Below are 57,192 nucleotides of genomic sequence, written 5' to 3' on the forward strand. Positions count from 1 at the left end.
GCCGACATAGGCCAGCAATGCGAGGGATTTGCTGTTGGCTGCAATGCCCACGCCCAGCGTGAAGTATTCGGGATTGGTGGTGGCGCCAAGTTTCAGGCCGGCCCACAGGATCAGCGGCACCGCCAGGCTCATCAACAGCAGGAACAGCGGCAAGCCCCAGCTGGCGCTGACCAGCGAGCGCGGGTTGAGGTTTTCGGTGAAGGTCATGTGGTACATGTGCGGCATCACAATCGCCGAGGCGAAGAACACCAAAAGCAGCGTGCGCCATGGGCCTTCCTGCAACGGCGTGTGCAGTGCGGCCAGGGCGGTCTGGTTTTGCAGCAGCCACAGTTCCAGCTGTTGCGGGCCGTCGAATACGCCATACAACGCGTACAGACCGACGCCGCCGATGGCGATCAGCTTGATCACCGATTCAAACGCGATCGCAAACACCAGTCCTTCATGTTTTTCACGGGTGGCGATATGCCGTGAGCCGAAGAAAATCGTGAACAGAGTGATCAGTGCGCAGAAGCTCAATGCCACGCGGTGTTGCACCGGTTCGCGGGTGAGGATGCTGATGGAGTCGGCCACGGCCTGGATCTGCAATGCCAGCAACGGCAGCACGCCGATCAGCATGAAAATCGTGGTCAGCGCACCGGCCCAGGTACTGCGAAAACGGAACGCAAACAGGTCGGCCAGGGACGACAACTGATAGGTGCGGGTGATTTTCAGGATCGGATACAACAGCACCGGCGCCAGCAAAAACGCGCCGGACACCCCAAGATAACTGGACAGAAAGCCGTAACCGTACTGATAGGCCAGGCCCACGGTGCCATAAAACGCCCAGGCACTCGCGTACACGCCCAAGGACAAGGTGTAGGTCAACGGATGGCGAATGATCGCCCGCGGAATCATCCCGCGTTCACTGATCCAGGCTACCCCGAACAACGCGGCCAGGTAGGCGGCGCTGATCAGCAGCATCTCGGTCAGGCTAAAGCTCATCGGCATCTTTTTGGCTCTGCAGGATGAAAGTCACGACGATCAGAATCAGCCAAAGCAGATAGGGCCGGTACCAGGCGCCTGTGGCGTCGATCCACCAATCCATGATGGCGGGAGAAAACAGGTAGATCCCGACGACCAGCAGCAGGACCAATCGATAGATGTACATGTTGGCCTCTGATTGAAAAACTGCGGCGATGGTAACGGATGGCTCGCAAGCTGCAAGCGCCTTCAGCGCAATTGCGCTTCGGCCAGCGTGAGTGTGCGCGGGATCTGTGTGGCATCCCAGTGTTCAATGCCCCAATCCAGCAGTTCCCGTGGGCTGGCGTGGTGCAGTTCGTCGCCCGCCGGCTGGCCCAGGGCGCGCAGTGCTCTTAACAGCAAAGGCGTGGCCTGGTCAGTGGTCAAGGGCGGTGAGCGGTAGGATTTGCCCAGCTTGTTACCGTCCGGCTGGATGATCAACGGCACATGCAGGTAACGCGGTTGGCGCAGGCCCAGCAGTTCTTGCAGATACAGTTGGCGCGGCGTGGAGTCGAGCAGGTCGGCGCCACGCACGATGTCGGTCACACCTTGCCAGGCATCATCGAGGACTACCGCCAGTTGGTAGGCATACAGGCCGTCGCGACGGCGGATGATGAAGTCGCCTACGTCGCGACCCAGATGCTGTCGGAATTTGCCTTGTACGCGGTCGGTAAAGTGGTACTCCAACTCCGGCACTCGCAGGCGGATGGCGGCATCTTGCTGGTCATGCCCGGCATTGCGGCACAGTCCCGGATAAATCCCGTTATAGGGCTCCAGTTGCTTGCGCGAGCAGGTGCAGGCGTAGGCCAGGCCATGATTGAACAGGCGGTTGAGCACTTCGGCGTAGGCATCGTGCCGCTCGCTTTGTCGGACCAACTCCCCGTCCCATTCGAAGCCGTAGCGTTCAAGGGCATTCAGGATTGCGGCCTGGGCGCCGGGTTCTTCCCGTGGCGGATCGAGGTCTTCCATGCGCATCAGCCAGCGGCCTTGATTGGCACGGGCGTCGAGGTAGGAGGCGAGGGCGGCGACCAGGGAACCGAAGTGCAGGTGTCCGCTGGGCGTGGGGGCGAAACGCCCGATATAGGAGGAGGCTGTCATGGGCCGGATATTACTGGAAAACCAGCAAACGCCAGAAACAAAAATGGGGCGTTCGCACGCCCCATTTGTCCAGCCCGGCAGTGATTACTTGCCGACCTGTTTTTCCTTGATTTCAGCCAAGGTCTTGCAGTCCACGCACAGGTCGGCGGTAGGACGCGCTTCCAGGCGGCGAATACCGATCTCGACGCCGCAGGACTCGCACCAGCCGTACTCTTCGTCTTCGATGAGTTGCAGGGTCTTGTCGATCTTCTTGATCAGCTTGCGCTCGCGATCACGGGCGCGCAGTTCAAGGGCGAACTCTTCTTCCTGGCTGGCACGGTCTGCCGGGTCCGGGAAGTTGGCCGCTTCGTCCTTCATATGGTCAACGGTACGGTCAACCTCTTGCATCAAGTCCTGTTTCCACTGCTTCAGGATCTTGGAGAAGTGTTCGCGCATGGGCTTGCCCATGTATTCCTCACCCTTCGCCTCGACGTAGGGTTGGAAGCCGCTGATGCTCTGTTGCTTTGCTTGGGTGGGCATGAATGGACCGCCTCTCACTCTTCTAATCCATTGCGCAGGATTGCAACATCACCGACACCTGCCGGCCCTGCGGCTGCAAGCGGGCGAACTTACCAGATAGATTCGGGGTGCGCCACTCCCGGTTGTCGAGGCACCGTCTCCTGAGGCTTGCAAACCGCCGCAGGCCCCAGCAGGGCGGGCTTGTATGGTCTCGAATGTTGATTTTAGCTGTTTTGCAGGTAGTTGCTTGCCGTGCTTGCTACATGTCTTGGGGCAATAGAGCAGGTTTTGCGCGGCGGGTTGGGTAGAATCGGGGTTTGTCCTCAGAGTTAAGGAAGGCTAATGGCTCAGCCCTACAGTGCGCGCAGCCGCGCTATCGAACCTTTCCATGTCATGGCGTTGCTGGCGCGGGCCAATGAATTGCAGGCCGCCGGTCACGACGTGATTCACCTGGAAATCGGCGAGCCGGACTTCACCACCGCCGAGCCCATCATCAAGGCCGGGCAGGCGGCGCTGGCCAATGGCAAGACCCGCTATACCGCGGCCCGCGGGCTGCCGGAGTTGCGGCAAGCCATCAGCGGTTTCTACCAGCAGCGCTACGGGTTGAGCATCGATCCCGAGCGAATTCTGATTACTCCCGGCGGCTCGGGAGCCTTGTTGCTGGCGAGCAGCCTGCTGGTGGATCCTGGCAAGCACTGGCTGCTGGCAGACCCAGGCTACCCCTGCAACCGCCACTTCCTGCGGCTGGTGGAGGGCGCGGCCCAACTGGTCCCGGTCGGCCCCGAGGTGCGTTATCAACTGACCGCCGACCTGGTGGCGCGCCATTGGGATCAGGACAGCGTGGGCGCGTTGGTCGCGTCGCCTGCCAACCCTACCGGCACCATCCTGACGCGGGACGAGTTGGCGGGGTTGTCGAGCGCCATCAAGGCGCGCAATGGGCATTTGGTGGTGGATGAGATCTACCACGGCCTGACCTACGGCACCGATGCCGCCAGCGTGCTGGAAGTTGACGATGAAGCCTTCGTTCTAAATAGTTTTTCGAAGTATTTCGGAATGACCGGCTGGCGCCTGGGCTGGCTGGTGGCGCCGCCTGCTGCGGTGGGTGAGCTGGAGAAACTGGCGCAGAATCTCTACATCAGCGCGCCGAGCATGGCCCAGCATGCGGCCCTGGCCTGCTTCACCCCGCAAACATTGAACATTCTTGAAGATCGCCGGGCCGAGTTTGGCCGGCGTCGCGACTTCCTGCTGCCAGCGTTGCGCGAGTTGGGTTTCGGTATTGCCGTGGAGCCGGAAGGCGCGTTCTACCTGTATGCCGATATCAGCGCATTCGGCGGCGATGCCTTCGCGTTCTGCCGGCACTTCCTCGAAACCGAGCACGTTGCGTTCACGCCGGGCCTGGATTTCGGCCGTTATCAAGCCGGTCACCATGTGCGTTTTGCCTACACGCAAAACCTTGATCGCCTACAGCAAGCCGTTGAACGGATTGCCCGCGGCCTGCGGAGTTGGCAAGGCTGATGCGCTTTAATCCTCCCCTTGAAGAAGGCCGGCTGATCCGCCGCTACAAGCGTTTTCTCGCCGATATCGAAACCGTTACCGGCGAGTTGTTGACCATTCACTGCCCGAACACCGGCTCGATGTTCAACTGCATGGTGGAAGGTGGCCAGGTCTGGTTCAGCCGCTCCAATGACCCCAAGCGCAAGCTGCCAGGCACCTGGGAAATCAGCGAAACCCCACAAGGGCGCCTGGCGTGTGTGAACACGGCGCGGGCCAATCAGTTGGTTGAAGAAGCGCTGCGCGCGGGGGTTATCACCGAGCTCAATGGCTTTACTGCCTTGAAACGCGAAGTCGCCTACGGCCAGGAAAACAGCCGGATCGATTTCCGCCTGGACTACCCGGCGGGCGCGGCGTATGTCGAAGTCAAAAGCGTCACCCTCGGGTTTGACGGGACCTCGACGGCGGCGTTTCCCGATGCCGTGACCCAGCGCGGTGCCAAGCATCTGCGTGAGCTGGCGCATCTGGCGCGTGAGGGTGTACGGGCAGTGCAGTTGTACTGCGTCAACCTCTCGGGGATCGATGCGGTGCGTCCTGCCGAAGAAATTGATGCCGGTTATGCGGCAGCGTTGCGTGAGGCCAAGGCGGCGGGCGTCGAGGTGCTGGCCTATGGCGTGCGAGTGACGTCAGAGGAAATCTGCGTCGATCGCCGGCTGGAAGTATTGCTCGGCGACTAGAGTTGTACCCACAGGCCTTGTTCGTCCTCGCGGCCGGGCAGGGCTGTCAGGCTCTGGCCGGCGCAAGGGCCGGCGACGCACTCACCGCTTTCGATCAGGAACAGCGCGCCATGGGTGGCGCACTGGATCAGGCTGGCGCTGGGGTCGAGAAACTGGTGCGGCTGCCATTCCAGCGGCACCCCGCGATGCGGGCAGCGGTTGATATAGAAGTAGGCAATGCCTTCGCGGCGCACGGCAAACAGCTTGCGGCCGTCGATATCGAAACCGAGGCTGGCGTTGGGTGTGAGTTCGCTGGAGGCGCAGAGAAACTTCATATCGATCCTTAAGTGCCGCCGTTTGCGGGCTGCAAGGCTATCCTGGTTTTTGCCGCAGAGCCCGGTGCTTGACGTGCAAATGCAAACAATTATCAAATGCCGGCTTCGCCCGTAAGCTGACTGGGCGCTCTGTACGATGTCGGGCAGCCTTGATCTGTCACATTGCGAGCGTTTCAGCGGGCTCACCCCTTGGAAGGAAACCCTTTTATGCGCCTGAGTGCCAGTGCTATCGCGCTCGTTGTCGGACTGCTGGTCAACGCTGGGGCCCAGGCCTCTGAACTGCCACAACGCTGGGTCAGCGCCGGTGGTGCGTTGTCGGAATGGGTGACGGCCCTGGGCGGTGAGTCAAAGCTGGTGGGCGTGGATACCACCAGCCAGCATCCGGAATCCCTCAAGGCGTTGCCGAGCATTGGTTACCAGCGTCAGTTGTCGGCGGAAGGCATTCTGAGCCTGCGCCCGCAAATCCTGGTGGGCACCGAGGAAATGGGGCCGCCACCGGTGTTGGCGCAAATCCGCAATGCCGGTGTGAAAGTGGAGCTGTTTTCAGCCGAGCCGGATCTGCCGACGCTGCAGGGCAACCTTCAGCATTTGGGCAAGCTGCTGGGTAACGAAGCGAAGGCTGCAGAACTGTTCAGTGACTATCAGCAACAACTTGACCACCAAAAGAACTGGGTGGCCAAGGCCCAGGCCACTCAAAAGGCGCCTGGAGTGCTGTTGCTGCTGGGACATGCCGGCGGCAAACCGCTGATTGCGGGCAAAGACACGGCGGCTGACTGGATGTTGCAGCAGGCCGGCGGCCATAACCTGGCGACCCACGATGGTTACAAGCCGTTTTCCGTAGAGTCGCTGGCGGGGCTCAATCCTGAGGTGCTGGTGTTTGCCGATCGCGCTTTGACCGGGGATGCGGCCCGCGCCGCGTTGTTCAAGGAAAACCCGATCCTGGCTTCGACGCCAGCGGCCAAGAATGGACGCGTCTATGAACTGGACCCGACGCTGCTGGTGGGTGGGCTTGGGCCACGCTTGCCGCAAAGCCTGGTGAGGCTGTCTGCCGGGTTCTATCCGTCTCAGGCTAATACCGCCCCATGACCACTCTGGTTAAACCGCGAACCCTTTTTATCGGCTTGAGTCTGCTGTGTGTATTGGCTATCTGGTTGTCATTGGCCCTTGGACCGGTGAGTTTGCCGTTAATGGACACACTGCGGGCAGCCTTACGCTTGATGGGTGTGCCAATCGAGGCCCAAGGCCTGGAGCAGGCGGAGTTGATCCTCGGGCAGATTCGCCTGCCGCGTACGTTGCTGGGCTTGGCCGTCGGTGGGGTTCTGGCACTTTCAGGCGTTGCAATGCAGGGGCTGTTTCGCAATCCATTGGCTGATCCCGGGTTGGTCGGGGTTTCCAGCGGTGCAGCGTTGGGCGCGGCGATTGCGATTGTCGGTGGTTCGTTTTTTGGCGGTTTGCCGGATGCACTCGGGCCTTATCTGCTGTCGTTGTGTGCCTTCCTCGGCGGTTTGGGGGTAACAGCGCTGGTCTATCGCCTGGGGCGGCGCAACGGCCAAACCAACGTCGCGACCATGTTGCTGGCGGGTATCGCCCTGACGGCGCTCGCCAGTTCGGCGGTGGGCCTGTTCACCTACCTGGCAGATGACGCTACCTTGCGCACCCTGACGTTCTGGAACCTGGGCAGCCTGAATGGCGCCAGCTACTCGCGCTTATGGCCGCTGCTGCTGGTCAGCGCCGGCGTAGCACTTTGGCTGCCGCGCCGGGCCAAGGCGCTGAATGCACTCCTGCTGGGTGAGTCGGAAGCCAGTCACTTGGGCATTGATGTTGAAGGCCTCAAGCGCGAACTGGTGTTCTGCACCGCGCTGGGCGTGGGCGCGGCCGTGGCGGCTGCGGGGATGATCGGCTTTGTCGGGCTGGTGGTGCCGCATCTGGTACGCCTGCTGGCGGGGCCGGATCATCGGGTGCTGCTGCCAGCCTCGGTGCTGGCGGGGGCGAGTTTGCTGTTGTTTGCCGATCTGGTGGCGCGCCTGGCCTTGGCGCCGGCGGAATTACCGATCGGCATTGTTACCGCGTTTATCGGTGCGCCGTTTTTCCTCTACCTGTTGTTACGAGGGCGCGCCTGATGCTGCGAGTAGAAGACCTGCAGATCTGCCGTGGGCGCAAAACTGTGCTGGCGGACATCACCCTGGACCTGTTGCCAGGAGAAGTGCTCGGCGTATTGGGCCCCAACGGTGCGGGAAAAAGTACATTGCTCGGTGCGTTATGCGGCGAGTTGCAGCCCGACCAAGGCCTTGTGTGGCTGGATCAGCGTGAGTTGAAAGACTGGGGCGGAGCGCAGCGTGCCCAGCGGCTGGCGGTGTTGCCGCAGACCTCGACCCTGGACTTTGCCTTTCGCGTCGAAGAGGTGGTGGGCATGGGGCGCTTGCCTCATCAGACGGGCCGGGTGCGTGACGATGAAATCATCAATGCTGCCTTGCAGGCTGCCGACGTTAGCCATTTGAGCGGGCGCAGCTATCTGGCGTTGTCGGGCGGCGAGCGGCAGCGTGTGCACCTCGCACGGGTGCTGGCGCAGCTATGGCCGGGTGAAGCGGGGCAGACCTTGTTGCTGGATGAGCCGACGTCAATGCTTGACCCGCTGCACCAGCACACCACCTTGCAGGCGATCCGCCGCTTTGCCGACCGTGGCGCGGCGGTGCTGGTGATCCTTCACGACCTGAACCTAGCGGCGCGCTACTGTGATCGCATCCTGTTGCTGGAGGATGGCCGGCCCCATGCGTTGGACACACCGGCACAGGTGTTGCGGCCTGAGCCGCTGAAGGCGGTATTCGGGCTGGATGTGTTGGTGCAGCCGCATCCGGAGCGCGGCCATCCGTTGATCATTGCCCGCTGAAAATCGCCGCAGTTTTTTATGGGCAAAAAAAGACCCGGCAAGAGCCGGGTCAAATAACCGTGATTAGCCTGATGAGGAGATAATCTGAGAGTCCGAACCAATGGTCTTTCAGTTATCGGCTGATCTCGCGACCAGTTGTGATAATCATAACGATTCTCATTTGAGAGTCAACATTTGTTTTTGCGGTCTCTTCGAATTTCCTCAAACTTCTGTTTGGAATCCCCGTAAACGCGGGTGCAAGTTGGCGTCTCAATTCTTTTGGCGTGCCGTCAGAGCGTCCAGCTGACGATTTAAAGCTTCCTTGCGTTCAACGGGAATGTCATTCCAGTGCACATCCATCAGCGCGCCTTCAATGGCATACAACAACACTTTGGATGCCCTGAAACCGCGGGTGCGTACGGCACGGTACGCGTCGACTGCCCCCAGGCGGCGTAGGTCGGACGCACTGTGGATGCCCACCGCATGCAGCCATTGCGCCGACGTCTTGCCAAGGTTTTTCAGGTGTTGCAGCTCATCATTCATCAAGCCTCCTTGCGACGGCCGAATGGTTCGGTGGGTATCGTGACCAGGCAAGCCTGAAAGGAGTGTAGCGCTCAGTAGGAAAAGCGTAGTTCTTTGGTCGGCAACGACCTAAAAGCTTCTAAGGCAGGCGGGGGGGGGGTTAGCGTAGGAAAGGGTGAAGCCCCCGGTACCTTGTGCGTAGCCGGGAGCCGATGCAGCGGTTTAGCGTGTGCGGTAGCGCAGGCGTGTGCCGAAATTGACGGACATCAGGATCTCGTCGGCGCTTAACTCAGGGGGGAAATAAGTGCCGGAGATCTGGGCGTGCGCCAGGCTCGCGCCTTCCAGTGGGCAGTCACGCAAATCCAGGCCGCGCAAGTCGGCGGAGCGGAAATAAGCGTCGGTGAAATCCACGCCCTCGGCATTCAGGTCGCGCAGGTCCAGGCCGCGAAAGTCGCCACCGCGCATATCGATGGTGCCGTCTTTCGGACGCTCCTGGTTGAAGCCGCGGATATCATCTTTATGCAGAAGCGCGTACAGCGGGGTATCAAGTAGCTTCGGCTGGCTCACAATGGCGACTCCCGTGTTGGAATTATGGCGCCATTATAGTGCCACTATTTCTCGGCCGTGAGCCCCGGAAGGCTTCACGACCAAGAAATATTTCTTACAGCCCCGGCAGGCGCTGGCGAATATGTGCCACCAATGCGTCCAGGGTCCCGCTTTCATTGGTCTCCACGCGCTTGCTGAGCAGCAACTCCTCGGCGCTGAGCGGGTCACGGGTGGCCTGCTGTTCTTCGATGATGGCCAGGGTGGCGTCGGAAGGGTCGTTCTTGTCCGCCTGACGTTGTGCCAGCCAAGCGGCGATTACCGCCTGTGGCGCATTGCAGTCAAGGATCAGGAATGGCGCGCCGGTGGCCTCGGCGATCTTGGCCGCCGCGTCGCGTTGTTCTCGCTTGAGGAAGGTCGCGTCCAATACCACCGGGAAACCGGCGCGCAGTACGGTGTCGGCGATTTCGTTCAGGCGCGCGTAGGTCGCGGCGCTGGCGTCTGCGGCGTAGATCCCGGCCTGCGGCGTGTTCTCGACCTTCTGCTCGCCGAACAGGCGCTTGCGCTCTACGTCCGAACGCAGGCGAATCGCCCCCAATGCTTCTACGAGGCGCATGGATACATGGCTTTTGCCAACGGCCGATACCCCATGGGTGATGGCCAGGAAGCGCGACGGGATGGTGCTGTAGCTTTCTGCCAGGTTGGCGTAGTTGCGGTACTGGCGCAGGGTGGTAGCGCGCTGCACCGCGTCCGCCTCGGAAGGCATGCTGAACAGCGCGATCTTCGCGCGTACCAGAGCGCGGTAGGCTTTATAGAAGTTCAGTACTTCCAGGCCTTGATAGTCGCCGGTCAGCTCCAGGTATTGGCTGATGAAGCGTCGTGCCAGGCTCTTGAGGCCGCGGTCTTCCAGGTCCATCGCCAGGAAGCCGGTGTCGGCATACACGTCGGTGAAGCGGAACGGCTCGTTGAACTCGATGCAGTCGAAGATCACCACGTGGCCATCAATCATCGTGGCGTTGCCCAGGTGGATATCACCGTGGCATTCACGGGTGAAGCCATTGAGCTTGCGTTGTTCGAACAGTGGCTTGAGGCGCTCGAAGCTGCTTTCGGCCCAGGCCTGCAAGGCGTCCAGTTGTGCCAGGTCGGCCTTGTCGCTGAGGAACGGACGGATCTGCTCGAAGTTCTGCAGCACCGGTGCCATGACATCGTGCGGCGTGCCAGCAGAGTTAGTGGCCGGCACTTTCGGGGCATTCAGGTGAAAATGCGCGATCTGCCTGGCCATTTCGTCGATGTGCGCGCTGGTCAGTTCGCCGTTGGCCTGCAGAGTGCTGAGCAGTTGGCTTTGCGGGAACTGGCGCATTTTCAGCATGTAGTCGACCACCGGACCGTCGCCGCCCAACTGCGGTGCCTCGGCGCTGCCGGTGATCGGCAACACTTCAAGATACAAATCATCGGTCAGGCGCTGGTTGAGGCGCAGCTCTTCATTGCAGAAGTGGCCGCGGGCTTGCAGGGTGGTGAAATCGAGGAAGCCGAAATTCACCGGCTTCTTCATCTTGTAAGCATAGGGCCCAGTGAGCAGGACCCAGGAAATATGGGTCTCGATGACTTGGAACTGATCCACCGGATGGGGAAACAGGGCCGGGTTTTGCAGGGCAGCAATCAGGGACTGGCTCACGGGCGATCCTTCAGAGTCTGGGAAAATTCATGGCGGGCATTATGGCTCCTACAGGCGGTCGTGCAAACCGCTGTCCGGCTCATGTTGGTCATCAATAAAGTGCGTATAATCCGCCGCCATGACTCGTACCCGATCTCCCCGTTCCCGTAAAAAACCTCCTTCCCGCGGCCTGCGCCCTTGGCTGGGCTGGGCGCTTAAGCTCAGCCTGGTAGGGCTTGTCGTGATCGCCGGCTTCGCGGTTTACCTCGATGCCGTGGTCCAGGAGAAGTTCTCCGGCAAGCGCTGGACCATTCCGGCCAAGGTCTACGCGCGCCCGCTGGAACTGTTCAGCGGCCAGAAGCTGAGCAAGGATGACTTCCTCACCGAGCTCGATGCCCTGGGCTATCGCCGCGAACCCGTGAGCAATGGCCCCGGCGCCGCTGCCGTCAGCGGCAACACGGTTGACTTGAACACCCGCGGCTTCCAGTTCTATGAAGGCCTGGAAAAACCCCAGCCGGTGCGCGTGCGCTTCTCTGGCGACTACGTAGCCGAACTGTCCTCGCTCAACGGCTCGAAGTTGCCGGTGGTGCGCCTGGAACCCTTAATGATCGGTGGGATTTATCCGAAAAACCTGGAAGACCGCATCCTGATCAAGATCGATCAGGTGCCGCCTTACCTGCTGGATACCCTGATCGCCGTCGAAGACCGGGATTTCTACAGCCACTGGGGCGTATCACCGAAGTCCATCGCGCGCGCCATCTGGGTCAACACCTCCGGCGGCAAGATGACCCAGGGCGGCAGTACGCTGACACAGCAATTGGTCAAGAACTTCTACCTGACCAACGAGCGCAGCCTGACCCGCAAGCTGACCGAAGCCATGATGGCGATGCTGCTGGAGCTGCACTACAGCAAGCAGGAAATTCTTGAGGCGTACCTCAATGAAGTGTTCGTTGGCCAGGACGGTCAGCGTGCCGTCCACGGTTTTGGTCTGGCCAGCCAGTTCTTCTTCGGCCAGCCGTTGTCCGAGCTGAAGTTGCACCAGGTGGCGCTGCTGGTGGGCATGGTCAAGGGGCCGTCCTACTACAACCCGCGTCGCAACCCGGAGCGGGCGCTGGAGCGCCGTAACCTGGTGCTGGATGTACTTGAGCAGCAAGGTGTCGCCACCCCTGAACAAGTGGCCGCCGCGAAGAAAATGCCACTGGGTGTAACCACCCGCGGCAAGCTCGCCGACAGCTCCTTCCCGGGCTTTATCGACCTGGTCAAACGCCAACTGCGTGAAGACTACCGCGACGAAGACTTGACCGAAGAAGGCCTGCGGATCTTCACCAGTTTCGACCCGATCCTGCAGATGAAGGCCGAAGCGTCGGTCAATGACACCTTCAAACGCCTGACAGGTCGTAAAGGCTCTGACGACGTCGAGGCTGCGATGGTGGTGACCAACCCGGAAACCGGCGAAGTCCAGGCCATGATCGGCAGTCGCCAGGCCAGCTTTGCCGGGTTCAACCGGGCGCTGGACGCGGTGCGGCCGATTGGCTCGCTGGTCAAGCCGGCGGTGTACCTGACCGCGCTGGAAAAACCGAGCAAGTACACGCTGACCAGTTGGCTGTCCGATGACCCGCTGTCGGTCAAAGGAGCTGATGGCCAGATGTGGACGCCGCATAACTTTGATCGTCGCTCCCACGGTACGATTTTCCTGTACCAGGGCTTGGCGCATTCCTACAACATCTCGACTTCCCGTCTCGGCCTTGAGCTGGGCGTGCCGAACGTGCTCAAGACGCTCGGCCGGTTGGGCATCACTCGGGAGTTCCCGGCGTTTCCATCGATGCTGTTGGGTGCGGGCGCGATGAGCCCGATGGAAGTGGCGACCATGTACCAGACCCTGGCCAACGGTGGTTTCAATACGCCGATGCGTGGGATCCGGAGCGTGTTGACGGCCGAAGGCGAACCGCTCAAGCGTTATCCGTTCCAGATTCAGCAACGCTTTGACCCGGCCTCGATCTACCTGATCCAGAACGCCATGCAGCGCGTGATGCGCGAAGGTACCGGGCGCTCGGCCTACAACGTGCTGCCGGCCAACCTGACACTGGCTGGCAAGAGCGGTACCAGTAACGATTCGCGGGACAGCTGGTTCGCAGGGTTCAGCCAGGACCTGCTGGCAGTGGTTTGGCTGGGGCGTGATGACAACGGCAAGACGCCGTTTACCGGTGCCACCGGCGCGTTGCAGGTATGGACCAGTTTCATGAAAAAGGCCGATCCACTGCCGCTGAACATGCCGCAGCCGGACAATATCGTCCAGGCCTGGATCGATCCGCACACCGGCCAGGGTTCCGATGCCAACTGTCCGGGCGCGGTGCAGATGCCGTATATTCGCGGCAGCGAGCCACCACCCGGTGCAGCCTGCGGAGCCAGTGCGCCCGCCAGTGCTGAATCGGTGATGGATTGGGTCAAGGGCTGGATGAATTAAGCAAAGAGGGTTTCACGTGAACAAGTTGTTGATTCCAGCTATTACAGTTTTGGCATTGCTCGGTGGTTGCGCCAGCGTGGAGCGGGGCTCTATTCCGGTGGTGGACTCCAGTACAACGGTGTCCAACAACGACCGGATCTCGGCCAACGGCGGCTTCCGCCAAACCGTTACCAACCGTCCTGCCCAGGCCCGGCCCCAGGCGCAAGCCGTGCCTCAGGACTCTGGTGTAGTGGTGATGATCCCGGGTGGCGGTGCTGCCACCTCGGCTCCGATCAGTACTCAGCCGTGGACCCCAGGCCCAAGTACATCGGGCCCGATCGACGCCACGCCGATTCAAACGGCACCGGTCAACCAGGGCACCTACAACATGCCGTCGACGCCGAGTGGAATTCCTTCCGCCAGCAGTGCCGGCGGTCTGTCAGCCGATGAGCAGTTGGATGGCCCTGTGTTGGCGTTGCTCACCACTGCCCAACAGCAGCAGTCGGGTGGCGATTTGAACGGCGCATCGTCGAGCCTCGAGCGCGCCCAGCGCGTGGCACCGCGTGAACCGCAAGTGCTATACCGCCTGGCTCAGGTTCGCATGGCCCAGGGCGATGCCCCACAAGCTGAACAATTTGCCCGCCGCGGCCTGACCCTGGCCAATGGCCGTCCAGACCTGCAGGCCAGCCTGTGGAGCTTGATCGGTGATGCCCGCGAGAAGCAAGGCGATGCTGCCGGCGCCGCCCAGGCTCGGCAAAAAGCCAAGGTAAGCCTCTGATGGATGCACGCTTTCCGGCGATTGCCGAACAGTTGTTGTTGATCGAGCGCGAACTGCGCTTGCAGGGCTGGTGGGACGAAGTGTCCCCCAGTGCTGAAGCCTTGAGCAGTGTTGAGCCGTTTTCCGTCGACACACTGGACTTTCACCAGTGGCTGCAATGGATTTTCCTGACACGGATGAAGCAAATCCTCGAACAGGACCTGCCATTGCCCAATGCGTCGGGGATTCTGGAGATGGCCGAGATGGTTTACGCCGATCGGCCACTTGAGAGCCTTGGCCTGCGGACTGCGCTGAAAAAGTTCGATCAACTGATCGTCGACGCTCGTTAATTGCCTGGCTGCCGGTTTTTCCGGCAGTCTTGCGCATATTTCTACCGCTTTGCGCCATTCAGGCGAGTTTTATCCCTCCTCAAGCCCCTTTCTTCTACGTTCTCATGCGCTTAGTTGGAAAAAAGCGCAATTATTGCTTGACTTGGAGGGGCTGAAACAGAAGAATCCAAAGTCCGCTGTAGAGGGACTGCCAGAAGCAGACCCACTCAGCAGATCATGAGGCGCATACCCGCGCCGACCTGTTACACCCGCAACGCGTTACCTCGCGCTGGGTGGGAAAATCCCGCAACACTTGGGACGCTCCCAATACTTGCTCAGTCAGTGCTGACGTAGTCGGCGACCACCGTCGCTCATGCTCTGCTGAGAAGTAAACCTATTAAGACCCGTCGGTTTTTAACGGACGGTATTCTGGCGTTTTAGAGGTGAACAACGTGGAGCTTTTATCTGGCGGTGAGATGCTCGTCCGCTTTTTGCGTGACGAAGGCGTCGACTATATCTACGGGTACCCAGGTGGTGCTCTGCTGCATGTCTACGACGCACTGTTCAAGGAACCGGCTGTTACCCACATCCTGGTTCGCCACGAACAAGCTGCTACCCATATGGCTGACGGTTACGCCCGTGCCACCGGTAAAGCCGGTGTGGTACTGGTGACTTCCGGCCCTGGCGCGACCAATGCCATTACCGGCATCGCGACGGCCTATATGGACTCCATCCCGATGGTGATCATTTCCGGCCAGGTGGCGAGCACCATGGTCGGTACCGATGCATTCCAGGAAACCGACATGATCGGTATTTCCCGGCCGATCGTGAAACACAGCTTCATGATCAAGCATGCCTCGGAAATCCCGGAAGTCATGAAGAAGGCGTTCTACCTCGCACAGTCCGGTCGCCCGGGTCCTGTGGTGGTCGATATCCCGAAAGACATGACCAACCCGGCGGAAAAATTCGAATACATCTTCCCGAAGAAAGCCAAGCTGCGTTCCTACAGCCCGGCCGTTCGCGGGCACTCGGGGCAAATCCGTAAAGCAGCAGAAATGCTGTTGGCGGCCAAGCGTCCGGTGCTCTACTCGGGTGGTGGGGTGATTCTGGGCGGCGGTTCCGCGCCGCTGACCGAACTGGCCAAGCTGCTCAACCTGCCAGTCACCAATACGTTGATGGGCCTCGGCGCGTTCCCAGGGTCGGACCGTCAGTTCGTCGGCATGCTCGGCATGCACGGCAGCTACACCGCCAACCTGGCCATGCACCATGCTGACGTGATCCTCGCCGTCGGTGCGCGGTTCGATGACCGGGTGATCAATGGCGCGAGCAAGTTCTGCCCGAATGCCAAGATCATCCACATCGATATCGACCCGGCATCCATCTCCAAGACCATCAAGGCCGACGTGCCTATCGTAGGTCCTGTGGAAAGCGTGCTGACCGAAATGGTCGCTGCGCTGAAGGAAATCGGCGAAGCCCCGAACAAGGATTCCGTTGCCAGCTGGTGGAAGCAGATCGACGAGTGGCGCGGTGATCGCGGCCTGTTCCCTTACGACAAGGGTGATGGCAGCGTCATCAAGCCACAGACCGTGATCGAAACCCTGTGCGAAGTGACCAAAGGCGATGCTTTTGTGACCTCCGATGTGGGCCAGCACCAGATGTTCGCGGCGCAGTACTACAAGTTCGACAAGCCTAACCGCTGGATCAACTCCGGTGGCCTGGGCACGATGGGCTTTGGTTTCCCTGCAGCCATGGGTGTGAAGCTGAGCTTTCCGGATACTGACGTTGCGTGCGTCACCGGCGAAGGCAGTATCCAGATGAACATCCAGGAACTGTCGACCTGCCTGCAATATGGCTTGCCGGTGAAGATCGTCTGCCTGAACAACGGTGTACTGGGCATGGTTCGCCAGTGGCAGGACATGAGCTACGGCAGCCGTCACTCCCATTCCTACATGGAGTCTCTGCCTGACTTCGTCAAATTGGTTGAAGCCTATGGCCATGTCGGCATGCGCATCACCGATCTGAAGGATTTGAAGCCGATGATGGAAGAGGCGTTCGCCATGAAGGACCGCCTGGTGTTCCTCGATATTCAGGTCGACACCAGCGAGCACGTCTACCCGATGCAGATCAAAGACGGCTCCATGCGCGATATGTGGCTGAACAAGACGGAGCGTACCTAATCATGCGGCACATTATCTCCCTGCTTCTGGAGAACGAACCGGGCGCTCTGTCACGTGTGGTCGGACTGTTTTCGCAACGCAACTACAACATCGAAAGCCTTACGGTGGCGCCGACCGAAGACCCGACCTTGTCGCGTCTGACGTTGACCACCGTTGGCCATGATGAGGTGATCGAGCAGATCACCAAGAACCTCAACAAGCTGATCGAAGTGGTCAAGCTGGTCGACTTGTCGGAGAGTGCCCACATCGAGCGTGAGCTGATGCTGGTCAAGGTCAAGGCTACGGGTGCACAACGGGCCGAGATCAAGCGCACTACCGACATTTATCGCGGGCAGATCGTCGATGTGAGCGCCAGCGTTTATACCGTTCAACTGACCGGTACAAGCGAAAAGCTGGACAGCTTCATCCAGTCGATCGGGACGGCCTCGATTCTGGAAACTGTACGCAGTGGCGTCACCGGGATTGCTCGTGGCGACAAAGTACTCAGCATCTAACTCAAATTTAGCGAATGGCCTTAAACGGCCTGGATATATAGAGGAACCTCATGAAAGTTTATTACGATAAAGATTGTGACCTGTCGATCATCCAGGGCAAAAAAGTCGCCATCATCGGCTACGGTTCCCAGGGCCACGCCCAAGCGTGCAACCTGAAAGATTCCGGCGTTGACGTGACCGTTGGCCTGCGCAAAGGCTCGGCCACTGTTGCCAAGGCTGAAGCCCACGGCCTGAAAGTGACTGACGTTGCTTCTGCTGTTGCTGCTGCCGACCTGGTCATGATCCTGACCCCGGACGAGTTCCAGTCCGCGCTGTACAAGAACGAAATCGAGCCGAACATCAAGAAGGGCGCCACCCTGGCCTTCTCCCACGGCTTCGCGATCCACTACAACCAGGTTGTGCCGCGCGCCGACCTCGACGTGATCATGATCGCGCCGAAAGCACCGGGCCACACCGTGCGCTCCGAGTTCGTCAAAGGCGGCGGTATCCCTGACCTGATCGCGATCTACCAGGACGCCTCGGGCAACGCCAAGAACGTCGCACTGTCCTACGCTGCTGGCGTGGGTGGCGGTCGTACCGGCATCATCGAAACCACCTTCAAGGACGAGACTGAAACCGACCTGTTCGGCGAACAAGCCGTTCTGTGCGGCGGTACCGTTGAGCTGGTCAAGGCCGGTTTCGAAACCCTGGTTGAAGCTGGCTACGCGCCGGAAATGGCTTATTTCGAATGCCTGCACGAACTGAAGCTGATCGTTGACCTCATGTACGAAGGCGGTATCGCCAACATGAACTACTCGATCTCCAACAACGCCGAATACGGCGAGTACGTGACTGGCCCGGAAGTGATCAACGCCGAGTCCCGTCAGGCCATGCGCAACGCCCTGAAACGTATTCAGGACGGCGAATACGCCAAAATGTTCATCAGCGAAGGTGCAACCGGCTACCCTTCGATGACCGCCAAGCGTCGTAACAACGCCGCTCACGGTATCGAGATCATCGGCGAGCAACTGCGCTCCATGATGCCGTGGATCGGTGCCAACAAGATCGTCGACAAAGCCAAAAACTAAGTCGTACGGATCAAGGGAAAACGCGGCTTAGGCCGCGTTTTTTCGTTTGCGGGGCAGGTTCTGGTATAAAGCTGCATCGTTTGCGGGCGAACACTCGCCGCAAGTTTCTGTCGAAATTTTTCACACCGTTGCAAGGTAAAGTCCATGAGCGAACGTCCCGAAGAGCCAAACCAGGCCTCTGACGCCGAAAGCCTGCTACCGATCGATGAACATGTCGAAGAAGGGCACGATGCTGAAGGCCGTAAAGTCCGGCATCGTGGCATCTATCTTCTGCCCAATCTGTTCACCACTGCGAACCTGTTCGCGGGGTTCTACTCCATCATCAATTCCATGAGTGCCCAGAGTGCGTTGGCGGCCGGCGATGCGGCCGGGGCCAGCAAGTACTTTGGTTTTGCCGCGATAGCGATCTTCGTCGCCATGGTCCTTGATGGCCTGGATGGCCGGGTTGCGCGGATGACCAACACCCAGAGTGCCTTCGGCGCCGAGTATGACTCGCTGTCGGACATGGTTGCCTTTGGTGTGGCGCCGGCGTTGCTCGCATTTGCCTGGGCGCTGGGTGATATGGGCAAGGTTGGCTGGATGGTTGCCTTCATCTATGTGGCGGGCGCGGCATTGCGTCTGGCGCGGTTCAATACCCAGGTGGGGACTGCCGACAAGCGCTACTTCATTGGCCTGGCCAGTCCGGCTGCGGCGGGTGTGGTAGCCGGTATTGTCTGGGCATTCAGCGACTACGGTATCCAGGGTTCCAAGATGTCGTTCCTGGTGGCCTTGATGGTTGCGGCGGCCGGCATGCTGATGGTCAGCAATATCAAGTACAACAGCTTCAAGGAGCTGGATCTCAAAGGGCGTGTGCCGTTTGTGGCTATCCTGGCAGTGGTGCTGGTGTTTGCCGTGGTCTTCAGTGATCCGCCGCGAATCCTGCTGCTGGCTTTCCTTGTGTATGCCGCGTCCGGCCCGGTGCAGTACCTTCTGCATCTTCGTCAGCGCAAAACGTTGCCTTAATGTAATTTCCCCCATACTCCGCAGTCTATTGGTGCATCTGTCCTCCAAAGCTGCGGAGTTGCCATGTTAATCAAGTTTCCCAAAGCGTCTGATTGCCAAGAATCGGATGTCACGCCTGAATCCCTCTATTTCTCTCGCCGCAGCTTGCTCGGTGGTGCGCTTGCCGGCCTGGCTGCCAGCAGCCTGCCGCGTTGGGCCAGTGCGGATGATGCGGCACGTTATGCCGATGTCGAGCCGGGCAATGCACCTGGCTGGTTTGCCGAAAAGCTGCCGGGTACCAAATGGCAGGCGATTACCGTCAAGGACGAGGCCATCACCCCTTTCAAGGACGCAACCCACTACAACAACTTCTATGAGTTCGGTACGGATAAGGGCGACCCTGCAGCCAATGCCGGATCTCTGAAGACTGAGCCGTGGAGTGTGGTGATAGATGGTGAGGTCGCCAAACCTGGGCGCTATGCGCTTGAAGACTTCATGAAGCCCTATCAGTTGGAAGAGCGAATCTATCGACTGCGCTGTGTAGAGGCCTGGTCGATGGTCATTCCGTGGATAGGGTTCCCTATATCGGAACTGCTCAAGCACGTCGAGCCGACCTCGAACGCCAAGTACATTCGTTTTGAAACCCTGCAGGACCCCAAGAGCATGCCGGGGCAGCGGTCCAACTTCGCCTTGATCGACTGGCCTTATGTAGAAGGGCTGCGATTGGATGAGGCGATGAATCCCCTGGCGATCCTTGCGGTGGGCATGTATGGGCGGGAGCTGCCGAACCAGAACGGCGCGCCGTTGCGGTTGGTGGTGCCGTGGAAGTACGGATTCAAGAGCGTCAAGTCGATCGTGCGCATCAGCCTGGTCAGCGAGCAGCCGAAAACCACCTGGCAAAGTATTGCCGCGAGTGAGTATGGGTTTTACGCAAATGTGAATCCTACCGTCGACCATCCGCGTTGGACCCAGGCGCGGGAGCGGCGGTTGCCCAGCGGGCTGTTCAGTCCCAATGTGCGTGAGACACAAATGTTCAACGGCTACGCCGATGAAGTCGCCTCTCTTTATACGGGCCTCGATCTGCGGAAGAACTATTGATGCGCTATCCGATCTGGCGCATCGGCGTCTTTATAGCAGCGGCGGTGTGGCCGCTGTTCTGGCTGTACGAGGCCTGGAGCTTTGCGCTGGGACCTGATCCGGGCAAGGTGCTGATGGATCGGCTCGGGCTTGGCACCTTGATTCTGTTGTTAATAACCCTGGGTATGACACCGTTGCAGAAGCTCAGTGGTTGGGCGGGGTGGGTCGCCGTGCGACGGCAACTGGGATTGTGGTGCTTTGCCTATGTGGTTTTGCATCTCGCTGCTTACTGCGTGTTTATCCTTGGGTTGGATTGGTCGCAGTTGGGGGTTGAGCTACGGAAGCGGCCTTACATTATTGTGGGTACGTTGGGATTCCTTTCTCTATTGGTGCTGGCAGTCACCTCCAACCGATACAGTCAGCGTCGCCTTGGTGCGCGCTGGAAGAAACTGCATCGTTTGGTTTACGTGATTCTCGGGCTTGGTTTGCTGCATATGTTGTGGATCGTGCGGGCAGATCTGAAGGAGTGGGCTATCTATGCATCTATAGGGGTGGTGCTTCTGGTCCTGCGTATACCACCGGTGACGCGCCGAATTCCCCGTCTTATTGCTAAAAAACCATCTTCTGCAACAAAAGCGTAATTAACCCTTGACGGCAGATTCTGGAAGTCTATAATTCGCCCCACTTCCGGCGCAGTCGAAACGGAAAACTCCTTGGTAAACAAAGAGTTATGTAGGTTTCGACAGCGAGTTGCTTCAGATTATCGAAGCCCAGAAGGAGTTAGTAAGGCAGTGTTGTTTGGCCCTATTAACGTTTCGATCTTCTCGGTCGAAAGCGGAGAAAAAGAGGTGTTGACAGCAGCGTGTAACGCTGTAGAATTCGCCTCCCGCTAACGAGAGATCGGAAGCGCAAGTGGTTGAAGTTACAAAGGAAACTTTGAAAACTTCTGAAAATAATCACTTGACAGCAAATGAGGCTGCTGTAGAATGCGCGCCTCGGTTGAGACGAAAGATCTTAGCCAACCGCTCTTTAACAACTGAATCAAGCAATTCGTGTGGGTGCTTGTGGAGTCAGACTGATAGTCAACAAGATTATCAGCATCACAAGTTACTCCGCGAGAAATCAAAGATGTAACCAACGATTGCTGAGCCAAGTTTAGGGTTTCTTAAAAACCCAAAGATGTTTGAACTGAAGAGTTTGATCATGGCTCAGATTGAACGCTGGCGGCAGGCCTAACACATGCAAGTCGAGCGGTAGAGAGAAGCTTGCTTCTCTTGAGAGCGGCGGACGGGTGAGTAATGCCTAGGAATCTGCCTGGTAGTGGGGGATAACGTCCGGAAACGGACGCTAATACCGCATACGTCCTACGGGAGAAAGCAGGGGACCTTCGGGCCTTGCGCTATCAGATGAGCCTAGGTCGGATTAGCTAGTTGGTGGGGTAATGGCTCACCAAGGCGACGATCCGTAACTGGTCTGAGAGGATGATCAGTCACACTGGAACTGAGACACGGTCCAGACTCCTACGGGAGGCAGCAGTGGGGAATATTGGACAATGGGCGAAAGCCTGATCCAGCCATGCCGCGTGTGTGAAGAAGGTCTTCGGATTGTAAAGCACTTTAAGTTGGGAGGAAGGGCAGTAAATTAATACTTTGCTGTTTTGACGTTACCGACAGAATAAGCACCGGCTAACTCTGTGCCAGCAGCCGCGGTAATACAGAGGGTGCAAGCGTTAATCGGAATTACTGGGCGTAAAGCGCGCGTAGGTGGTTCGTTAAGTTGGATGTGAAATCCCCGGGCTCAACCTGGGAACTGCATTCAAAACTGACGAGCTAGAGTATGGTAGAGGGTGGTGGAATTTCCTGTGTAGCGGTGAAATGCGTAGATATAGGAAGGAACACCAGTGGCGAAGGCGACCACCTGGACTGATACTGACACTGAGGTGCGAAAGCGTGGGGAGCAAACAGGATTAGATACCCTGGTAGTCCACGCCGTAAACGATGTCAACTAGCCGTTGGGAGCCTTGAGCTCTTAGTGGCGCAGCTAACGCATTAAGTTGACCGCCTGGGGAGTACGGCCGCAAGGTTAAAACTCAAATGAATTGACGGGGCCCGCACAAGCGGTGGAGCATGTGGTTTAATTCGAAGCAACGCGAAGAACCTTACCAGGCCTTGACATCCAATGAACTTTCTAGAGATAGATTGGTGCCTTCGGGAACATTGAGACAGGTGCTGCATGGCTGTCGTCAGCTCGTGTCGTGAGATGTTGGGTTAAGTCCCGTAACGAGCGCAACCCTTGTCCTTAGTTACCAGCACGTTATGGTGGGCACTCTAAGGAGACTGCCGGTGACAAACCGGAGGAAGGTGGGGATGACGTCAAGTCATCATGGCCCTTACGGCCTGGGCTACACACGTGCTACAATGGTCGGTACAGAGGGTTGCCAAGCCGCGAGGTGGAGCTAATCCCAGAAAACCGATCGTAGTCCGGATCGCAGTCTGCAACTCGACTGCGTGAAGTCGGAATCGCTAGTAATCGCGAATCAGAATGTCGCGGTGAATACGTTCCCGGGCCTTGTACACACCGCCCGTCACACCATGGGAGTGGGTTGCACCAGAAGTAGCTAGTCTAACCTTCGGGGGGACGGTTACCACGGTGTGATTCATGACTGGGGTGAAGTCGTAACAAGGTAGCCGTAGGGGAACCTGCGGCTGGATCACCTCCTTAATCGACGACATCAGCTGCTCCATAAGTTCCCACACGAATTGCTTGATTCATTGAAGAAGACGATAGAAGCAGCTTTAAGCTCCAAGCTGATAGCTCTTAGCTAATCAGTTACGCGCTCGAAATTGGGTCTGTAGCTCAGTTGGTTAGAGCGCACCCCTGATAAGGGTGAGGTCGGCAGTTCGAATCTGCCCAGACCCACCAATTTTGTTATGGGGCCATAGCTCAGCTGGGAGAGCGCCTGCCTTGCACGCAGGAGGTCAACGGTTCGATCCCGTTTGGCTCCACCATTAACTGTTTCTACTGTTAGAGTTTAGAAATGAATATTCGCCAATGAATATTGATTTCTAGTCTTTGATTAGATCGTTCTTTAAAAATTTGGGTATGTGATAGAAAGATAGACTGAACGTTACTTTCACTGGTAACGGATCAGGCTAAGGTAAAATTTGTAAGTAATTGCGAATTTTCGGCGAATGTCGTCTTCACAGTATAACCAGATTGCTTGGGGTTATATGGTCAAGTGAAGAAGCGCATACGGTGGATGCCTTGGCAGTCAGAGGCGATGAAAGACGTGGTAGCCTGCGAAAAGCTTCGGGGAGTCGGCAAACAGACTTTGATCCGGAGATGTCTGAATGGGGGAACCCAGCCATCATAAGATGGTTACCTTACACTGAATACATAGGTGTATGGAGCGAACCAGGGGAACTGAAACATCTAAGTACCCTGAGGAAAAGAAATCAACCGAGATTCCCTTAGTAGTGGCGAGCGAACGGGGACTAGCCCTTAAGTGGCTTTGAGATTAGCGGAACGCTCTGGAAAGTGCGGCCATAGTGGGTGATAGCCCTGTACGCGAAAATCTCTTAGTCATGAAATCGAGTAGGACGGAGCACGAGAAACTTTGTCTGAATATGGGGGGACCATCCTCCAAGGCTAAATACTACTGACTGACCGATAGTGAACTAGTACCGTGAGGGAAAGGCGAAAAGAACCCCGGAGAGGGGAGTGAAATAGATCCTGAAACCGTATGCGTACAAGCAGTGGGAGCAGACTTTGTTCTGTGACTGCGTACCTTTTGTATAATGGGTCAGCGACTTATTTTCAGTGGCGAGCTTAACCGAATAGGGGAGGCGTAGCGAAAGCGAGTCTTAATAGGGCGTCTAGTCGCTGGGAATAGACCCGAAACCGGGCGATCTATCCATGGGCAGGTTGAAGGTTGGGTAACACTAACTGGAGGACCGAACCGACTACCGTTGAAAAGTTAGCGGATGACCTGTGGATCGGAGTGAAAGGCTAATCAAGCTCGGAGATAGCTGGTTCTCCTCGAAAGCTATTTAGGTAGCGCCTCATGTATCACTGTAGGGGGTAGAGCACTGTTTCGGCTAGGGGGTCATCCCGACTTACCAAACCGATGCAAACTCCGAATACCTACAAGTGCCGAGCATGGGAGACACACGGCGGGTGCTAACGTCCGTCGTGAAAAGGGAAACAACCCAGACCGTCAGCTAAGGTCCCAAAGTTATGGTTAAGTGGGAAACGATGTGGGAAGGCTTAGACAGCTAGGAGGTTGGCTTAGAAGCAGCCACCCTTTAAAGAAAGCGTAATAGCTCACTAGTCGAGTCGGCCTGCGCGGAAGATGTAACGGGGCTCAAACCATACACCGAAGCTACGGGTATCACCTTCGGGTGATGCGGTAGAGGAGCGTTCTGTAAGCCTGTGAAGGTGAGTTGAGAAGCTTGCTGGAGGTATCAGAAGTGCGAATGCTGACATGAGTAACGATAATGGGTGTGAAAAACACCCACGCCGAAAGACCAAGGTTTCCTGCGCAACGTTAATCGACGCAGGGTTAGTCGGTCCCTAAGGCGAGGCTGAAAAGCGTAGTCGATGGAAAACAGGTTAATATTCCTGTACTTCTGGTTATTGCGATGGAGGGACGGAGAAGGCTAGGCCAGCTTGGCGTTGGTTGTCCAAGTTTAAGGTGGTAGGCTGGAATCTTAGGTAAATCCGGGATTCTAAGGCCGAGAGCTGATGACGAGTTATCTTTTAGATGACGAAGTGGTTGATGCCATGCTTCCAAGAAAAGCTTCTAAGCTTCAGGTAACCAGGAACCGTACCCCAAACCGACACAGGTGGTTGGGTAGAGAATACCAAGGCGCTTGAGAGAACTCGGGTGAAGGAACTAGGCAAAATGGCACCGTAACTTCGGGAGAAGGTGCGCCGGTGAGGGTGAAGGACTTGCTCCGTAAGCTCATGCCGGTCGAAGATACCAGGCCGCTGCGACTGTTTATTAAAAACACAGCACTCTGCAAACACGAAAGTGGACGTATAGGGTGTGACGCCTGCCCGGTGCCGGAAGGTTAATTGATGGGGTTAGCTAACGCGAAGCTCTTGATCGAAGCCCCGGTAAACGGCGGCCGTAACTATAACGGTCCTAAGGTAGCGAAATTCCTTGTCGGGTAAGTTCCGACCTGCACGAATGGCGTAACGATGGCGGCGCTGTCTCCACCCGAGACTCAGTGAAATTGAAATCGCTGTGAAGATGCAGTGTATCCGCGGCTAGACGGAAAGACCCCGTGAACCTTTACTATAGCTTTGCACTGGACTTTGAATTTGCTTGTGTAGGATAGGTGGGAGGCTTTGAAGCGTGGACGCCAGTTCGCGTGGAGCCAACCTTGAAATACCACCCTGGCAACTTTGAGGTTCTAACTCAGGTCCGTTATCCGGATCGAGGACAGTGTATGGTGGGTAGTTTGACTGGGGCGGTCTCCTCCTAAAGAGTAACGGAGGAGTACGAAGGTGCGCTCAGACCGGTCGGAAATCGGTCGTAGAGTATAAAGGCAAAAGCGCGCTTGACTGCGAGACAGACACGTCGAGCAGGTACGAAAGTAGGTCTTAGTGATCCGGTGGTTCTGTATGGAAGGGCCATCGCTCAACGGATAAAAGGTACTCCGGGGATAACAGGCTGATACCGCCCAAGAGTTCATATCGACGGCGGTGTTTGGCACCTCGATGTCGGCTCATCACATCCTGGGGCTGAAGCCGGTCCCAAGGGTATGGCTGTTCGCCATTTAAAGTGGTACGCGAGCTGGGTTTAGAACGTCGTGAGACAGTTCGGTCCCTATCTGCCGTGGACGTTTGAGATTTGAGAGGGGCTGCTCCTAGTACGAGAGGACCGGAGTGGACGAACCTCTGGTGTTCCGGTTGTCACGCCAGTGGCATTGCCGGGTAGCTATGTTCGGAATAGATAACCGCTGAAAGCATCTAAGCGGGAAACTAGCCTCAAGATGAGATCTCACTGGAACCTTGAGTTCCCTGAAGGGCCGTCGAAGACTACGACGTTGATAGGTTGGGTGTGTAAGCGCTGTGAGGCGTTGAGCTAACCAATACTAATTGCCCGTGAGGCTTGACCATATAACACCCAAGCAATTTGCGTCGAAGAGACCAGATTGCGGTGTGTGAAGACGAAACGAACCGAAAGTTCGAGATCTTGCAAAACACCGAAAGCTATCACATACCCAATTTGCTGAAGCGAGGCCAGCTGGCCGCGACTCAGTACCCGAATTTCTTGACGACCATAGAGCATTGGAACCACCTGATCCCATCCCGAACTCAGCAGTGAAACGATGCATCGCCGATGGTAGTGTGGGGTTTCCCCATGTGAGAGTAGGTCATCGTCAAGATTAAATTCCAGAACCCCTGATTGCTTATGCAGTCAGGGGTTTTGTTTTGCGCGGTCGGAAAGTATGGCGAGCTTGCTGGCGAAAAACTCCAACGGTAACGCGGGCTACCTGATGCCACGCATTGGTCTAAATCCCCTCGTCCCAATCCCCCCTCGCGCGCACAAACGCTACTGAATCCCCCGACAAATTTGCACAGTTATTTCTGAACCAGAACACTAGAATAGGCACCTAATCTTTTTTAGAGTCCGAGCCCTATATGCCCGACCCGGTTGATACCCTTGAGGTGTCAGACTTACCGCTGGACGAACTGGTGGCATGCCATGAGTGCGACCTGCTGATGCGCAAGCCGGAGCTTGCCCGCGGTGAAAAGGCCCAATGCCCACGCTGCGGCTACGAGCTGTACGCTCACCGCCACAACGTCGTTGAACGAAGCCTGGCGTTAGTGATTGCCGCGCTGCTGTTGTACGTCCCCGCGAACTTTTTACCCATCATGCAGCTCAATCTACTCGGGCAGTCCTCGCAGGACACCGTATGGACCGGCGTGGTCGGCCTGTTCGACACCGGCATGCAGGGCGTCGCCGTGGTGGTGTTCCTCTGCAGCATGGGCATTCCATTGCTCAAGCTCCTGTGCCAACTGGCGGTATTGCTGAGCATCCGCTGGAACATCGGCCGTAGCTACGGTCTGCTGTTTTATCGCATCTACCATCATCTGAAAGACTGGGGGATGCTCGAGGTCTACCTGATGGGCGTGCTGGTGGCGATCGTAAAGCTGGCCGACATGGCCACCATCACCGTTGGGCTGGGCCTGGCCTGCTTCGTAAGTCTGTTAATGGTCCAGATACTGCTGGAGGTGGTCATGTCACCTCACCAGATCTGGGAAGCGCTGTCAGGAGAGGATGCTCATGCGGGCGATTGATGCGGGCATTCTGATCTGTACCGAATGCCACGAACTAAACAAACAAGACCCGGACACCGACGAGCAAACCTGCACCCGTTGCGGCGCGCTGGTCCACGCCCGTCGTCCGAACAGCCTGACGCGCACCTGGGCGCTGCTGATCACGGCAGCCATCTTGTACATCCCGGCCAATTTGTTGCCGATCATGACCGTAAGCTCCCTGGGCCAAGGCGATCCGAGCACCATCATGTCCGGCGTGATCCAGTTGATGCAGCACGGCATGTTCCCGATCGCCGCTGTAGTGTTCATCGCCAGCATTCTGGTGCCCACCTTCAAGCTGGTGGGCATCGGCTTGTTACTGTTCTCGGTGCAGCGTCACCAGCCACTTTCCGCGCAACAACGCATTATCATGTACCGCTTTATCGAGTTCATTGGCCGCTGGTCCATGCTGGATATCTTCGTGATTGCCATCCTGGTGGCAGTCGTAAACTTTGGGCGACTTGCCAGTGTCGAGGCCAATCTCGGTGCCGTAGCGTTCGCCAGTGTGGTGATCTTGACGATGCTTGCCGCAGTAACTTTTGATCCCCGACTGATTTGGGATAACACGGAGTCGGACGACGACCATGAGTGATTTGCCTAAGGCTAAAACCCGCCCAGCTTCCAACTGGTCGGCCATTTGGGTGCTGCCCCTGATTGCCCTGATCATCGGCGGCTGGTTGGGGTGGCGCGCCTACAACCAGCAAGGCATCGAGATTCAGGTTCGCTTTGAAAGCGGCGAAGGCATCCAGGCCAACAAGACCGAAGTGGTCTACAAAGGCATGTCCGTGGGTAAGGTCAAAACCCTGGCCCTGGATGACGAAGGTAACAATCGCGGGGTGATTGCTACCATCGAGATGAACAAGGATGTGGAGCAATACCTCAAGACCAACACCCGCTTCTGGCTGGTAAAGCCAAGTGTCAGCCTGGCCGGGATCACCGGCCTGGAAACCCTGGTCTCGGGTAACTACATCGCCGCCAGCCCAGGCGATGGTGAGCCGACGCGCAAGTTCAAGGCCCTGTCCGAAGAACCGCCTTTATCCGACGCCAAGCCCGGCCTGCACCTGACGATCAAAGCTGATCGACTCGGCTCGCTGAACCGTGGCAGCCCGGTGTTCTACAAGCAGATCCAGGTCGGCCAGGTCAAAAGCTACCTGCTCTCCGAAGACCAGACCACCGTTGAAATCAAGGTCTACATCGAGCCGACCTACGCCAGCCTGGTGCGCAAACACACGCGTTTCTGGAACGCCAGCGGCATCAGCATCGACGCCAACCTTTCCGGCGTAAAAGTCCGCAGTGAATCCCTGGCCAGCATCGTTGCCGGCGGTATCGCCTTCGCCACGCCGGAGAACCGCAAGGACAGCCCACCGACGGACCCGAGCCTGCCGTTCCGCCTGTACGAAGATTTCGATGCAGCCGCGGCGGGCATCAAGGTCAAAGTCAAACTCACCGACTTCGAAGGCCTCCAGGCGGGCCGCACCCCGGTGATGTACAAAGGCATCCAGGTCGGCAGCCTGAAAACCCTGAAGATCGATCCGGACCTGTCCAGCGCCAATGCCGAGTTGACCCTCGACCCACTGGCCGAAGACTACCTCGTCCAGGACACCCAATTCTGGGTGGTCAAGCCGTCTATCTCCCTGGCGGGCATCACCGGGCTGGAAGCGTTGGTCAAAGGTAACTACATCGCCATCCGTCCCGGCGACAAGGGCACCGCGCCACAACGGGAGTACGTCGCCCGCGCCAAGGCGCCGCCACTGGACCTGCGTTCCCCCGGCCTGCACATGGTGCTCTTCACCGACAACCTCGGTTCCCTTGATGTCGGCAGCCCGATCCTCTACAAGCAGGTCAAGGTCGGTTCCGTGCAGAGCTACCAGTTCTCCCGCAAGAACAAGCAACTGGTGATCGGCGTCCATATCGAGAAAGAATACGAAGGCCTGGTCAATGGTTCGACCCGTTTCTGGAATGCCAGCGGCGTGACCCTGACCGGTGGGCTTACCGGCGGCATCCAGGTGAAAAGCGAATCCCTGGCCAGCCTGATGGCGGGCGGTATCGCCTTCGAAACCCCGGAGCCGAATGTGCCGCTGAAAAAGCGCATCCCGCGTTTCCGTCTGTTCCCGGATCGCGAAGCCGCCAACCAGCACGGTACGTTGGTGACCATCAAGGTCGACCGCGCCGATGGCCTGCGCCCGGGTACGCCAGTGCGCTTCAAGGGCCTGGACGTAGGCAAGATCGAAAGTGTCGACCTGAGCGCCGACATGCAATCGGTGCTGCTCAGCGCGCGTATCACCCAAGTGGCCGACCGCATCGCACGGGCCGGCAGTCAGTTCTGGGTGGTCAAGCCTGAACTGGGCCTGATGAAAACGTCGAACCTGGAAACCCTGGTGACCGGCCAGTACATTGAAGTACAGCCAGCGACCAAAAGCATCGGCCCACAGAAGAGTTTCGTCGCGCTGGACAAGCCGCCAGAAGCCGTTCATCAGGAGGAGGGCTTGAGCCTGGTACTCAGCGCCGCACGCCGTGGCTCGTTGAAGGAAGGCGTTCCGGTCACTTACCGCGAAGTCACCGTAGGCAAAGTTACCGGCTACGAGCTGGGCCAGACCGCCGACCGTGTGCTGGTTCACATCCTGATCGAGCCCAAGTACGCGCCTCTGGTGCGCAGTGGCAGTCGGTTCTGGAACACCAGCGGCTTCGGGCTCGACTTCGGCTTGTTCAAGGGCGCGACCGTTCGCACTGAGTCCCTGGAGACCCTGGTCGCCGGCGGCATCGCCTTTGCCACGCCGGATGGCGAGCGCATGGGCAACGCTGCTCGGCCCCAGCAGACCTTCCCGCTGTTCGACAAGTTTGAAGACGAATGGCTGACCTGGGCGCCTAAAATCCCGCTCGGCAAATAGATCGAGGCGCGGCCTTCGCGAGCAAGCCCGCTCCCACATTTGACCCAGTTCCCATTGAAGGAACCCGATTGAATGTGGGAGCGGGCTTGCTCGCGAAGAGGCCCTCAAGAACACCAAAAAAAGGCCGCGATCCAGAAGATCGCGGCCTTTTTGCATTTCAGCGCAACTGATTAAACCTCATCCAGCTCCGGCTCATCCGCCTGCACATTCACCGTTGCCTTCACCACATCGTGACGACGGATGTACTTCCAGTCCGCCTCATCAATGTAGATCCCGTTCGGCCCGCTGCCGCCTTCCAGGTCGATCGCCACCTGGGCGGAAACCTGCGGCTTCACACTCGCCAGAATCGGCACGAAGCCCAGCTGCAAGCTTGTCTCCAGCAACGCCGCCTGGTTCTTCTCATCGATGTCCGCGGCCTCATCGAGATAGTACGGCAGGCGCACACGACCGGCCTGCTCGCGGTCCATCAAGTGCAGCAACAAATACATGTTGGTCAGCGCCTTGATGGTCATGGTGGTGCCGTTGGAGGCGGCGCCATCGATGTCGGTGTGAATGATCGGCTGGCCGTTGACCTTGGTGATCTCGAACGCCAGTTCGAACAAGTCCTTGAGGCCCAACTGGTTATGGTTGGCCGCTACCAGGCGCGCCAGGTATTCCTTGGCTTCCTCGTTCTTGTTGTCTTGCTCGGCGCTCTGGCTCAGATCGAACACCGACAGGGTTTCGCCTTCTTCATACTGACCGGCACTGTGGATGATCTGGTCGATATGCTTGAGGGCTTCCTTGTTCGGCGCGAGCACGATGCGGAAGCTCTGCAGGTTGGACACCTGGCGCTTGTTGATCTCACGGTTGAACAACGCCAACTGGTGCTCAAGGCTGTCGTAGTCGCTGCGGATATTGCGCAAGGTGCGTGCGATATCCGTGACCGCCGCACGCCGGGCCTTGCCCAGCGTCAGCGCTTCATCGGTACGGTGCGCATAAGCGTTGATCAACAGATGCAGGCGGCGCTCCATATCGTCTTCACTGTCGAACTTGGCCACGCCCTTGAGGCGCACCTGTGCGTACAGCGCGTCGATCTGGCCATCAGCGCGCAGCAGGCCTTGCCAGCTGTCCTGGTAGTCATTGAGCAGCGGCAGCAGGTTGTCCATGGAATCGTCGACCGGGTCCATGAACGGCGTACCAAACGGCAAGTCTGCCGGCAGCAACTGGCGACGACGCAATGCGTCATCCAGGGTGCGCTGCTTGGCTTCCATATCACCAATCTGCCTGCCTACCAATTGCAGCTTGGCCGACAGTTGCTGGACGCGCTCGGTAAACGCATCGCTGGAGCGTTTCAATTCGTCCTGGGCCGCTTCCATCTGCGCCAGGCTTTCCAGCTTCTCGCCTTCCTCGGCGCTCAGGGTTTGTGCACGGCGGAAATCTTCCAGCGCCTTCTGCGCGTCCAGTACCTGTTGGTACAGCGCTTCAGTCTGGGTCTTGCTCGCCGCGCGGTCGGCCGCCACGGCTTGCTGGGTTTTCAGTTGCTTGAGTTCTTTTTCCAGACGCTCTTTCTGGTCGCGCAACGCGGCGCGGTCAGCCAGTGCCTGCAACGCTGGTGGTTCAATGTGCGAGATGTCGATGGCCAGCCCCGGCACTTCAAAACGCTCGCCCTTGAAGCCATCAAGGATCTGCTCCAGGGATTTCACCCACAGGCCGTCCTCGTCCAGCGTGATGCCATGCTCACCCAGCGGCAAGCTGAACAGCGAACTGTTGAACAGGCGCATCAGACGCTCGACATCCTGCTGCGAGAATTCTTCCCGCAGCTTGGCGTAGCTGTTGTTGTCGGCGTGATCGAGTTGCTGCTTCACCGACTTCAGGCGTTTTTCCAGGTCCCGCAGACGTTCGTCCAGATCCTCGGCGCTGAACTGACGCGACTGCGCCAAGGCCCCGGCCAGTTCATCGTGAGCATCCTTGGCGGCCAGCAGTTGCTGCTCCAGCACCTTGACGTCATCCACCAGCGCGAAGCGGTGCTTGAGCACCGACAGCTCACCCAGCCAGCGCTGAATCCCGCTGATTTCCCGCTCCAGGCGCATCAGCTCCTGAGTGCCGCCGCGCTGGTCGTTCTGCAGCGAATCCTGCTCGTTGCGGTAATGCTCGGCCTGGATCGTCAGTTCTTCCTTGCGCGCACTGGCGTAGTCCGACCAGGTGCCCAGCAACGAATCCAGCAGCGGTGACAGGCGATGCAGCTTGCCCCGCAGAATGTCCCGCTGCTTCACGCCGTTGGCCAAGGCTTCTACCAGAGGGCCGGCAGCCACCAGCGAGTTGTAGTCCTGCTCCATGCGTCGTACATCGCGGAAGGCTTCTTCGCACGCCGCGATGTAATCGACACTGCCGGAACGCAGGCTGTGTTCGAACGCATCCAGAAACAGCTGCTTCAACTTGGCCGCGGTGATTTCCCGCATGTGCAGCAAATTGATAAACAGCGCGCGGAAGGTCTTCAGGCTCTGCTCGCTGGTGGAGCGCAGCGGAATCAGGGTCAGGTCCAGCGGGATCGACGTATGGCCGCCCACCAGCAAACGCCGCAGCTCATCGGGCTTGAGCTCATAGGCTTTCAGGCCTTCGCGCTCAAGGTTGGTGAACAGCTCTTTCTGGCGCAGGCAGGTGTCGTTCTTCTGGTAGTGCGCCAGGTCCAGCTTGCCGGCGTAGGCAAAGAACTGGTGACCGAAACCACCGCCCGGGCCGCGACCGACCACGCCGATCACGTGCGGGCCATGGGGAAGCGAGACTTCCACGAGGATGTAGCTGGTGTCGGTGGCAAAGTAGAAACGCCGGGATTGCTCCAGGGTGTACTTGCCGAAACTCATGTCCGACATGCGCGCCAGAATCGGGAACTGCAAGGCGTTGATCGACGCCGATTTGCCGAGGTTGTTCGCGCCGTACACCGACAGCGGTTCTTCCAGCGGGAACAAACCCAGGCTGTAACCGGCGGTGTTCAAAAGGGCGAAGCGGCGAATGCCGTAGCGTTCCTTGCTCATGCGTCGGTCTCCTGTTCTTCGGCAATGGCGCGGGCCAGGGCGTCTTCTTCGCTTTCTTCTGCAAAGTCACTCAAGTCCAGCGGGTCATCGGTCTTCAGCAGTTTTTCATCGCTGTCTTCGTCGATGATCACCGGGGCCGGCAACGGCAATACGCTGTGGATGCTCGCGGCCAGGTCGCGGTCTTGCTGGACCGAGAGGCACACATCGAGGAAGCGGTGCATCGGCGGCAGGAAGCGGTAGATGCCGTTCTCTTCACCGGCAAAACCCAGCTGGGTCATGCGGCGCATGATTTTTTCTTCCAGTTCCTCGACGGTCTGCACTTCGGCCTGGATAAACAGGTCGCGGTACTTTTCCAGCAACGACGGCAGTTCGTCACGGCCCAGGCTGCCACCGTCGAGCACGGCGATCGGGTCGCGGCCCTGGTCGGCCAGGTGCTCGACGATGATGAAGGTGAACAACGCCAGGCGCTGGGCGGTCTTGTTGACCTGCGCGGCGGCCACGGCCGAGTCCGGCACGAAGTAGTAGAAACCCCGCGTGTCGCACACCAACTCAAAGCCCAGGGCCTTGAACAACGTGCGGTACTGGTCCTGGAAGTTCGACAGTTGGGCGTACAGCTCCGGGTCGCGGCGGCTGACGTGGTAACCCTTGAACAGCTCGCGAAAGATCGGCGCCAGCTGGGACAGTTCGGATAGATCAAGATGCATGAGGGGTGCTCGCAGAATTCCCGGCCGTATCAATACTGGCTGGAAGCAGGGCGAATGAGCGCAGGCTGACCTGGTGCTCGTGAGTGTGGTAATCCCGTCGTTCCAGACGTTCACGCTTGAAGCGTTTTTCCCGCGACAGGCGTGAGAACCAGTACAGCAACTCGTCGGTTGCGCCGTCCGGTTCCTGCTCCAGCAGCCAGGTCATCAGGTCCGGCATCGGCAGCGCGTCTTCACAGCGCTCGAGCATTTCCTTGACCGTGCGCGGTGCGCGAGGGGCTTCGCCCTTGTGGGATTTATGCGCCTTGGGGAAACGCGCCGGCTTCGGTTCGAAGTTGGCCAGGGCGTACACGTAGGCTTCGACCTGGCTGGCACTGCCAAGAAATGTGCTTTGCGGCCGGGTGAACATCGGCATCGCCGCTTGCGGCACCGCGTCCAGGCCCTTGCGGCGAATCGCCGACAAGGCCAGCGCCGCGCCACGGGTCACGGCGTTGTGCCGGCGTGCTTCTTCCCGCAACGGCAGCAGCAGTTCCCGGGCGTGACGCAAGGTCAGTTGGGCGCTGGTCTGCATTTCGAGGATGCGCGCGTGGGTGCGCAGCAGCATGTCGTCATCCACCAGGTGGCCGAGGCGCTGCTGCTCGGTAAGCATGCGCAACAGTACGTTTTCCACCTTGCGCACGCCCTGTTCGAAGGCGCCGTCGGCGTTCACCAGTTGAATCATCGGCTCGACGTATTCGTCCCAGGTCGCCAGTACTTCGGCGTAGCGCTGGCGCAACGGGATCTGCCGGTCACTGGTCTTGGCGCGATCGGCCACGGCAGCGAGGGCCTGTTCATCGTTGGCGAGTTTTTTCAGCACGTCGCGCACGCGCATGTCCAGCAGGCGCAGTTGGCGCGCCAGGTCATGGCCGTCGCGGATGTCGAAGGCGTCCTGGATATAACCCGCCAGGCGCTCAAGGTGGCGCAGGTAGGCTTCGATTTCCAGGCACAGGCCTAGCCGGTGCTCCTTGCGAAGATACGCCAGGAAGTCGTGGATCTGTGCGTTGAGCTCGAAACGGTTCGGGCTCTTGGCGACAGGCACCAGGATATCCAGGCGAATCCACACGTCCAGCAGGCTGGTGATGTCCTGTGGCGTGCTGTCCAGTTGTTGGGCGGCCAGCTGGGCGCGCAGTTCGCTGAGGCTCAGGGTGCCTTGGTCGAAGTGTTCGCACAGTGGCTCAAGCAGGGCCCAGTGTTCGGCGAGGGCGCGCAAGACGCGCTTGGGTTCGATCATCGGAATGGCCGGCTGGTTAGCGATTAAAAGCAGCGATTGTACTGCATCGGTGCCTGGATTTATCCACAGCCGGTCGTGAGGCGCTCACCGGAACGATCAACTGCGGGCGATCTTCGTCGAAGGGCGGTAGAATCCCTGTTCTTTAGTTATCCACAAGTGGCCGACCTTTGCTTATCGAGTCCCGACGTCGCGCTTACTTGACCGCCATGCAGGTGGTCAACTGGCTGCCGCGCACTGAATTACCGTTCGCCGCCCCTTCGCGGCCCGAGCTGCTGGAGGCCCCGGAACCGTTCGAGGCTTTCGAGCCTTCGGGTGAGGAGGCGGCTGCGCCGGTGCCGCTGGTCAAGCCTGTGGCAGAAACCCCGGTGGTCCGGCCAAAGGTCGAAGTGCCGCGCCCGTCGCCGGTGGCCAAGCCGGTCGTCGCCGAAGAGGCGCCTGCCGTGGTCAAGGCTCCGGTCGTACCGCCGCCACGCTTTGCCCTGCAACTGCTGCGGGCCGGGCGATGCCTGCTGCTGGTGGAGTTACCCACAGGCGAGCGCTTCCAGGCCCGCGACCCGGCCTATCTGCTGCTCAAGGACATGTTGCGCGCCGCCGGCCTGCCCGACAGTCCGCAAATCGTTGGCGAGCCGGTGCGCTGGCCGCTGCTGGCCCGGGGCACCATGGACCAGGGCCCGGAAGCTGCACGGGATTTTGTGCAAGGTTTTGTCTCGGCGCGCCTGGAAGACGAACCCTGCGTGTGCCTGTGGCTGATCGGCCTGCCCGCCGTGCGTTTTGCCGGCGAAGCGAATGCCGAGGCCTGGTACCGCGAACTGCAGGTCGAAGGCCTGGGCTCCGTTTGGGCCCTGCCGGGCCTGGAACTATTAATGGAAGAGCCACAGCGTAAGGCTGATGTCTGGCAAGCCATGCGCCGGCTGATGGCGCGCTGGAAAAGTACCGATGAGTGAAGCTTTATCCTTCCGCCCGATGACCGAGGCGGACCTCGACGCTGTACTGAAGATCGAATACGCAGCGTTCAGCCACCCCTGGACCCGCGGGATTTTTCTCGACGGGCTGGGCAAGTACCAGATCTGGCTGATGTTTGAAGGTGAGCAGCAGGTGGGCCACGGGGTGGTGCAGATCATCCTCGATGAAGCGCATTTGCTGAACATCACCGTCAAGCCGGAAAACCAGGGCCGTGGCCTGGGCTTGAGCTTGCTGGAGCACCTGATGTCCCGGGCCTACGAGGCCAAGGCGCGGGAATGTTTCCTGGAAGTGCGCGACAGCAACACCGGCGCGTTCCGGCTGTACGAGCGTTATGGTTTCAACGAAATTGGCCGTCGGCGGGATTATTACCCCGCCGTCGGTGGCCGCGAAGATGCGGTCGTGATGGCCTGCACCCTGGTCGACTAAACACAGGGCCCAATGTGGGAGCGGGCTTGGTGGGAGCGAGCAAGCCCGCTCCCACATTCAGTTCGGCAGGGTGTCAGCGGTTGCCGTCTACTGGATCGATATCGGCCAACTCGGCCTCATCCAGGCCATTGCCGCCGCCGATCTCGTCTTCATCGACGATACTCAAATCGTAATCCGCCGGATGGTCTTCACCTGCTTCCTGCGCATCCCGCGCGCCATCCTCATGGATCAGCGTTTCCGGGCTCATGTCATCATCGGTTGAGTCATGATCGTCAGTGGAAGCACCGGTCATCCCGGCTTCGCGCACCCGTTCGTCGGGCATCAGGTGCTCACGCTCCCGAGGCGGAATCTCGTCGCCGATTTCCGCAGTCGGTTCCTCCTTGTCAAAATCCAGCTCGCGCATTTCGCCCATGCGATCTTCGTTGTCATCAATCGGTTCCGGCTGTGTAGCGCCGTAGGGACGTCGTGATTCAGTCATGGCGATTCCTCATACTGTGGGGCTTATAGTGTGTGGACAGGCATGGCTCCCCAAGATTCAAGAAATTGCCGCCGGCTATCTTTATTGTTGGCGTGACCCGGACGGGCGGTCGAGTGTCAAAACTGCGCATCATTCCTGAGGCTTTCCCTGATGAACGAACTACAAGACTTGCTTGATAACAACGAACGCTGGGCGGATGCGATCAAACAGGAAGATCCCGAATTCTTCGCCAAGCTCGCCCGCCAGCAAACCCCGGAATACCTGTGGATCGGCTGTTCCGACGCCCGCGTGCCGGCCAACGAGATCGTCGGCATGCTGCCTGGCGACCTGTTTGTGCACCGCAACGTGGCCAACGTGGTATTGCACACCGACCTCAATTGCCTGTCGGTGATCCAGTACGCAGTCGACGTGCTCAAGGTCAAACACATCCTGGTGACCGGCCACTATGGCTGCGGTGGCGTACGCGCCTCGATGCAGGACAACCAGTTGGGCCTGATCGACGGCTGGCTGCGCACCATCCGTGACCTGTACTACGAAAACCGCGACGTGCTGGCCCAGTTGCCCACGGAAGAGGAACGCGTAGACCGCCTGTGCGAACTGAACGTGATCCAGCAGGTGGCCAACGTCGGCCACACCAGCATCGTGCAGAACGCTTGGCACCGCGGGCAGAGCCTGTCGGTTCATGGCTGCATTTACGGGATCAAGGACGGCCGCTGGAAAAGCCTGAACACCACCATCAGTGGCTTCGAGCAACTGCCGCCGCAATACCGCCTGCGCCCGCTGGGTGCGGTCTAAGGGCTTTTGCGTTCGCGCCACTGCTCCATGAATTGCTGACCCTCGGGATTCAACGGCTCCTTCATGCCGGTGATCCAGCCCCGACAGTTGAGCTCGCCGCACTGGCAGCGAAACTGTCGGAACAATACGTCCTCGGTGTGGGCGTAATCCATGGTCAGCAGGGCGCCAGCGGGAATGGGCTGAACGGACCACAGTTCCAGGTACGTCATGTCGAGAAACGCGTTCGGGTTGCACGAGTGCGAAAGCAAACCGCTGAACCACGGGTCGTACAAGTGGATACGCGAGGACATCTGCACCGTATGCAGGCGCCGCTCATTCAATGCGTAGCCGGACACCCTGGCGATACACAGGCGGCTGTCAAAGGCGACGCGGGTCTTGATTCCGTCGCCTGAACCGTCTCGGGTACGCACCACTTCATAGTCGCGAGCGCGGGGGTAGCCGTGTTCGGCGAGGGCGGTCGCGAACGGGTAAAGACACTTGCTCACAGCGGTTTTAGCCTTGTCCATGGCTTGAGTTTTCATGACTCTCCAGGAGGGGCTGCATCGACCTGCCGGTGGTGTCTTGACTGCCAGTCTTGCAGCGGATGGGCGCGGCTCAAGACTCGCTTAAGTGGGAACCAATTTCTACTGTCAAATCTGACAGTAGAAATTGGCTATCTTTTATGTAGGAAAACGCCCTTCTTGCAGCCTGCTTCAGAGCGCCGGTGCTTCAATCGCCGGTTCTGGCACGGCGCTTTTCAATTGCCTCAGCTGGGTCTTGATCGCCGGCTGGGCACACTTGGCGTTCGCTTGATCGGGCGTCAGCTCGCGGATAGAGGTGTAGAACAGTTCGCAGGTCTGCTCCTTGCGCGTTACCTGCCAGGTGTTCATGCAGCCTTTGAGCTGCACATTCGGATCGCTGGCGGGCTTCTGGCCCATCGAGGCCTGCCAGCAGGCGGCGCTCAAGTCCTGGCCCATCACCTTCAAACCGGCCTCGTCGGCCTTTTGCTCGTCACCGTCATAGGTGTCGGGGTTGGCGGCATACCAGATGTAGCTCGGGTGATTGGCGCCCAGTACGGCGACCTGGCTCCCGACGGCCGGGCTGATTTGCGCCAGGCCCAGTACGGCAACGGTTTGCCCGTATTGCTGCTTGATCCAGCTGCGCACCGGCGCGCCGAAGGCCACCATCGGCAACGCGCCGCCCGCGTGCTGGCTCAGCTCCTTGACCATCCGGGTCTGGTAGTCGGTGAAGTAACCGTAGACGCCTTCCAGGTCCTTGCCCGCCGTGGCAGGGGCGGCGATCGGGGCGATGTCGATGATGGTCTGGTATTCCGGCGTCTGGGTCGCCGGGATGCCGTTGGCCGTGAGCAAGGTCGCCCAGCGGTCGGTGGTGGCCGACTCCAGGTAGTCCTGGAAGTGGGTCAGGGAATAATCCGGCGGGAAGTGCAGCAGCTCGATGCTCTTGCGGTTTTCCAGGGCCATGCCCAGCGGCAGGAACAGGTACCAGTTGAACTGCCACTTGCCATCGCCATTGAGTTTGCTGGCGCCCTGGTAAGCCAGGTCGGCGGTATCGAGCAAGGTGGTCAACGGCTGGCCATAACCGTCTGGCACACCGCTGAACGTGGCCAGCACCTGGTCATGCTCGGTTTTGACGCTGACTTTGCCCCGGCTGTAACCGTCGCGTTGCAGGCTCTGGTTCAGGTAGTGCTCGACGGTCTGTTCCAGCGTCCAGGGACGAAAACAGATGACGCTGCAATTGTTCGGGTACGCGAACAACTGGGTGACCCGTTGCGGGGTACCCAGCGGTACGGTGATATCAGCCTGTACGACCGCACTCAAGGTCAGTGCGGCCAGGGTGAAGGACAACCTGGAGAGTTTGAACATGGATGGTTCCCTGTCAGCGAAAGCCCGTCTGCGCGGGGTGAATGCCCACCCTCACACAGTAGCGGTTGACCGGGAAAAGCGCGTAGAAAAACTGCGCGCTTGTCGCTTTTAAGCAAATGCGTCTACACCGGGAAGTGCAGGGCGTTGCTCAAATCCCCCATGGGCTTTTGGCCGCGCGCGGTCATGGCGTCGTCACGCTGCTTGAGCCCGTCGAGGGTTTCCAGCTGGAACACCCGGGTGATCAGACGCAGGATCGACGCGGTGTCGTAGACGGTATGGTCCACCGTGCCCTTGCGCGCGAACGGCGAGACCACCAGTGCCGGAATCCGCGTGCCCGGGCCCCAACGATCGCCTTTTGGCGGTGCAACGTGGTCCCACCAGCCGCCGTTTTCATCGACGGTGACGATCACCACCATGTTCTTCCACTGCGGGCTTTCCTGCAGCACCTTCAAGGCGCGGGTGATATGCCGGTCGCCCGAAGCGACGTCGGCGTAACCGGCGTGCATATTCAGGTTGCCCTGGGGTTTGTAGAAGGTCACCGCAGGCAGCTTGCCGGCCTGGGCATCGGCGAAGAACTTGTTGGTGCTGGCGTCATCCCCCAGGCCGCCATCGCGCAGGCGTTTATTGCGCTCAGCCGGGTTTTCCGGGCCTTGCTGCTTGAAGTAGTTGAAGGGCTGGTGGTGGTACTGGAAGTTCGGAATCTTCGGAATGCCGCCCGAGTCCTTGAACTGATCCAGCGTTGCTTGCCACGCACCGGCGTACCAGGCCCAGTCGACGTTCTTTTTCGACAGTTTGTCGCCGATGTGCTCGTGGGTTTGTGGCACCAGCACGTTAGGCAAGTCGGGCTTGGAGTAATCCGGGCGCTCGGGGTCGCGAATCCAGGTCGGCCAGTAAGGCGGGGCCAGGGTGTTCACGCCGAAACCGTCCGGGGTCAGTGCGCTGGGGCCGAATTGCGGCGGGCCGGTCATGGCGCTGGCCGGGGACTTGTCCAGAGGCTTGAGGCGCGGGTCGGTCGGGTCGTCGCTTTGCAGCGTGGCGATCTGTGCCTTGGCCACCGATTGCGCAGCGTTTGGGTACACCGGCGGGGTGGCACTGATCAGGTATTGGTGGTTGAGGAACGAGCCGCCAAACGCGCCCTGGAAGAAGTTATCGCAGAGCACAAACTCCTTCGCCACGTCCCACAAGCGCAGGGCGTAACGGCTCTGGGCGTAATGGCCCATCAGCAGGCCGCCGGAGTCGCCCCAGGCGACGAACGCATCGTTTTTACCGCCATTGATCTGCATTTGGTTCTGATAGAACACGTGCCACAAATCCCGGGTCACCAGGCTCAGGGGCTGGTCTTCGCCATTCGGGCCTTTGAGGGCGAACGGAGCGTTGGGCAGGTTTTCCTGGTATTGCACTTCGCTGGGGTACGTGACGCCATCCACGGTCTGCGGGCCAACTTGCAACACGCCGCCCCATGTCGGGGGCAGGGTGCTCAGCAGGCTGCCGTCGCGGTCGCGCTGCTGATAGTCCGCAGGGGCGAGGGCCGACAATGGTTTCTCGACCCCGGGGAAATCCGCAAACAGGTTGTTGAAGCTGCGGTTTTCGGCGTAGATCACCACCACGGTTTTAACCTGTTCGTGCAAGGCCTTGTCCAGCTCTTGCGGCGTCAGCGGGCGATCCACCGGCTTGCCGGGTGCCTCGCTGGTATTGCCGCAGGCACTCAGGGTCGCACCCACGCCCAGCACGGCCGCGCCTCCCAGGAAGCGCCGCCGGCTGGTGTCGACTGGCGGTTTGGCTTCAATGTCTTGGGAAGGGCGGTCTTTGTGCTCGTCGCTCATTGCGGGGAGTCCATGCAGGTTAGTTGTTGCAATATGTTTCGCCGGAACGGTAGCAATGGAATGTGACGGAACGAAGACAGCGGTGTGATCATGTGGGCATGCTTCCTGATCCCAAGCACTGCTAGACTGGCCCGATATTGCATACCGCAGAGGTGCCCCATGAAACCTTCAACTGCCCTGGATCTCAAGAGGGCTGCCGTGCGTGAAGTAGTAGGACGTTTCCATACCTCCAACCCAAGGGTGTTTGGGTCCGTTTTGTTGGGGACTGATAAAGACGGCAGTGATCTCGATTTACTGGTTGATGCGCTACCGGGAGCGACCCTTTTTGACCTTGGTGGGCTGCAGGTGGAGTTGGAAGACTTGCTCGGGGTAAACGTCGATTTGCTGACGCCTGGCGATCTGCCTCTGAAGTTTCGTGCTCAAGTCTTGGCTGAGGCCCGGCCCGTATGATCTCAAATCGGATTGGCGACTACCTGGAGCACATGCGCCAGGCATCGTCCGACGCGATCACCTTTGTCGAAGGGGTGAGCAACCTGAGTTTTTTGAAGACAAGCGTACCCAACAAGCCGTGATCATGAGTTTGATCATCATCGGCGAAGCGTCGACCAAAATAATGGATCAACATCCAGAGTTTGCAGCCGCCCAACCGCAGGTGCCTTGACGCAGTATGCGCGGGATGCGCAACCGGATTGCCCATGGTTACTTCGACATAAATCTTGAAGTGGTATGGGACACGGTTCAGCACGCGCTACCTGAGCTGCTGAACAACCTGCCAGCCGCACCCGCCTGAAGAGCGGGTGCAGCTTCAGATAATTAAGGCATCACCGGCGGCAAATATTTAAGCGTCGTGCCCAACGCCCACAGCAGGAACAACACCAGCGGCGTATGCACCAGCAGCTGCACAAACGAAAAACCGATCAAGTCCCGCGCCTTCAACCCCAGCACGCCCAGCAGCGGCAGCATATAGAACGGGTTGATCAGGTTCGGCAGCGCTTCGGCGGCGTTGTAGATCTGCACCGCCCAGCCCAGGTGATATTCCAGGTCGTTGGCGACCTGCATCACGTACGGCGCCTCGATGATCCACTTGCCGCCGCCCGACGGGATAAAGAAGCCCAGCACCGCCGAGTACACGCCCATCAACAGCGCGTAGGTGTCGTGGGACGCGATCGAGGTGAAGAAGGTCGAGATGTGGTGCGCCAGGGTCGCGCCGTCACTGCCTTTCACCACGGTCATCAGCGCGGCAATCGAGCCATATAGCGGGAACTGGATCAGCACCCCGGTGGTGGTGGGTACCGCACGGGCCACCGCATCGAGAAAACTGCGCGGACGCCAGTGCAGTAGGGCACCGACCATCAGGAACAGGAAGTTATAGGTGTTCAGCCCTGAGATCGCGCTGATCGCCGGCTTGGTCGAGAATTCATGGAACAACCAACCGGCGGCCAGCAACGCCAGCAGGATGGTCAGCAACGGGCTGTGCTCCAGCCACTCGCCCGGACGGGTCGGCGGTTGCGGCTTGGGCATGTTGAAGGCCGGGTCGATACCGCAAGCCTTGGCGTCACGGGCGGAGTTCGGCCCGGGCGCGGTGGCGTAGGCGATGATCAGCGACACCACGATCAGCGCCAGCAACAGCACGCCGGACTGCCACAGAAAGATGGTGTCGGTGAACGGGATCATCCCGGTGATCGACAGGATCGACGGCGGCAAACTGGCCGGGTTGGCCTGCAACTGCGCCGCCGACGACGACAGCCCCAGCGCCCAAACGGCACCCAGGCCGAGGTAGGCCGCAGCACCGGCCGCGCGGTAATCCATGCGCAAATCCGTACGCCGGGCCAGCGCACGCACCAGCAAACCACCGAACACCAGGGACAGGCCCCAGTTGAGCAACGAGGCGACCATCGAAATCAGCGCCACCCAGGCCACGGCAGAACGGCCGTTCTTCGGGATGCGCGCCAGGCGGTCGATCAACTTTACGGCGGGCGGGGAGCTGGCGACCACGTAACCGCCAATCACCACAAAGGCCATTTGCATGGTGAACGGGATCAAACTCCAGAAACCGTCACCAAACGCCTTGGCGGCCTCGGTCGGCGCGGCGCCCATGCCCAGGGTCGCCACGGCGACAATGATCACGGCGAGGGCGGCAAACACCCAGGAGTCAGGGAACCAGCGCTCGGCGAAGTTTGAACAACGCAGGGCGAATCGGGCGTAGCGGCTGTCTTCGATAGCATCGGCCACGTTCAGTACCTCTATTTGTATTTATTATGGGGGCGGCAGTTTTGCTGCATGTTCCTCTACGGCTATTCATTTGGGAATGTAGTTATCTTCATTGATCAATGAGTAAAGCAAATATATCCGGCGAGATTGCCATCACCGGGCTCAGCTCATAACCTGCAGTCCATTTCGTTTGCCTGCCGAGCTTTTCCATGACTGCCACCTCTTATCCACAGGCGCAGCGTTTCTCCCGCTCCGACTACAAAACCCTGGGCCTGGCCGCCCTGGGCGGGGCCCTGGAAATCTACGACTTCATCATCTTCGTATTTTTCGCGCTCACCCTCAGCCAGCTGTTTTTCCCGCCGGAAATGCCCGAGTGGCTGCGCCTGCTGCAAAGCTTCGGCATCTTCGTCACGGGCTACCTGGCACGCCCGCTGGGCGGAATCCTGATGGCGCACTTCGCCGATCACCTGGGGCGCAAACGGGTGTTCAGCCTGAGCATCCTGATGATGGCGCTGCCGTGCCTGCTGATCGGCATCATGCCCACCTACGCACAAATCGGTTATTTCGCACCGTTGATCCTGCTGGCGCTGCGCATCCTCCAGGGTGCGGCAGTGGGCGGGGAAGTGCCCAGCGCCTGGGTGTTTGTCGCCGAACACGCTCCGGACAACCATCGTGGTTATGCCCTGGGCTTCCTCCAGGCCGGGCTGACCTTCGGCTACCTGCTCGGCGCGCTGACGGCGACGCTGCTGGCGCAAGTCTTCACCCCGGCCGAAATCCTCGACTACGCCTGGCGCTTCCCGTTCCTGCTCGGCGGCGTGTTCGGCGTGATCGGTGTCTGGCTGCGGCGCTGGCTCAGCGAAACCCCGGTGTTCCTGCAAATGCAGGCCCGTCGCCAGGCCGGCGCCGAACTGCCGCTGCGTACCGTCCTGCGGGAACATCGCAGCGCGCTGCTGCCGGCGATGATCCTCACCTGCGTGCTCACCTCGGCCGTCGTCGTACTGGTGGTGATCACCCCGACCATGATGCAGAAAACCTTCGGCATGAGCCCCAGCCACACCTTCGCCCTGAGCGCGTTGGGCATCGTGTTCCTGAATATCGGTTGCGTGTTGGCCGGGCTCCTGGTGGACCGCATCGGCGCCTGGCGTGCGGTGTTGGTCTATAGCCTGCTGCTGCCGGTGGGGATTGCCGTGCTCTATGCGAGCCTGATTGCCGGTGGCGTGTGGCTGGGCGCAGCGTATGCAATTGCCGGCTTGAGTTGCGGGGTGGTGGGCGCGGTGCCGTCGGTGATGGTCAACCTGTTCCCGGCGCAGGTGCGGGTGTCGGGGATTTCCTTCACCTACAACATTGCCTATGCGCTGTGGGCGAGTACCACGCCGCTGATGTTGATCGCGTTGATGCCGACCAGCCCGTGGATCTGCGTGGGGTATTGCGTGGCGATGGGCGCGGTGGGCGCAGTGAGTGCGGCGCATTTTGGCAAGCGCCAACCTACCTGATCGTTCCCACGCTCTGCGTGGGAACGACTCCCTGGACGCTCCGCGTCCGCTTGTGTGACGCGGAGCGTCACGGATGCATTCCCACGCGGAGCGTGGGAACGATCATTACGTCAGGAAGTGCCACATCAGCAATGTGCCCACCAGGCCCACCACCGACACAATGGTCTGCAACACCGACCACACCCAGATCGTCTGCTTCAGTTGCAAGCCGAAGTATTCGCGCACCATCCAGAAGCCGGCATCGTTGACGTGGCAGAAGAACACCGAGCCGGCACCAATCGCCAGGGCGACCAGTGAGCTTTGCGTCGCCGCCAATCCCGCCATCATCGGCGCGAGGATGCCCGCCGTTGTCGTGGTGGCGACGGTCGCCGACCCCGTGGCCTGACGCAGCGCCACCGCAATCAACCAGGCCAGCAACAGATACGGCATGTGCGCGCCTTCGGCCACCTTGCTGATGGTCTGGCTCACGCCGGCATCCAGCAGGGTTTGCTTCAACCCGCCACCGGCGCCGATGGTCAGCAGCAGCACCGCGATCGGCGCCAGCGCCTTGCGCAGGGTGTTGCCGACATCGGCCCGCGGCATGCCGCTGGCCCAGCCCAGGCAAATCACCGCGGCAATCACCGCCAGGCCCAGCGCGATCAACGGCTCACCGAGGAACTTCAAGGTCAGTGCCACCGGGCTTTCCGGCGACATGGCAACCTTGGCCAGGGTGCTGCCGAGCATCAGGATCACCGGCAACAGGATGATCAGCAGCGACACACCAAAACTCGGCTGGCGCGGCGCCTTGGGCGGAGCACTGAACAGCGCGCCAATGTCGGCCGGCTCATCCACGTGCATGCGCTTGGACAGCCAGTTGCCGTACAACGGGCCGGCCAGAATCACGGCCGGCACTGCCAGGCAAAAGCCCAGCAACATGGTCAGGCCCAGGTCGGCGTGCAACGCGCTGACCGCAATCAGCGGCCCCGGATGCGGTGGCATCAAGGCGTGCAGGGTGGTCATCCCCGCCAGCGCCGGAATTGCGATTTTCAGCAGCGGCTGGTTCGAACGCTTGGCCATCACGAAGATGATCGGCACCATCATCACCAGGCCCACTTCGAAGAACAGCGGCAGGCCAATCACCATCGCCACCAGCGCCATCACCCACGGCAATGACTTGCCTTTACCCAACCCCAGCAGGGTGGTGGCGATACGGTCGGCAGCCCCGGATTCGGCCATCAACGCGCCGAGCATCGAGCCCAGGGCAATGATGATCCCGGCTTCACCGAGAATCGCCCCGGCGCCTTTGCTGAAGGCCTTGGCCACTTCTTCCGGCGGCAAGCCCGCGCCGACACCGGCGATAAACGTACCGATCAGGATCGACAGGAAGGGCGGCAGCTTGGTCGCGCTGATCAACACAATGATGCTGGCGATGGCCAGTAATACGCAGAACATGAGGCGGGTGTCGTGAACCATCCACGCGGCAGTCGATAACTCCAAAACGGGACTCCTTATCGAACAGGTTGGCTAATGTGTTTCTTTTTGTTTCCTGCTCGAAAAGCATACCTGATACAACGGTTCCAGAGCGTTCATGTTCAATTTTGGTGCGCATGGCTTAACGCCCAGCTGACGGCGAGATGACAATTTTGCAACTCGTGCCGGTGGTTTTGGCCTATAGCTCTATGATCAACCGGACGACCACCCACGAGGATATTTCATGAGCGCAGGACACAGCCACGCCCAGGTACGCGCCGGCCACGAACGGCTGTTATGGATCGCATTGGCACTGACCGGCAGCTTTATGATCGCCGAGGTGATCGGCGCCTTTATCACCGGCAGCCTGGCGCTGTTGTCCGATGCCGCGCACATGATGACCGACGCCCTGGCGCTAGGGATTTCCCTGGTGGCGATCCAGGTCGCCAAGCGCGCCGCCGACCGCAAGCGCACCTTCGGCTATGCGCGTTTCGAGATCCTGGCGGCAGCGTTTAATGCGCTGCTGCTGTTCGGCGTTGCGTTCTACATCCTGTATGAGGCGTATCAACGCTTGCAGGCGCCCGCCGAGATCCAGTCCACCGGCATGCTGGTGATCGCGGTGCTGGGGCTGATCGTCAACCTGATTTCCATGCGATTGCTGAGTGCGGCCAGCGGCGAAAGCCTGAATGTGAAGGGCGCTTACCTGGAGGTCTGGAGCGACATGCTCGGCTCCATCGGCGTGATCATCGCGGCGCTGGTGATCATGTACACCGGCTGGGGCTGGGTGGATTCGGTGGTGGCGGCGGCGATTGGCTTCTGGGTATTGCCCCGCACCTGGACGCTGCTCAAGGAAAGCATGAACGTGCTGCTGCAAGGTGTGCCGGATGGCATCGATATCGACAAGGTGGAACAGGCAATTCGCGGCGTTCCCGGGGTCAAGGACGTGCACGACCTGCATATCTGGGCCCTCACCAGCGGCAAGAACGTGCTGAGCACTCACTTGGTGGCGGATTCTGCTCAAGGCAGCGAGCAACAGATCCTCAGCCAGGTGACGGAGTTACTGCATGAACAATTCGATATTTCCCACGCCACGATCCAGATCGAGGGCGAAGGTTTTCAGCATGACGAGCACGACGAGGTGCACGCCTGACCGTCACTCACGGTCTTCCAGCACATAACCCACGCCGCGCAAGGTATGGATCAACTTGCGCTCGAACGGGTCGTCGATCTTCGCCCGCAGGCGGCGGATCGACACTTCCACCACATTGGTGTCGCAATCAAAGTTCATGTCCCAAACGAACGAGATAATTTGCGTGCGCGACAGCACCACGCCGCTCTGGCGCATCAGCAGGTGCAGCAGGGCGAACTCCTTGGTGGTCAGGTCGATGCGCTGCAAACCGCGAAACGCCCGGTGGCGGCCCTGATCCAATTCCAGGTCGGCCACCCGCAACACATCCGGCACCGGCGAATGCACGCTGCGGCGCATCAAGGTGCGCACCCGCGCGAGTAATTCGGGGAACTCAAACGGCTTGACCAGGTAATCATCGGCGCCCAGGTCCAGGCCCTTGATCCGGTCGGCGAGGCGGCCCTGGGCGGTCAGCATCATGATGCGGGTGCTGCTGTTCTGGCGGATGCGTTGCAGCACGTCCCAGCCATCCATCAACGGCAAATTCACGTCGAGCATCACCAGGTCGTAGGCGTGCTGGCGAGACAAATGCAGGCCGTCGGCGCCGGTGGCGGCACAGTCGACGATATAGCCACTTTCGCTCAATCCCTGATGTAGATAATCGGCGGTTTTAGGTTCGTCTTCGATAACCAGAATACGCATGTCGAGGATCCCGCTGGGCAGTGGAAAAGTTGCCCTGAGCTTAAAGCAAAAGCCCGCGCCAGAGCCGTTGCTAACGGATTTGTAATGTTCTGGCCACTCCTCTGATAAGTACCGAAAGTTACATTGCCCACCTGTTAATTCATGGGCATGGAACTCTTGTTATGCCAACTTTTGTCCGCACGTTTATCGGCGCTTCGGTGCTGTTGCTGATGACGGTCCAGGGCGCAAACGCGCAAACCCTGACCCTCGAATCGGCCCTGCAAACCGCCTTCGCCAACAACCCCGACATGGCCGCTGCGCAGTGGGAAATCGACATCGCCCAAGGCGGTCGCCAGCAGGCCGGTTTGATTCCGAATCCGGTGGCCTCCTGGGATGCCGAAGACACCCGCCGCAACTCGCGCACCACCACCGTAAAACTGAGCCAAACCCTGGAACTGGGTGGCAAGCGCGGCGCCCGGATTGATGTCGCCACCCGTGCCCAGGAGGCGGCCGCACTCACCCTGGAACAGCGTCGCAACGGGCTGCGTGCGGAGGTCATCGACGGTTACTACGGCGCACTTCGCGCCCAGGAACGCCTCGACCTGGCCCAGCGCTCATTGGCATTGGCCGAGCGCGGCCTGGTGGTGGCCAATGGTCGCGTCACCGCCGGCAAAACGTCCCCGGTGGAAGCCACCCGGGCCCAGGTGCAACTCTCGGAAATCCGCCTGGAATTCAACCGCGCGCAGATGGGCCTGACCGATGCCTACCGGCGTCTCGCCGCCAGTACTGGCGCGGCCAGCACCGATTTCCAGGCCGTCGCCACCCAAGCCCAGGCCGCCCCGGCATTACCGTCGCCCGCGCAGCTGCTGGCGCGCCTGGAACAGACCGCCGAACTGCGCCTGGCCGAACTGCAAATCGTCCAGGGCGAAGCGGCCCTGGGCCTGGAAAAAGCCCAGCGCATTCCCGACCTCGACGTGTCCATCGGCAGCCAATACGACGCCAGCGTGCGCGAGCGGGTCAACGTGGTGGGCGTGTCGATGCCGATCCCGCTGTTCAACCGCAACCAGGGCAACGTGCTGGCCGCGAGTCGCCGTGCCGACCAGGCCCGCGACCTGCGCAACGCTACCGAACTGCGCCTGCGCACCGAAACCCGCCAGGCCCTGGACCTTTGGCAAACCGCGAATACCGAAGTGCGCTCGTTCAACCAACAGATCCTGCCCGCCGCCCAAAGCGCGGTGGACAGCGCCACCCGCGGTTTCGAGATGGGCAAGTTCAACTTCCTCGACGTACTCGACGCCCAGCGCACCTTGATTGCGGCCCGCACCCAATACCTCGCGGCGACCGCCCAGGCCACCGAAGCCTGGGTGCGCATCGAACGGATTTACGGCGACCTCGCCCGGTTTTGATTTTTTCAGGAGCGTTCCATGAACAACAAACACAGGATGGCGCTGGCCGTTGCGCTGATGCTGGCGTGGCCGGCCATCAGCGGTGCGGCAGAGGCGGAAGAAGAAGGCAAGATCGAGCTGACCGAACAGCAGGTCCAGGCCGCCGGTATTCAACTGGCCCCGGCGCAATCCCGGCAGATCAGCACTGTGCTTTCGCTGCCGGGCGAGGTGCGTTTCGACGAAGACCGCACCTCCCACATCGTGCCGCGTGCTGCCGGCGTGGTGGAGTCGGTGAAGGTCAACCTCGGCCAATCGGTGAAGAAGGGCGAGCTGCTCGCGGTGATCGCCAGCCAGCAGATTTCCGATCAGCGCAGTGAACTGGCGGCCAGTGAGCGCCGGGTGGTACTGGCCCGCACCACCTTCCAGCGCGAGCGCCAGTTGTGGCAGGACAGGATCTCCGCCGAACAGGATTACCTGCTGGCGCGCCAGGCGCTGCAAGAGGCCGAAATCGCCCTGAACAATGCCCGGCAAAAGATGAACGCCCTGAGCGGCAGCGCCGTATTGGTCGGCGGCAATCGCTACGAACTGCGGGCGCCGTTCGACGGCGTAGTAGTGGAAAAACACCTGGGTGTCGGCGAAGTGGTGAGCGAGACCAGCAACGCCTTCACCCTGTCGGACCTGTCCCAGGTGTGGGTCACCTTCGGCGTGTTCCCCAAGGATTTGAACAAGGTCCGGGTCGGCAAACCGGTGAAGGTCACGTCCTCGGAAATGGGCACCGAAGTACTCGGCACCGTGGCCTATGTCGGCAACTTGCTGGGGGAGCAGACCCGCACGGCCACCGTGCGCGTCACGGTGCCGAACCCCGACGCTTCGTGGCGTCCAGGGCTGTTCGTTTCCGTGCAGGTCGCCACCGACACCTACCCGGCCAAGGTCACCGTCCCCCAGGAAGCGATCCAGACCGTCGAGGACAAACCCTCGGTGTTCGTGCGCACCAGCGACGGCTTCATGACCCGGCATATCGAACTGGGCGTCAGCGAAAACGGTTTCGTCGAAGTGCGCCAGGGCCTCGACGCCGGCGCGCAGGTGGCCACCGTCGGCAGCTTCATCCTCAAGTCCGAGTTGGGCAAGGCCTCGGCCGAGCACGCCCATTGATCCTGCGAGTGATTTCCCATGTTTGAGCGCCTTATCCAATTCGCCATCGAGCAGCGCATCATCGTGCTGCTGGCGGTGCTGTTGATGGCCGGTGTCGGTATCGCCAGCTATCAGAAATTGCCCATCGACGCCGTGCCGGATATCACCAACGTCCAGGTGCAGATCAACTCGGCGGCGGCGGGTTTTTCGCCGCTGGAAACCGAGCAGCGCATCACCTTTCCCATCGAGACCGCCATGGCCGGGCTGCCGGGCTTGCAGCAGACCCGCTCGCTGTCGCGCTCGGGCTTGTCCCAGGTCACGGTGATTTTCAAGGACGGCACCGACCTGTTCTTCGCCCGCCAGCTGGTCAACGAACGCTTGCAGGTGGCTCGCGAGCAACTGCCCGATGGCATCGAAAGCATGATGGGGCCGATCTCCACCGGGCTCGGGGAAATCTTCCTGTGGACCGTGGAGGCGAAAGACGGCGCGCGCAAGGAGGACGGCTCAGCCTATACGCCGACCGACCTGCGGGTGATCCAGGACTGGATCATCAAGCCGCAACTGCGCAACGTGCCGGGGGTGGCCGAGATCAACACCATCGGCGGCTTTGCCAAGGAATACCAGATCGCCCCGGACCCCAAGCGCCTGGCGGCCTACAACCTGACCTTGGGCGACCTGGTCACGGCGCTGGAGCGCAACAACGCCAACGTCGGCGCCGGCTACATCGAGCGCAGCGGCGAGCAATTGCTGATCCGTGCGCCGGGGCAAGTCGCGTCCATCGACGACATTGCCAACATCGTCATCACCACTTCCGACGGTACGCCGATTCGGGTACGCAACGTCGCCCAGGTCGACATTGGCCGCGAGCTGCGTACCGGTGCCGCCACGGAAAATGGCCGCGAAGTGGTGCTGGGCACGGTGTTCATGTTGATCGGCGAAAACAGCCGCACGGTGTCCCAGGCGGTCGCGAAAAAACTCGAAGAGATCAACCGTTCGCTGCCTGAAGGTGTGGTGGCCGTCACCGTCTACGACCGCACCAACCTGGTGGAAAAAGCCATCAGCACCGTGAAGAAAAACCTCTTCGAAGGGGCGCTGCTGGTGGTGGCAGTGCTGTTCCTGTTCCTCGGCAATATCCGCGCTGCGCTGATCACCGCGATGGTGATTCCCCTGGCCATGTTGTTCACCTTTACCGGGATGTTTACCAACAAGGTCAGCGCCAACCTGATGAGCCTCGGCGCGCTGGATTTCGGGATTATCGTGGATGGCGCGGTGGTGATCGTCGAAAACGCCATCCGCCGCCTGGCCCACGCCCAGCAGCGCCACGGGCGATTGCTGACCCGCAGCGAGCGCCTGCATGAAGTGTTTGCGGCGGCCAAGGAAGCGCGGCGCGCGCTGATCTTCGGGCAACTGATCATCATGGTGGTGTACCTGCCGATCTTCGCCCTCACCGGGGTCGCCGGGAAGATGTTCCACCCGATGGCGTTCACCGTGGTGATCGCGCTGCTGGGGGCGATGATTCTGTCCGTGACCTTCGTGCCGGCGGCCATTGCGCTGTTCGTCACCGGCAAGGTCAAGGAAGAGGAAAACCTGGTGATGCGTAGCGCACGCCGTGTCTACGCGCCGGTGCTGGATTGGGTGATGGCGCGCCGGCCGCTGGTGTTCGGCCTGGCGGTGCTGGCCATCGTTGCGTCGGGCCTGGTGGCCAGTCGCATGGGCAGCGAATTTATCCCCAGCCTCAGCGAGGGTGATTTCGCTCAACAAGCGTTGCGGGTGCCGGGCACCAGCCTGACGCAGTCGGTACAGATGCAGCAGCAACTGGAAAAGACCTTGATGGCCGAGGTGCCGGAAATCGAGCGGGTATTCGCCCGCACCGGCACCGCGGAAATCGCCTCCGACCCGATGCCGCCGAACATCTCCGACAGCTACGTGATGCTCAAGCCCAAGGACCAGTGGCCCGACCCGAAGAAGTCCCGCGAGGCAATCATCGCCGACATCCAGCGCGCCAGTGCGATTGTGCCGGGCAGCGTGTATGAACTGTCGCAACCGATCCAGCTGCGCTTCAACGAACTGATTTCCGGCGTGCGCAGTGACGTGGCGGTGAAGGTGTTTGGTGACGACATGGCGGTGCTCAACAAGACCGCCGGGGAAATCGCCGAGACCTTGCAAACCCTCAAGGGCGCCTCGGAAGTGAAGGTGGAACAGACCTCCGGCCTGCCGGTGCTGACCATCAATATCGACCGCGACAAGGCCGCGCGTTTCGGCCTGAACGTGGGCGATGTGCAAGACACGATCGCCGTCGCCGTGGGTGGGCGCCAGGCCGGGACGATGTACGAAGGCGACCGGCGTTTTGACATGGTCGTGCGTTTGTCGGACGCGCTGCGCACCGATATCGAAGGCCTGTCGCGGCTGTTGATTCCGATCCCGGCGCTGGCGAATAACGCGGCGGGGCAGTTGGGTTTTATCGCGCTGTCGGAAGTCGCCAGCCTGGACCTGGTGCTCGGCCCCAACCAGATCAGCCGCGAAAACGGCAAGCGCCTGGTGATCGTCAGCGCCAACGTGCGTGGGCGCGATATCGGCTCGTTTGTCGAGGAAGCCGGGACGGCCATCGGCACCCAGGTGAAAATCCCCGCGGGCTACTGGACCAGCTGGGGCGGTCAGTTCGAGCAGTTGAAGGAAGCTTCCGAGCGCTTGCGCATCGTGGTGCCGGTGGCGTTGCTGCTGGTGTTCGGGTTGCTGTTCATGATGTTCAACAACCTCAAGGACGGGCTGCTGGTGTTCACCGGGATTCCCTTCGCGTTGACCGGCGGGATCATGGCGCTGTGGCTGCGGGACATTCCGTTGTCGATCTCGGCGGGCGTGGGTTTTATCGCGCTGTCGGGGGTGGCGGTGCTGAACGGGTTGGTGATGATTGCGTTCATTCGCAACCTGCGGGAAGAGGGGCGCTCATTGTCGGTGGCCATCAACGAAGGCGCCCTGACGCGCTTGCGCCCGGTGTTGATGACGGCGTTGGTGGCGTCGCTGGGGTTTATCCCCATGGCCCTGGCCACCGGCACCGGCGCCGAAGTGCAGCGCCCGTTGGCGACGGTGGTGATTGGCGGGATTATTTCGTCGACGCTGCTGACCCTGCTGGTATTGCCGGCGCTGTATCACTGGGCGCACCGGCGTGAAGAACAGGAAGACCGCCTGATGCCTGACCAATAACCTGTGGTGAGGGAGCAAGCTCCCTCACCACAATGGGTTATTGGCAGATAGCGTTGGTATGAAGGGGAAACACCAACCGAAACACAGTGAAATCTCCGGGCTCGCTGCTGACTTCTGCCCGGCCTTGATGCAGGGTCATGATCGACCGCACGATGGCCAGCCCCAGCCCGGTCCCCCCTTCGGAGCGGGCGCGGCTGCTGTCGACGCGGTAGAAACGCTCGAACAGGTTCGGCAGGTGGTGCGCTTCAATCCCCGGCCCCGGGTTGCCCACCGAGAGCGACACCTGCTGCCCGTGGGTTTCCACCTGCAACGACACCGTGGAAGCGTGTGGCGTATGACGGATGGCATTGGACAACAAGTTGGAAATCGCCCGCTGAATCATCAGGCGGTCGCCATGCACCGAGGCATCACCGTGAAGGCTCAGGCTCAGTTGCTTGTCTTCGGCACTCAACGCAAACAGTTCCATCACCCGGCGTGCTTCAGCGGCCAGGGACACGGGCGCAAACGAAACCCGCGCCGCCGGGTGGCTGACCTGTGCCAGGAACAGCATGTCGGAAACGATCCGCGCCAGCCGCTCCATTTCTTCGGTGCTGGATTCCAGCACCGCCTTGTACTCCTCGGGAGGTCGCTCCCGGGACAACGTCACCTGGGCCTTGCCCATCAAGTTGGTCAGTGGCGCGCGCAGTTCATGGGCCAGGTCATCGGAGAACTGCGACAGCTGCTGCACACCGCCATCCAGGCGCTGCAGCATGAAATTGATGCCCTGCGCCAACTCGCCCAACTCGTTGGGCAAGTTATCCACAGCCAGGCGGTGGGTCAGATCCTGTGTGGTGACCTTGGCCGCGACGCGGCTGAACTGTTGCAGCGGTGCGAGCCCGCGTTGCACCACCCACCACGCGCCAATGCCGATCAGCAGCAACAGCAGCGGCAGGGCGATCACCGTGGAACGCAGGTAAGCACTGAGCAATGCCTGATCGTCCCTGCGGTCCAGGGACAGCAGCACCCGCACGCGTTCGCCGCTGGACAGGCGCATCAGGCTGGAGGCGCTGAGCACCTGATTGCCGTTGCTGTCGTCCCAGTTCAGGTAACCGAGGGTCTGGCGTGGTGCGAAGTCGGTCAGCAACGGTTCCTGTGGCTTGGCACCGACGCTCAGCAGCACCGCTTCATCGGGTGCGGTGCCGACGATGGTCAGGTAGAAATTGTCATGCCCCATCACCAGGTCCATCAGCGAATGCGGGCGGGCTTTTATGTCGCGGGTGTCCAGGCCGAGGGCGAGGCTGTGCTGGATCTGCTCCATCTTGCTTTCCAGGCCCTTGCGCGCCAGCTTCTCAAGCTCGTGGGTCAGCGCCAGGTAGGCCAGTGTCGCGAGCAGCACCACCAGGCCCGCGCCCATCAGGCTCACCGTCAGCCCTAGGCGCATCGACAGGCTGCTGGCTTTCATTGGCGGGCCTCCAGCACATAGCCCACGCCGCGAATGGTATGGATCAGCTTGACGTCACTCTGGTCATCGACCTTGGCCCGCAGGCGGCTGATGGAGACCTCCACCACGTTGGTGTCGCAGTCGAAATTCATGTCCCACACCAGGGAAATAATCTGCGTGCGGGTCAGCACTTCGCCGGACTGACGCATCAGCACATGCAGCAGCGCGAACTCCTTGGTGGTCAGGTCAATGCGCCGGGTGCCGCGATAGGCGCGGTGGCGGCGCGGGTCCAGTTCAAGGTCCGACACGCGGAAGACTTCCGGCACCGGTATGTGCTCGCTGCGGCGCAACAGCGTACGCACCCGGGCCAGCAATTCGGGGAATTCGAAGGGTTTGACCAGGTAATCATCGGCGCCCATGTCCAGGCCCTTGATCTTGTCAGTCAGCCGGCCACGGGCTGTGAGCATCATCACCCGTTGGTTGCTGTCGCGGCGCAGTTGCTCCAGCACTTCCCAGCCGTCCTTGGCCGGCAGGTTTACATCGAGAATCACCAGTTCATAAGCGTGTTGCCCGGCCAGGTGCAGGCCGTCCACGCCGCTGGCGGCGCAGTCGACCACGTAACCGCTTTCGGTCAGGCCCTGCTGCAGGTAGGCGGCGGTTTTTTGCTCGTCCTCAACCACAAGGATACGCATGGGGATTTACCTTTTACTGATAGAGAGAGACTGAAATTCGAATTTTCCGAAGCCTGAAGGCTGAAGTAGCTACAGGGTCAATCAGCCAGTTTGTGACTGGTTGTTGCGTTGCAGAACGGGCGGGCAAAAAAAACGCCCCATCCGGGGCGTTAAAAATTCATCTCTTTCCAAAGGAGCTACACAAAAGCTTCAGAGATGAATGTGCTCGGTGTGCGCCGTTCAGATCGACTGCTTCTGTGCGTCGGCGGGCGCGGTCTCGGCCACGGACTGTTCACCGTGGACCTGCTGCTGTTGCTGGCGGAACTCGGCGAGGAACTGCCGGGAGCGGTCGGCGCCGTCGTCGGCGAATGCGAGGGTGGAAGTGGCGCCGAGAAAACTGATCAATAACAGGTGGGATGGCTTCATGACGTGTCTCCAAATAAGGCGTGTGCCGTTAGTTGTGACCAGTATATGAAGCGCAACTTAACGAGAAGGTGAGGCGCATATTACAGTTCTGACAGGCTTCAATTTGTGAACAGATGTTAGTCAACGGCAAATGAATGTAAGCATTTGCCGTTGTGTTCATTTACAGAATTGCCAATGGGTATTCGACAATCAACCGAACTTCTTCCAAGTCCGACTCAAAGGCACTTGAGCGAACGGTCGCCTGGCGCAAACGCAGCGACAGGTCTTTGAAGTTACCGCCCTGCACCACGTACTTCGCCTCGATATCCCGCTCCCAGCGGCGTTGATCGGTCAGCGGGTCGCCGGCCGCGTCACGGCGCATGTACACGCTGTTGGCGTTGCTGTAGTCGGCGCCGGTACCTTTGC

The 57,192-nt window shown here is 59.9% G+C and carries 48 protein-coding genes, 2 tRNA genes, 3 rRNA genes and 1 pseudogene (2 of these 54 running past the window's edge); 32 read left to right on the forward strand and 22 right to left on the reverse strand.

The genetic code is table 11. The annotated features are described in order from the left end of the window. The 4 genes from JV201_RS03760 to dksA all read right to left on the reverse strand — a co-directional run. Nucleotides 1-987 carry the beginning of a sensor histidine kinase gene (locus JV201_RS03760; protein WP_219406531.1) on the reverse strand. 1,968 nt of this gene lie to the left of the window's left edge, so 987 of the gene's 2,955 nt are visible here — the first part of the coding sequence; its start codon is at nucleotides 985-987; its stop codon lies off the left edge, out of view. After that, complete coding sequence (locus JV201_RS03765) at nucleotides 971-1,147, reverse strand: hypothetical protein (protein WP_003176118.1); 177 nt, start codon at nucleotides 1,145-1,147, stop codon at nucleotides 971-973. The genes JV201_RS03760 and JV201_RS03765 overlap by 17 nt, the downstream gene beginning before the upstream one ends. Before the next feature lie 62 nt (nucleotides 1,148-1,209). Then, the gene (gene gluQRS / locus JV201_RS03770; RefSeq protein WP_219406532.1) at nucleotides 1,210-2,097 is read right to left on the reverse strand and encodes a tRNA glutamyl-Q(34) synthetase GluQRS; all 888 of its coding nucleotides are present in this window, start codon (nucleotides 2,095-2,097) and stop codon (nucleotides 1,210-1,212) included. Between the two features lie 84 nt (nucleotides 2,098-2,181). Next, nucleotides 2,182-2,616 (reverse strand): RNA polymerase-binding protein DksA, encoded by a 435-nt coding sequence (gene dksA / locus JV201_RS03775; protein ID WP_003212154.1) that lies wholly within the window; start codon nucleotides 2,614-2,616, stop codon nucleotides 2,182-2,184. Nucleotides 2,617-2,937: 321 nt separating this feature from the next. On the opposite strand from dksA, the gene JV201_RS03780 reads away from it, so the two are divergent. Both JV201_RS03780 and sfsA read left to right on the forward strand, forming a co-directional pair. Then, the gene (locus tag JV201_RS03780) at nucleotides 2,938-4,110 is read left to right on the forward strand and encodes a pyridoxal phosphate-dependent aminotransferase (RefSeq protein WP_008436881.1); all 1,173 of its coding nucleotides are present in this window, start codon (nucleotides 2,938-2,940) and stop codon (nucleotides 4,108-4,110) included. After that, nucleotides 4,110-4,823: a DNA/RNA nuclease SfsA gene (sfsA, locus tag JV201_RS03785; protein ID WP_003212151.1), complete on the forward strand. Its 714-nt coding sequence runs from the start codon at nucleotides 4,110-4,112 to the stop codon at nucleotides 4,821-4,823. The genes JV201_RS03780 and sfsA overlap by 1 nt, the downstream gene beginning before the upstream one ends. Here the strand turns inward: sfsA and JV201_RS03790 are convergent. Continuing rightward, nucleotides 4,820-5,137, reverse strand: coding sequence for a Rieske (2Fe-2S) protein (locus JV201_RS03790; RefSeq protein WP_102604515.1), 318 nt, complete (start codon nucleotides 5,135-5,137; stop codon nucleotides 4,820-4,822). The genes sfsA and JV201_RS03790 overlap by 4 nt on opposite strands. Nucleotides 5,138-5,344: 207 nt before the next feature. On the opposite strand from JV201_RS03790, the gene JV201_RS03795 reads away from it, so the two are divergent. Genes JV201_RS03795 through JV201_RS03805 form a run of 3 tightly spaced genes read left to right on the forward strand, consistent with a single transcriptional unit; the run spans nucleotide 5,345 to nucleotide 8,024 of the window. Continuing rightward, entirely contained in the window at nucleotides 5,345-6,223 is an 879-nt protein-coding gene (locus JV201_RS03795; RefSeq protein WP_177040627.1) for a hemin ABC transporter substrate-binding protein, read from the forward strand. Then, nucleotides 6,220-7,257, forward strand: a complete 1,038-nt coding sequence (locus tag JV201_RS03800; protein WP_003212144.1) for an iron ABC transporter permease — start codon at nucleotides 6,220-6,222, stop codon at nucleotides 7,255-7,257. The genes JV201_RS03795 and JV201_RS03800 overlap by 4 nt, the downstream gene beginning before the upstream one ends. Next, nucleotides 7,257-8,024, forward strand: coding sequence for a heme ABC transporter ATP-binding protein (locus JV201_RS03805; RefSeq protein WP_219406533.1), 768 nt, complete (start codon nucleotides 7,257-7,259; stop codon nucleotides 8,022-8,024). Before JV201_RS03800 ends, JV201_RS03805 begins: the two co-directional genes overlap by 1 nt. A gap of 249 nt (nucleotides 8,025-8,273) precedes the next feature. On the opposite strand, the gene JV201_RS03810 is transcribed toward JV201_RS03805, so the two are convergent. The 3 genes from JV201_RS03810 to JV201_RS03820 all read right to left on the reverse strand — a co-directional run bounded on the left by JV201_RS03810 (nucleotide 8,274) and on the right by JV201_RS03820 (nucleotide 10,743). Then, nucleotides 8,274-8,546 carry a TfoX/Sxy family protein gene (locus JV201_RS03810; RefSeq protein WP_003212140.1) on the reverse strand — a complete coding sequence of 91 codons (273 nt, stop codon included), beginning with the start codon at nucleotides 8,544-8,546 and terminating at the stop codon, nucleotides 8,274-8,276. Nucleotides 8,547-8,747: 201 nt separating this feature from the next. Beyond that, complete coding sequence (locus JV201_RS03815; protein ID WP_008436884.1) at nucleotides 8,748-9,092, reverse strand: pentapeptide repeat-containing protein; 345 nt, start codon at nucleotides 9,090-9,092, stop codon at nucleotides 8,748-8,750. A gap of 94 nt (nucleotides 9,093-9,186) precedes the next feature. Further along, nucleotides 9,187-10,743 carry a bifunctional aminoglycoside phosphotransferase/ATP-binding protein gene (locus tag JV201_RS03820; protein WP_003212136.1) on the reverse strand — a complete coding sequence of 519 codons (1,557 nt, stop codon included), beginning with the start codon at nucleotides 10,741-10,743 and terminating at the stop codon, nucleotides 9,187-9,189. Nucleotides 10,744-10,861: 118 nt separating this feature from the next. Between JV201_RS03820 and mrcB the strand changes: the two genes are divergently transcribed. The 17 genes from mrcB (at nucleotide 10,862) to JV201_RS03905 (ending at nucleotide 30,264) form a co-directional block, all read left to right on the forward strand. Further along, nucleotides 10,862-13,186 (forward strand): penicillin-binding protein 1B, encoded by a 2,325-nt coding sequence (gene mrcB / locus JV201_RS03825; RefSeq protein ID WP_102604517.1) that lies wholly within the window; start codon nucleotides 10,862-10,864, stop codon nucleotides 13,184-13,186. 16 nt (nucleotides 13,187-13,202) lie between these two features. Further along, on the forward strand, nucleotides 13,203-13,943 hold the full coding sequence (locus tag JV201_RS03830) for a M48 family metallopeptidase (RefSeq protein WP_219406534.1): 741 nt from the start codon (nucleotides 13,203-13,205) through the stop codon (nucleotides 13,941-13,943). Continuing rightward, a complete protein-coding gene (locus JV201_RS03835; RefSeq protein WP_003212129.1) occupies nucleotides 13,943-14,272 on the forward strand; it encodes a YqcC family protein in 330 nt (109 codons plus the stop codon). The genes JV201_RS03830 and JV201_RS03835 overlap by 1 nt, the downstream gene beginning before the upstream one ends. A gap of 431 nt (nucleotides 14,273-14,703) precedes the next feature. Next, the gene (locus tag JV201_RS03840) at nucleotides 14,704-16,428 is read left to right on the forward strand and encodes an acetolactate synthase 3 large subunit (RefSeq protein ID WP_008436892.1); all 1,725 of its coding nucleotides are present in this window, start codon (nucleotides 14,704-14,706) and stop codon (nucleotides 16,426-16,428) included. 2 nt (nucleotides 16,429-16,430) lie between these two features. After that, the gene (gene ilvN, locus JV201_RS03845; RefSeq protein WP_219406535.1) at nucleotides 16,431-16,922 is read left to right on the forward strand and encodes an acetolactate synthase small subunit; all 492 of its coding nucleotides are present in this window, start codon (nucleotides 16,431-16,433) and stop codon (nucleotides 16,920-16,922) included. Between the two features lie 50 nt (nucleotides 16,923-16,972). Beyond that, nucleotides 16,973-17,989, forward strand: coding sequence for a ketol-acid reductoisomerase (gene ilvC, locus JV201_RS03850; RefSeq protein ID WP_003212125.1), 1,017 nt, complete (start codon nucleotides 16,973-16,975; stop codon nucleotides 17,987-17,989). Between the two features lie 144 nt (nucleotides 17,990-18,133). After that, a complete protein-coding gene (gene pssA, locus JV201_RS03855; RefSeq protein WP_003212123.1) occupies nucleotides 18,134-18,991 on the forward strand; it encodes a CDP-diacylglycerol--serine O-phosphatidyltransferase in 858 nt (285 codons plus the stop codon). Between the two features lie 63 nt (nucleotides 18,992-19,054). Further along, a complete protein-coding gene (gene msrP / locus JV201_RS03860) occupies nucleotides 19,055-20,068 on the forward strand; it encodes a protein-methionine-sulfoxide reductase catalytic subunit MsrP (RefSeq protein WP_003212121.1) in 1,014 nt (337 codons plus the stop codon). Next, nucleotides 20,068-20,688 carry a protein-methionine-sulfoxide reductase heme-binding subunit MsrQ gene (gene msrQ / locus JV201_RS03865; RefSeq protein WP_219406536.1) on the forward strand — a complete coding sequence of 207 codons (621 nt, stop codon included), beginning with the start codon at nucleotides 20,068-20,070 and terminating at the stop codon, nucleotides 20,686-20,688. The genes msrP and msrQ overlap by 1 nt, the downstream gene beginning before the upstream one ends. A 544-nt stretch (nucleotides 20,689-21,232) precedes the next feature. After that, nucleotides 21,233-22,768, forward strand: a 16S ribosomal RNA gene (locus JV201_RS03870). A gap of 124 nt (nucleotides 22,769-22,892) precedes the next feature. Next, nucleotides 22,893-22,969, forward strand: a tRNA-Ile gene (locus tag JV201_RS03875). 10 nt (nucleotides 22,970-22,979) lie between these two features. Then, nucleotides 22,980-23,055: transfer RNA gene (locus JV201_RS03880), tRNA-Ala, on the forward strand. A 224-nt stretch (nucleotides 23,056-23,279) separates the two neighbouring features. Further along, a 23S ribosomal RNA gene (locus tag JV201_RS03885) occupies nucleotides 23,280-26,173 on the forward strand. Nucleotides 26,174-26,326: 153 nt separating this feature from the next. After that, a 5S ribosomal RNA gene (rrf, locus tag JV201_RS03890) occupies nucleotides 26,327-26,442 on the forward strand. The 16S, 23S and 5S rRNA genes sit together here with 2 tRNA genes alongside, the layout of an rRNA operon. 256 nt (nucleotides 26,443-26,698) lie before the next feature. Then, nucleotides 26,699-27,358: a paraquat-inducible protein A gene (locus tag JV201_RS03895; protein WP_017478595.1), complete on the forward strand. Its 660-nt coding sequence runs from the start codon at nucleotides 26,699-26,701 to the stop codon at nucleotides 27,356-27,358. Then, a complete protein-coding gene (locus JV201_RS03900; RefSeq protein WP_003214366.1) occupies nucleotides 27,345-27,968 on the forward strand; it encodes a paraquat-inducible protein A in 624 nt (207 codons plus the stop codon). Before JV201_RS03895 ends, JV201_RS03900 begins: the two co-directional genes overlap by 14 nt. Further along, nucleotides 27,961-30,264 carry a PqiB family protein gene (locus tag JV201_RS03905; RefSeq protein WP_003214369.1) on the forward strand — a complete coding sequence of 768 codons (2,304 nt, stop codon included), beginning with the start codon at nucleotides 27,961-27,963 and terminating at the stop codon, nucleotides 30,262-30,264. The genes JV201_RS03900 and JV201_RS03905 overlap by 8 nt, the downstream gene beginning before the upstream one ends. Before the next feature lie 170 nt (nucleotides 30,265-30,434). On the opposite strand, the gene mksF is transcribed toward JV201_RS03905, so the two are convergent. The 3 genes from mksF to mksB are packed head-to-tail and all read right to left on the reverse strand — an operon-like array spanning nucleotide 30,435 to nucleotide 35,246. After that, nucleotides 30,435-33,275, reverse strand: a complete 2,841-nt coding sequence (gene mksF, locus JV201_RS03910) for an Mks condensin complex protein MksF (protein WP_219406537.1) — start codon at nucleotides 33,273-33,275, stop codon at nucleotides 30,435-30,437. Beyond that, on the reverse strand, nucleotides 33,272-33,979 hold the full coding sequence (mksE, locus tag JV201_RS03915) for an Mks condensin complex protein MksE (protein ID WP_003214375.1): 708 nt from the start codon (nucleotides 33,977-33,979) through the stop codon (nucleotides 33,272-33,274). Before mksE ends, mksF begins: the two co-directional genes overlap by 4 nt. After that, entirely contained in the window at nucleotides 33,969-35,246 is a 1,278-nt protein-coding gene (gene mksB / locus JV201_RS03920) for an Mks condensin complex protein MksB (RefSeq protein ID WP_003214377.1), read from the reverse strand. The genes mksE and mksB overlap by 11 nt, the downstream gene beginning before the upstream one ends. Before the next feature lie 206 nt (nucleotides 35,247-35,452). On the opposite strand from mksB, the gene JV201_RS03925 reads away from it, so the two are divergent. Both JV201_RS03925 and rimI read left to right on the forward strand, forming a co-directional pair. Next, nucleotides 35,453-36,190: a hypothetical protein gene (locus tag JV201_RS03925; protein ID WP_003214379.1), complete on the forward strand. Its 738-nt coding sequence runs from the start codon at nucleotides 35,453-35,455 to the stop codon at nucleotides 36,188-36,190. After that, complete coding sequence (rimI, locus tag JV201_RS03930) at nucleotides 36,183-36,635, forward strand: ribosomal protein S18-alanine N-acetyltransferase (RefSeq protein WP_003214382.1); 453 nt, start codon at nucleotides 36,183-36,185, stop codon at nucleotides 36,633-36,635. The genes JV201_RS03925 and rimI overlap by 8 nt, the downstream gene beginning before the upstream one ends. 73 nt (nucleotides 36,636-36,708) lie before the next feature. Here rimI and JV201_RS03935 read toward each other — a convergent pair whose 3' ends face one another. Beyond that, a complete protein-coding gene (locus tag JV201_RS03935) occupies nucleotides 36,709-37,113 on the reverse strand; it encodes a hypothetical protein (RefSeq protein WP_003214383.1) in 405 nt (134 codons plus the stop codon). Between the two features lie 150 nt (nucleotides 37,114-37,263). On the opposite strand from JV201_RS03935, the gene can reads away from it, so the two are divergent. After that, a complete protein-coding gene (gene can / locus JV201_RS03940; protein WP_003214385.1) occupies nucleotides 37,264-37,908 on the forward strand; it encodes a carbonate dehydratase in 645 nt (214 codons plus the stop codon). On the opposite strand, the gene JV201_RS03945 is transcribed toward can, so the two are convergent. The 3 genes from JV201_RS03945 to acpA form a co-directional block, all read right to left on the reverse strand. Then, on the reverse strand, nucleotides 37,905-38,429 hold the full coding sequence (locus tag JV201_RS03945) for a hypothetical protein (RefSeq protein ID WP_003214386.1): 525 nt from the start codon (nucleotides 38,427-38,429) through the stop codon (nucleotides 37,905-37,907). The two genes, can and JV201_RS03945, sit on opposite strands and share 4 nt — an antisense overlap. A gap of 171 nt (nucleotides 38,430-38,600) precedes the next feature. Then, entirely contained in the window at nucleotides 38,601-39,770 is a 1,170-nt protein-coding gene (locus JV201_RS03950) for a hypothetical protein (RefSeq protein ID WP_177039570.1), read from the reverse strand. A 122-nt stretch (nucleotides 39,771-39,892) separates the two neighbouring features. Beyond that, the gene (gene acpA, locus JV201_RS03955) at nucleotides 39,893-41,593 is read right to left on the reverse strand and encodes an acid phosphatase (protein WP_178911637.1); all 1,701 of its coding nucleotides are present in this window, start codon (nucleotides 41,591-41,593) and stop codon (nucleotides 39,893-39,895) included. A gap of 159 nt (nucleotides 41,594-41,752) precedes the next feature. On the opposite strand from acpA, the gene JV201_RS03960 reads away from it, so the two are divergent. Together JV201_RS03960 and JV201_RS29550 are read left to right on the forward strand one after the other, a co-directional pair. After that, complete coding sequence (locus tag JV201_RS03960) at nucleotides 41,753-42,043, forward strand: nucleotidyltransferase family protein (RefSeq protein ID WP_003214393.1); 291 nt, start codon at nucleotides 41,753-41,755, stop codon at nucleotides 42,041-42,043. Next, nucleotides 42,040-42,383, forward strand: a pseudogene (locus JV201_RS29550) (DUF86 domain-containing protein). The gene JV201_RS03960 and the pseudogene JV201_RS29550 overlap by 4 nt, the downstream one beginning before the upstream one ends. Before the next feature lie 23 nt (nucleotides 42,384-42,406). Here the strand turns inward: JV201_RS29550 and JV201_RS03970 are convergent. Further along, on the reverse strand, nucleotides 42,407-43,825 hold the full coding sequence (locus tag JV201_RS03970; RefSeq protein ID WP_008437512.1) for a short-chain fatty acid transporter: 1,419 nt from the start codon (nucleotides 43,823-43,825) through the stop codon (nucleotides 42,407-42,409). A 188-nt stretch (nucleotides 43,826-44,013) separates the two neighbouring features. Here JV201_RS03970 and JV201_RS03975 point away from each other — a divergent pair, with 188 nt between their 5' ends. Beyond that, nucleotides 44,014-45,297, forward strand: a complete 1,284-nt coding sequence (locus JV201_RS03975; protein WP_219406538.1) for an MFS transporter — start codon at nucleotides 44,014-44,016, stop codon at nucleotides 45,295-45,297. A gap of 105 nt (nucleotides 45,298-45,402) precedes the next feature. Here JV201_RS03975 and JV201_RS03980 read toward each other — a convergent pair whose 3' ends face one another. Continuing rightward, nucleotides 45,403-46,773, reverse strand: coding sequence for a gluconate:H+ symporter (locus JV201_RS03980; protein WP_008437508.1), 1,371 nt, complete (start codon nucleotides 46,771-46,773; stop codon nucleotides 45,403-45,405). A 217-nt stretch (nucleotides 46,774-46,990) separates the two neighbouring features. Between JV201_RS03980 and JV201_RS03985 the strand changes: the two genes are divergently transcribed. Continuing rightward, nucleotides 46,991-47,896 carry a cation diffusion facilitator family transporter gene (locus JV201_RS03985; protein WP_003214407.1) on the forward strand — a complete coding sequence of 302 codons (906 nt, stop codon included), beginning with the start codon at nucleotides 46,991-46,993 and terminating at the stop codon, nucleotides 47,894-47,896. Between the two features lie 3 nt (nucleotides 47,897-47,899). Here the strand turns inward: JV201_RS03985 and JV201_RS03990 are convergent, their stop codons facing one another. Beyond that, nucleotides 47,900-48,574: a heavy metal response regulator transcription factor gene (locus JV201_RS03990; protein WP_008437506.1), complete on the reverse strand. Its 675-nt coding sequence runs from the start codon at nucleotides 48,572-48,574 to the stop codon at nucleotides 47,900-47,902. A gap of 161 nt (nucleotides 48,575-48,735) precedes the next feature. On the opposite strand from JV201_RS03990, the gene JV201_RS03995 reads away from it, so the two are divergent. From JV201_RS03995 to JV201_RS04005, 3 genes are read left to right on the forward strand one after another with little or no spacing between them, the layout of a single operon-like run. Continuing rightward, nucleotides 48,736-49,959, forward strand: coding sequence for a TolC family protein (locus JV201_RS03995; RefSeq protein WP_219406539.1), 1,224 nt, complete (start codon nucleotides 48,736-48,738; stop codon nucleotides 49,957-49,959). An 18-nt stretch (nucleotides 49,960-49,977) separates the two neighbouring features. Then, complete coding sequence (locus JV201_RS04000; RefSeq protein ID WP_003214413.1) at nucleotides 49,978-51,090, forward strand: efflux RND transporter periplasmic adaptor subunit; 1,113 nt, start codon at nucleotides 49,978-49,980, stop codon at nucleotides 51,088-51,090. Between the two features lie 18 nt (nucleotides 51,091-51,108). Then, nucleotides 51,109-54,270: a CusA/CzcA family heavy metal efflux RND transporter gene (locus JV201_RS04005; protein ID WP_219406540.1), complete on the forward strand. Its 3,162-nt coding sequence runs from the start codon at nucleotides 51,109-51,111 to the stop codon at nucleotides 54,268-54,270. Nucleotides 54,271-54,307: 37 nt separating this feature from the next. Here the strand turns inward: JV201_RS04005 and JV201_RS04010 are convergent, their stop codons facing one another. From JV201_RS04010 to JV201_RS04025, 4 genes are all read right to left on the reverse strand, one after another. Further along, a complete protein-coding gene (locus JV201_RS04010; RefSeq protein ID WP_008437501.1) occupies nucleotides 54,308-55,711 on the reverse strand; it encodes a heavy metal sensor histidine kinase in 1,404 nt (467 codons plus the stop codon). Then, nucleotides 55,708-56,382 carry a heavy metal response regulator transcription factor gene (locus JV201_RS04015; protein ID WP_003214417.1) on the reverse strand — a complete coding sequence of 225 codons (675 nt, stop codon included), beginning with the start codon at nucleotides 56,380-56,382 and terminating at the stop codon, nucleotides 55,708-55,710. Before JV201_RS04015 ends, JV201_RS04010 begins: the two co-directional genes overlap by 4 nt. 219 nt (nucleotides 56,383-56,601) lie before the next feature. Further along, the gene (locus JV201_RS04020; RefSeq protein ID WP_008437498.1) at nucleotides 56,602-56,787 is read right to left on the reverse strand and encodes a hypothetical protein; all 186 of its coding nucleotides are present in this window, start codon (nucleotides 56,785-56,787) and stop codon (nucleotides 56,602-56,604) included. Between the two features lie 160 nt (nucleotides 56,788-56,947). Continuing rightward, nucleotides 56,948-57,192, reverse strand: the 3' portion of a protein-coding gene (locus JV201_RS04025; RefSeq protein ID WP_219406541.1) for an OprD family porin. 1,084 nt of this gene lie beyond the right edge of the window; 245 of the gene's 1,329 nt are visible here — the last part of the coding sequence; the start codon falls outside the window, past its right edge; it ends in the stop codon at nucleotides 56,948-56,950.

It is taken from the genome of Pseudomonas sp. Colony2 (genome assembly GCF_019382755.1).
Lineage (GTDB): Bacteria > Pseudomonadota > Gammaproteobacteria > Pseudomonadales > Pseudomonadaceae > Aquipseudomonas.

Coding starts and splice junctions, on each gene's coding strand:
- JV201_RS03765 (WP_003176118.1), bottom strand. CDS start 1,147: ATGTACATCTATCGATTGGTCCTGCTGCTGGTCGTCGGGATCTACCTG.
- gluQRS (WP_219406532.1), bottom strand. CDS start 2,097: ATGACAGCCTCCTCCTATATCGGGCGTTTCGCCCCCACGCCCAGCGGA.
- dksA (WP_003212154.1), bottom strand. CDS start 2,616: ATGCCCACCCAAGCAAAGCAACAGAGCATCAGCGGCTTCCAACCCTAC.
- JV201_RS03780 (WP_008436881.1), top strand. CDS start 2,938: ATGGCTCAGCCCTACAGTGCGCGCAGCCGCGCTATCGAACCTTTCCAT.
- sfsA (WP_003212151.1), top strand. CDS start 4,110: ATGCGCTTTAATCCTCCCCTTGAAGAAGGCCGGCTGATCCGCCGCTAC.
- JV201_RS03790 (WP_102604515.1), bottom strand. CDS start 5,137: ATGAAGTTTCTCTGCGCCTCCAGCGAACTCACACCCAACGCCAGCCTC.
- JV201_RS03795 (WP_177040627.1), top strand. CDS start 5,345: ATGCGCCTGAGTGCCAGTGCTATCGCGCTCGTTGTCGGACTGCTGGTC.
- JV201_RS03800 (WP_003212144.1), top strand. CDS start 6,220: ATGACCACTCTGGTTAAACCGCGAACCCTTTTTATCGGCTTGAGTCTG.
- JV201_RS03805 (WP_219406533.1), top strand. CDS start 7,257: ATGCTGCGAGTAGAAGACCTGCAGATCTGCCGTGGGCGCAAAACTGTG.
- JV201_RS03810 (WP_003212140.1), bottom strand. CDS start 8,546: ATGAATGATGAGCTGCAACACCTGAAAAACCTTGGCAAGACGTCGGCG.
- mrcB (WP_102604517.1), top strand. CDS start 10,862: ATGACTCGTACCCGATCTCCCCGTTCCCGTAAAAAACCTCCTTCCCGC.
- JV201_RS03835 (WP_003212129.1), top strand. CDS start 13,943: ATGGATGCACGCTTTCCGGCGATTGCCGAACAGTTGTTGTTGATCGAG.
- ilvN (WP_219406535.1), top strand. CDS start 16,431: ATGCGGCACATTATCTCCCTGCTTCTGGAGAACGAACCGGGCGCTCTG.
- ilvC (WP_003212125.1), top strand. CDS start 16,973: ATGAAAGTTTATTACGATAAAGATTGTGACCTGTCGATCATCCAGGGC.
- pssA (WP_003212123.1), top strand. CDS start 18,134: ATGAGCGAACGTCCCGAAGAGCCAAACCAGGCCTCTGACGCCGAAAGC.
- msrP (WP_003212121.1), top strand. CDS start 19,055: ATGTTAATCAAGTTTCCCAAAGCGTCTGATTGCCAAGAATCGGATGTC.
- msrQ (WP_219406536.1), top strand. CDS start 20,068: ATGCGCTATCCGATCTGGCGCATCGGCGTCTTTATAGCAGCGGCGGTG.
- JV201_RS03895 (WP_017478595.1), top strand. CDS start 26,699: ATGCCCGACCCGGTTGATACCCTTGAGGTGTCAGACTTACCGCTGGAC.
- JV201_RS03900 (WP_003214366.1), top strand. CDS start 27,345: ATGCGGGCGATTGATGCGGGCATTCTGATCTGTACCGAATGCCACGAA.
- JV201_RS03905 (WP_003214369.1), top strand. CDS start 27,961: ATGAGTGATTTGCCTAAGGCTAAAACCCGCCCAGCTTCCAACTGGTCG.
- mksF (WP_219406537.1), bottom strand. CDS start 33,275: ATGAGCAAGGAACGCTACGGCATTCGCCGCTTCGCCCTTTTGAACACC.
- mksE (WP_003214375.1), bottom strand. CDS start 33,979: ATGCATCTTGATCTATCCGAACTGTCCCAGCTGGCGCCGATCTTTCGC.
- mksB (WP_003214377.1), bottom strand. CDS start 35,246: ATGATCGAACCCAAGCGCGTCTTGCGCGCCCTCGCCGAACACTGGGCC.
- JV201_RS03925 (WP_003214379.1), top strand. CDS start 35,453: ATGCAGGTGGTCAACTGGCTGCCGCGCACTGAATTACCGTTCGCCGCC.
- rimI (WP_003214382.1), top strand. CDS start 36,183: ATGAGTGAAGCTTTATCCTTCCGCCCGATGACCGAGGCGGACCTCGAC.
- JV201_RS03935 (WP_003214383.1), bottom strand. CDS start 37,113: ATGACTGAATCACGACGTCCCTACGGCGCTACACAGCCGGAACCGATT.
- can (WP_003214385.1), top strand. CDS start 37,264: ATGAACGAACTACAAGACTTGCTTGATAACAACGAACGCTGGGCGGAT.
- JV201_RS03945 (WP_003214386.1), bottom strand. CDS start 38,429: ATGAAAACTCAAGCCATGGACAAGGCTAAAACCGCTGTGAGCAAGTGT.
- JV201_RS03950 (WP_177039570.1), bottom strand. CDS start 39,770: ATGTTCAAACTCTCCAGGTTGTCCTTCACCCTGGCCGCACTGACCTTG.
- acpA (WP_178911637.1), bottom strand. CDS start 41,593: ATGAGCGACGAGCACAAAGACCGCCCTTCCCAAGACATTGAAGCCAAA.
- JV201_RS03960 (WP_003214393.1), top strand. CDS start 41,753: ATGAAACCTTCAACTGCCCTGGATCTCAAGAGGGCTGCCGTGCGTGAA.
- JV201_RS03975 (WP_219406538.1), top strand. CDS start 44,014: ATGACTGCCACCTCTTATCCACAGGCGCAGCGTTTCTCCCGCTCCGAC.
- JV201_RS03985 (WP_003214407.1), top strand. CDS start 46,991: ATGAGCGCAGGACACAGCCACGCCCAGGTACGCGCCGGCCACGAACGG.
- JV201_RS03990 (WP_008437506.1), bottom strand. CDS start 48,574: ATGCGTATTCTGGTTATCGAAGACGAACCTAAAACCGCCGATTATCTA.
- JV201_RS03995 (WP_219406539.1), top strand. CDS start 48,736: ATGCCAACTTTTGTCCGCACGTTTATCGGCGCTTCGGTGCTGTTGCTG.
- JV201_RS04000 (WP_003214413.1), top strand. CDS start 49,978: ATGAACAACAAACACAGGATGGCGCTGGCCGTTGCGCTGATGCTGGCG.
- JV201_RS04005 (WP_219406540.1), top strand. CDS start 51,109: ATGTTTGAGCGCCTTATCCAATTCGCCATCGAGCAGCGCATCATCGTG.
- JV201_RS04010 (WP_008437501.1), bottom strand. CDS start 55,711: ATGAAAGCCAGCAGCCTGTCGATGCGCCTAGGGCTGACGGTGAGCCTG.
- JV201_RS04015 (WP_003214417.1), bottom strand. CDS start 56,382: ATGCGTATCCTTGTGGTTGAGGACGAGCAAAAAACCGCCGCCTACCTG.
- JV201_RS04020 (WP_008437498.1), bottom strand. CDS start 56,787: ATGAAGCCATCCCACCTGTTATTGATCAGTTTTCTCGGCGCCACTTCC.